Source organism: Streptomyces sp. NPDC054849, assembly GCF_053610945.1.
This window is the reverse complement of record NZ_JBSGZI010000065.1, coordinates 1-44,311: the sequence shown is the minus strand read 5'-3', so window position 1 is coordinate 44,311 and position 44,311 is coordinate 1. Positions and strand designations below refer to the sequence as shown.

44 protein-coding genes and 1 pseudogene are annotated in these 44,311 nt (G+C 72.8%); 20 read left to right on the top strand and 25 right to left on the bottom strand.

The features are described 5' to 3' along the window. Window positions 1-134: 134 nt before the first annotated feature. The 8 genes and pseudogenes from ACWGIF_RS25125 to ACWGIF_RS25090 form a co-directional block, all read right to left on the bottom strand. On the bottom strand, window positions 135-860 hold the full coding sequence (locus tag ACWGIF_RS25125; RefSeq protein ID WP_453500754.1) for a maleate cis-trans isomerase family protein: 726 nt from the start codon (window positions 858-860) through the stop codon (window positions 135-137). Between the two features lie 63 nt (window positions 861-923). Further along, the gene (locus ACWGIF_RS25120) at window positions 924-1,862 is read right to left on the bottom strand and encodes a fumarylacetoacetate hydrolase family protein (protein WP_453500750.1); all 939 of its coding nucleotides are present in this window, start codon (window positions 1,860-1,862) and stop codon (window positions 924-926) included. Between the two features lie 19 nt (window positions 1,863-1,881). Beyond that, window positions 1,882-3,000: a cupin domain-containing protein gene (locus tag ACWGIF_RS25115; RefSeq protein ID WP_453500749.1), complete on the bottom strand. Its 1,119-nt coding sequence runs from the start codon at window positions 2,998-3,000 to the stop codon at window positions 1,882-1,884. Beyond that, window positions 2,997-4,067, bottom strand: a complete 1,071-nt coding sequence (locus tag ACWGIF_RS25110; protein WP_453500748.1) for a carbon-nitrogen hydrolase family protein — start codon at window positions 4,065-4,067, stop codon at window positions 2,997-2,999. The genes ACWGIF_RS25115 and ACWGIF_RS25110 overlap by 4 nt, the downstream gene beginning before the upstream one ends. Window positions 4,068-4,079: 12 nt before the next feature. Further along, window positions 4,080-6,383, bottom strand: coding sequence for an oxidoreductase (locus tag ACWGIF_RS25105; RefSeq protein ID WP_453500747.1), 2,304 nt, complete (start codon window positions 6,381-6,383; stop codon window positions 4,080-4,082). Then, the gene (locus ACWGIF_RS25100; protein WP_453500753.1) at window positions 6,365-7,045 is read right to left on the bottom strand and encodes a thioesterase family protein; all 681 of its coding nucleotides are present in this window, start codon (window positions 7,043-7,045) and stop codon (window positions 6,365-6,367) included. Before ACWGIF_RS25100 ends, ACWGIF_RS25105 begins: the two co-directional genes overlap by 19 nt. Beyond that, window positions 7,031-8,656 (bottom strand): annotated as a pseudogene (locus ACWGIF_RS25095) (AMP-binding protein); the annotation flags it as partial. The pseudogene ACWGIF_RS25095 and the gene ACWGIF_RS25100, both read right to left, overlap by 15 nt. 136 nt (window positions 8,657-8,792) lie before the next feature. Continuing rightward, on the bottom strand, window positions 8,793-9,233 hold the full coding sequence (locus tag ACWGIF_RS25090; RefSeq protein ID WP_453500746.1) for an ATP-binding protein: 441 nt from the start codon (window positions 9,231-9,233) through the stop codon (window positions 8,793-8,795). 229 nt (window positions 9,234-9,462) lie between these two features. On the opposite strand from ACWGIF_RS25090, the gene ACWGIF_RS25085 reads away from it, so the two are divergent. Together ACWGIF_RS25085 and ACWGIF_RS25080 are read left to right on the top strand one after the other, a co-directional pair. Beyond that, window positions 9,463-10,464 carry an alpha/beta hydrolase fold domain-containing protein gene (locus ACWGIF_RS25085; protein WP_453500745.1) on the top strand — a complete coding sequence of 334 codons (1,002 nt, stop codon included), beginning with the start codon at window positions 9,463-9,465 and terminating at the stop codon, window positions 10,462-10,464. 192 nt (window positions 10,465-10,656) lie between these two features. Continuing rightward, window positions 10,657-11,517, top strand: a complete 861-nt coding sequence (locus tag ACWGIF_RS25080) for a phosphatase PAP2 family protein (protein WP_453500744.1) — start codon at window positions 10,657-10,659, stop codon at window positions 11,515-11,517. An 85-nt stretch (window positions 11,518-11,602) separates the two neighbouring features. On the opposite strand, the gene ACWGIF_RS25075 is transcribed toward ACWGIF_RS25080, so the two are convergent. The 3 genes from ACWGIF_RS25075 to ACWGIF_RS25065 all read right to left on the bottom strand — a co-directional run bounded on the left by ACWGIF_RS25075 (window position 11,603) and on the right by ACWGIF_RS25065 (window position 15,093). After that, entirely contained in the window at window positions 11,603-12,610 is a 1,008-nt protein-coding gene (locus ACWGIF_RS25075; RefSeq protein ID WP_453500743.1) for a LacI family DNA-binding transcriptional regulator, read from the bottom strand. Between the two features lie 79 nt (window positions 12,611-12,689). After that, window positions 12,690-14,246: a carboxylesterase/lipase family protein gene (locus tag ACWGIF_RS25070; RefSeq protein ID WP_453500742.1), complete on the bottom strand. Its 1,557-nt coding sequence runs from the start codon at window positions 14,244-14,246 to the stop codon at window positions 12,690-12,692. 103 nt (window positions 14,247-14,349) lie between these two features. Continuing rightward, window positions 14,350-15,093 (bottom strand): phosphatase PAP2 family protein, encoded by a 744-nt coding sequence (locus ACWGIF_RS25065; RefSeq protein WP_453500741.1) that lies wholly within the window; start codon window positions 15,091-15,093, stop codon window positions 14,350-14,352. A 633-nt stretch (window positions 15,094-15,726) separates the two neighbouring features. Between ACWGIF_RS25065 and ACWGIF_RS25060 the strand changes: the two genes are divergently transcribed. The 5 genes from ACWGIF_RS25060 (at window position 15,727) to ACWGIF_RS25040 (ending at window position 21,782) form a co-directional block, all read left to right on the top strand. Next, entirely contained in the window at window positions 15,727-16,980 is a 1,254-nt protein-coding gene (locus ACWGIF_RS25060; protein WP_453500740.1) for an MFS transporter, read from the top strand. 132 nt (window positions 16,981-17,112) lie between these two features. After that, on the top strand, window positions 17,113-18,018 hold the full coding sequence (surE, locus tag ACWGIF_RS25055; protein ID WP_453500739.1) for a 5'/3'-nucleotidase SurE: 906 nt from the start codon (window positions 17,113-17,115) through the stop codon (window positions 18,016-18,018). A 163-nt stretch (window positions 18,019-18,181) separates the two neighbouring features. Then, window positions 18,182-19,801, top strand: coding sequence for a carboxylesterase/lipase family protein (locus ACWGIF_RS25050; RefSeq protein ID WP_453500738.1), 1,620 nt, complete (start codon window positions 18,182-18,184; stop codon window positions 19,799-19,801). A 63-nt stretch (window positions 19,802-19,864) separates the two neighbouring features. Next, window positions 19,865-20,602: a class I SAM-dependent methyltransferase gene (locus ACWGIF_RS25045; RefSeq protein ID WP_453500737.1), complete on the top strand. Its 738-nt coding sequence runs from the start codon at window positions 19,865-19,867 to the stop codon at window positions 20,600-20,602. Window positions 20,603-20,699: 97 nt separating this feature from the next. Further along, window positions 20,700-21,782, top strand: coding sequence for a S1C family serine protease (locus tag ACWGIF_RS25040; protein WP_453500736.1), 1,083 nt, complete (start codon window positions 20,700-20,702; stop codon window positions 21,780-21,782). A 17-nt stretch (window positions 21,783-21,799) separates the two neighbouring features. On the opposite strand, the gene ACWGIF_RS25035 is transcribed toward ACWGIF_RS25040, so the two are convergent. Further along, entirely contained in the window at window positions 21,800-22,885 is a 1,086-nt protein-coding gene (locus tag ACWGIF_RS25035; protein ID WP_453500735.1) for a DUF2330 domain-containing protein, read from the bottom strand. Between the two features lie 86 nt (window positions 22,886-22,971). Here ACWGIF_RS25035 and ACWGIF_RS25030 point away from each other — a divergent pair, with 86 nt between their 5' ends. Further along, on the top strand, window positions 22,972-23,481 hold the full coding sequence (locus ACWGIF_RS25030; RefSeq protein ID WP_453500734.1) for a hypothetical protein: 510 nt from the start codon (window positions 22,972-22,974) through the stop codon (window positions 23,479-23,481). A 69-nt stretch (window positions 23,482-23,550) separates the two neighbouring features. Here the strand turns inward: ACWGIF_RS25030 and ACWGIF_RS25025 are convergent, their stop codons facing one another. Beyond that, window positions 23,551-24,543 (bottom strand): NAD-dependent epimerase/dehydratase family protein, encoded by a 993-nt coding sequence (locus ACWGIF_RS25025; RefSeq protein WP_453500733.1) that lies wholly within the window; start codon window positions 24,541-24,543, stop codon window positions 23,551-23,553. Between the two features lie 71 nt (window positions 24,544-24,614). Here ACWGIF_RS25025 and ACWGIF_RS25020 point away from each other — a divergent pair, with 71 nt between their 5' ends. The 3 genes from ACWGIF_RS25020 (at window position 24,615) to ACWGIF_RS25010 (ending at window position 26,045) form a co-directional block, all read left to right on the top strand. After that, on the top strand, window positions 24,615-25,529 hold the full coding sequence (locus tag ACWGIF_RS25020; protein WP_453500732.1) for a LysR family transcriptional regulator: 915 nt from the start codon (window positions 24,615-24,617) through the stop codon (window positions 25,527-25,529). Beyond that, window positions 25,526-25,681 (top strand): hypothetical protein, encoded by a 156-nt coding sequence (locus tag ACWGIF_RS25015; RefSeq protein WP_453500731.1) that lies wholly within the window; start codon window positions 25,526-25,528, stop codon window positions 25,679-25,681. The genes ACWGIF_RS25020 and ACWGIF_RS25015 overlap by 4 nt, the downstream gene beginning before the upstream one ends. Window positions 25,682-25,907: 226 nt before the next feature. Next, complete coding sequence (locus tag ACWGIF_RS25010) at window positions 25,908-26,045, top strand: hypothetical protein (RefSeq protein ID WP_453500730.1); 138 nt, start codon at window positions 25,908-25,910, stop codon at window positions 26,043-26,045. A 133-nt stretch (window positions 26,046-26,178) separates the two neighbouring features. Here ACWGIF_RS25010 and ACWGIF_RS25005 read toward each other — a convergent pair whose 3' ends face one another. After that, window positions 26,179-26,931, bottom strand: coding sequence for a response regulator (locus ACWGIF_RS25005; protein ID WP_453500729.1), 753 nt, complete (start codon window positions 26,929-26,931; stop codon window positions 26,179-26,181). Beyond that, window positions 26,928-27,794 (bottom strand): sensor histidine kinase, encoded by an 867-nt coding sequence (locus ACWGIF_RS25000; RefSeq protein WP_453500728.1) that lies wholly within the window; start codon window positions 27,792-27,794, stop codon window positions 26,928-26,930. The genes ACWGIF_RS25005 and ACWGIF_RS25000 overlap by 4 nt, the downstream gene beginning before the upstream one ends. 133 nt (window positions 27,795-27,927) lie before the next feature. Here ACWGIF_RS25000 and ACWGIF_RS24995 point away from each other — a divergent pair, with 133 nt between their 5' ends. From ACWGIF_RS24995 to ACWGIF_RS24985, 3 genes are all read left to right on the top strand, one after another. Then, window positions 27,928-28,638 (top strand): ABC transporter ATP-binding protein, encoded by a 711-nt coding sequence (locus ACWGIF_RS24995; protein WP_453500727.1) that lies wholly within the window; start codon window positions 27,928-27,930, stop codon window positions 28,636-28,638. Next, window positions 28,635-30,944 (top strand): FtsX-like permease family protein, encoded by a 2,310-nt coding sequence (locus ACWGIF_RS24990; protein WP_453500726.1) that lies wholly within the window; start codon window positions 28,635-28,637, stop codon window positions 30,942-30,944. The genes ACWGIF_RS24995 and ACWGIF_RS24990 overlap by 4 nt, the downstream gene beginning before the upstream one ends. A 190-nt stretch (window positions 30,945-31,134) precedes the next feature. Then, a complete protein-coding gene (locus tag ACWGIF_RS24985) occupies window positions 31,135-32,613 on the top strand; it encodes a condensation domain-containing protein (protein WP_453500725.1) in 1,479 nt (492 codons plus the stop codon). Between the two features lie 6 nt (window positions 32,614-32,619). Here the strand turns inward: ACWGIF_RS24985 and ACWGIF_RS24980 are convergent, their stop codons facing one another. The 3 genes from ACWGIF_RS24980 to ACWGIF_RS24970 form a co-directional block, all read right to left on the bottom strand. Continuing rightward, window positions 32,620-33,852 carry an RNA polymerase sigma factor gene (locus tag ACWGIF_RS24980; protein WP_453500752.1) on the bottom strand — a complete coding sequence of 411 codons (1,233 nt, stop codon included), beginning with the start codon at window positions 33,850-33,852 and terminating at the stop codon, window positions 32,620-32,622. A 71-nt stretch (window positions 33,853-33,923) separates the two neighbouring features. Next, a complete protein-coding gene (locus ACWGIF_RS24975) occupies window positions 33,924-34,283 on the bottom strand; it encodes a YciI family protein (protein WP_453500724.1) in 360 nt (119 codons plus the stop codon). Between the two features lie 130 nt (window positions 34,284-34,413). Beyond that, window positions 34,414-34,683 carry a hypothetical protein gene (locus tag ACWGIF_RS24970; RefSeq protein WP_453500723.1) on the bottom strand — a complete coding sequence of 90 codons (270 nt, stop codon included), beginning with the start codon at window positions 34,681-34,683 and terminating at the stop codon, window positions 34,414-34,416. 117 nt (window positions 34,684-34,800) lie between these two features. Here ACWGIF_RS24970 and ACWGIF_RS24965 point away from each other — a divergent pair, with 117 nt between their 5' ends. The 3 genes from ACWGIF_RS24965 to ACWGIF_RS24955 all read left to right on the top strand — a co-directional run bounded on the left by ACWGIF_RS24965 (window position 34,801) and on the right by ACWGIF_RS24955 (window position 36,530). Continuing rightward, window positions 34,801-35,139: a thioredoxin family protein gene (locus ACWGIF_RS24965; protein ID WP_453500722.1), complete on the top strand. Its 339-nt coding sequence runs from the start codon at window positions 34,801-34,803 to the stop codon at window positions 35,137-35,139. A gap of 381 nt (window positions 35,140-35,520) precedes the next feature. Continuing rightward, complete coding sequence (locus tag ACWGIF_RS24960) at window positions 35,521-35,874, top strand: DUF1304 domain-containing protein (protein WP_453500721.1); 354 nt, start codon at window positions 35,521-35,523, stop codon at window positions 35,872-35,874. Between the two features lie 77 nt (window positions 35,875-35,951). Then, the gene (locus ACWGIF_RS24955; protein ID WP_453500751.1) at window positions 35,952-36,530 is read left to right on the top strand and encodes a TetR/AcrR family transcriptional regulator; all 579 of its coding nucleotides are present in this window, start codon (window positions 35,952-35,954) and stop codon (window positions 36,528-36,530) included. Between the two features lie 96 nt (window positions 36,531-36,626). Here ACWGIF_RS24955 and ACWGIF_RS24950 read toward each other — a convergent pair whose 3' ends face one another. Together ACWGIF_RS24950 and ACWGIF_RS24945 are read right to left on the bottom strand one after the other, a co-directional pair. Next, a complete protein-coding gene (locus ACWGIF_RS24950; RefSeq protein WP_453500720.1) occupies window positions 36,627-36,833 on the bottom strand; it encodes a cold-shock protein in 207 nt (68 codons plus the stop codon). Between the two features lie 259 nt (window positions 36,834-37,092). Continuing rightward, complete coding sequence (locus tag ACWGIF_RS24945; protein WP_453500719.1) at window positions 37,093-37,461, bottom strand: HGxxPAAW family protein; 369 nt, start codon at window positions 37,459-37,461, stop codon at window positions 37,093-37,095. A 92-nt stretch (window positions 37,462-37,553) separates the two neighbouring features. On the opposite strand from ACWGIF_RS24945, the gene ACWGIF_RS24940 reads away from it, so the two are divergent. After that, the gene (locus ACWGIF_RS24940) at window positions 37,554-38,048 is read left to right on the top strand and encodes a MarR family transcriptional regulator (RefSeq protein ID WP_453500718.1); all 495 of its coding nucleotides are present in this window, start codon (window positions 37,554-37,556) and stop codon (window positions 38,046-38,048) included. A 57-nt stretch (window positions 38,049-38,105) separates the two neighbouring features. Beyond that, entirely contained in the window at window positions 38,106-39,596 is a 1,491-nt protein-coding gene (locus ACWGIF_RS24935) for a DEAD/DEAH box helicase (protein ID WP_453500717.1), read from the top strand. 151 nt (window positions 39,597-39,747) lie between these two features. Here the strand turns inward: ACWGIF_RS24935 and ACWGIF_RS24930 are convergent, their stop codons facing one another. From ACWGIF_RS24930 to ACWGIF_RS24920, 3 genes are read right to left on the bottom strand one after another with little or no spacing between them, the layout of a single operon-like run. Beyond that, window positions 39,748-40,218 carry a hypothetical protein gene (locus ACWGIF_RS24930; protein ID WP_453500716.1) on the bottom strand — a complete coding sequence of 157 codons (471 nt, stop codon included), beginning with the start codon at window positions 40,216-40,218 and terminating at the stop codon, window positions 39,748-39,750. After that, window positions 40,215-40,490: a hypothetical protein gene (locus ACWGIF_RS24925; RefSeq protein WP_453500715.1), complete on the bottom strand. Its 276-nt coding sequence runs from the start codon at window positions 40,488-40,490 to the stop codon at window positions 40,215-40,217. Before ACWGIF_RS24925 ends, ACWGIF_RS24930 begins: the two co-directional genes overlap by 4 nt. A gap of 49 nt (window positions 40,491-40,539) precedes the next feature. Continuing rightward, window positions 40,540-41,184 (bottom strand): TetR/AcrR family transcriptional regulator, encoded by a 645-nt coding sequence (locus ACWGIF_RS24920; protein WP_453500714.1) that lies wholly within the window; start codon window positions 41,182-41,184, stop codon window positions 40,540-40,542. 227 nt (window positions 41,185-41,411) lie between these two features. Here ACWGIF_RS24920 and ACWGIF_RS24915 point away from each other — a divergent pair, with 227 nt between their 5' ends. Then, window positions 41,412-42,617 (top strand): NAD(P)/FAD-dependent oxidoreductase, encoded by a 1,206-nt coding sequence (locus ACWGIF_RS24915; RefSeq protein WP_453500713.1) that lies wholly within the window; start codon window positions 41,412-41,414, stop codon window positions 42,615-42,617. An 88-nt stretch (window positions 42,618-42,705) separates the two neighbouring features. On the opposite strand, the gene ACWGIF_RS24910 is transcribed toward ACWGIF_RS24915, so the two are convergent. Together ACWGIF_RS24910 and ACWGIF_RS24905 are read right to left on the bottom strand one after the other, a co-directional pair. After that, the gene (locus ACWGIF_RS24910; protein WP_453500712.1) at window positions 42,706-43,353 is read right to left on the bottom strand and encodes a GNAT family N-acetyltransferase; all 648 of its coding nucleotides are present in this window, start codon (window positions 43,351-43,353) and stop codon (window positions 42,706-42,708) included. Between the two features lie 5 nt (window positions 43,354-43,358). Then, window positions 43,359-44,093, bottom strand: a complete 735-nt coding sequence (locus tag ACWGIF_RS24905) for an SDR family oxidoreductase (RefSeq protein WP_453500711.1) — start codon at window positions 44,091-44,093, stop codon at window positions 43,359-43,361. Window positions 44,094-44,311: the final 218 nt, after the last annotated feature.

The following is a 44,311-nucleotide window of genomic DNA, read 5'->3' as shown; positions in this document are numbered from 1 at the left end:
GTCCGGTGCCGTGCCCGGCAAGGCGGAGGGGCGCCCGTGTACTGGACGTACTCGGGCGCCCCGACGACGCGGCCGGGTGCGGTGCCGGGCGTCGCGGGCCCGGCAAGATCCGGAAGAGACGGCCCAGGATGCGGCTACCCCGGCAGCGGTGTCCGCGCGTAGGCGCCGGAGAGCAGATGGCCCGCCCCCGGGGCCACGGCGTCCAGGTCCAGGGCCCGGAGCATCTGGTGGGCGGTGCAGACCGCCGCGGACACGACCGGCTTGCCCAGCAGCTGTTCGGCCTCCTCGATGGCGCCCAGCGACGGCATCTGCACGCAGGCCGAGAGCACCACCGCGTCCGCGTCGGCGTAGTCGAGGGCTCGCGCGAGACCCGGCAGCCGGGCCGGATCGTGGGCGGCGACCTCCAGGTTGTCCGGGATTTCGAGGGCCTGGTGGTCGAGGACCTCGATGCCCTCGTGCGTGAGGTAGTCCACGACGGTCTGCGTGAGCGGGCGCATGTAGGGGGCCAGCAGCGCGATCTTCCGGGCGCCGATGGTGTGCAGTCCGTGGACGAGCGCTCCGGCGCTCGTGACGACGGGGGCGGGCGCACCGTTCTCGGCGGTGCGGGTGTGCAGGCGCTGCTCCGAGGTCCGGTGGTAGCCGAGGCCCATGCTCATGATGGCGACCAGGCAGGCGTAGCCGAGTACGTCGACGTGCGCGTCGGAGAGTTCCACGGCGCAGCGGTCGGAGTCGGCGTCCATGGCCTTGAGCTGCTCGGGGGTCACGTGGGTCATGCGCATCCGGCTGGAATGGAACGTGAAGCGCTCGTCGGGTGCGACGGCGTGGCGGGCCCGGAGGATGGCGGGGACTTCGGTTTCCATGGTGACGTTGGAGCTCGGAACGATCTGGCCGATGCGGTAGGTGCGGGGTGACACGGGTACTCCTCAGCGGGCGTCGACGACGGGATTGGTCAGGGTGCCGATGCCTTCGACCGTGGCTTCGACGGTGTCACCGGGGTGCAGGAACTCGGGCGGGACCATGCCGGCGCCGACTCCGGAGGGCGAGCCCGTCGCGATGACGTCGCCGGGCTCCAGGGTCATGCCGGAGCTGATGTCGGCGATGAGGCGGGCGATGGGGAAGAGCATGTGCCGGGTGTTCGACTTCTGCTTGGTGACGCCGTTGACGCGCAGCGAGAGGTCCAGGGCCATGGGGTCGCGAATCTCGTCGCGGGTCACGATCACCGGGCCGAAGGGCGCGTAGGAGTCCTGCCCCTTGGAGAAGAACCACTGGCCGGACCGGCGCTGGTCGCGGGCGCTGATGTCGTTGAGGATGCTGAAGCCGAAGATGTGGTCGTACGCCTCCTCCTCGCTCACCCGGAAGGCGGTGCGGCCGATGACGACGGCGAGTTCGCACTCCCAGTCCAGCTGGGTGGTCAGGTCGGCGTTGTGCAGGATCGGCTGCCCGGGGCCGGTGACGGCGGTGGCGGGCTTGCCGAAGAGGACCGGGCGCGGCGGCAGGTCCTTGTCGGTGTCGAGGCTGCGGCTGGACTCCTCTACATGCTCGATGTAGTTGAGGCCGACCCCGATGATCTTGCCGGGGCGCAGCGGGGCGCGCAGGATCACATCGTCAGGCCGGTGGACGGCCCCGGCCGGCCGGCCGGCGGGGTCGGCGGCGAGCAGCCGCATGGCCGTCTCGCGGGCGGCGGGGCCGGACTGGACGAAGGAGAGCAGGTCGTGCGGGAGTCGTACGCCCGCGTGCTCGGCCAGGACCGCGAGGTCGAGGACGAGGCCGTCGGCCTCGACGCCGAGGCGCTCCGTGGCTCCGGGGGCTGCGGTGGCTCCTGTGGCTCCGGTGGCTCCGGTGGTGAAGGTCAGCATGCGCATGCTGGGGGCTCCTCGTGGGTCAGGCGGCGGTGACGGGCTGGTGCCCGCCGTGGTCGGCGTACGCCTCTTCCCGGTGGAAACCGAGCGAGCGCATGACGGGGAAGTCGTTGAAGGAGAAGAGGCAGGCGTCCTCGGCCTGGTCGAGATTGTGGTGCTCGTGCCAGGCCCAGGACGGGACGCAGAAGATGTCCCCCTGCTTCCACTCGAAGCGCCGTCCGCCGATGACGGAGACCCCGCGGCCCTTGGCGGCCGTGTAGATCACCGAGCCGGTGTGCCGGTGGGCGAGGGTGGCCTGGCCGGGGCGCAGCAACTGCATGTGAGCGCCCATGGTGGGCATGACCGGACCGCCCGTCACCGGGTTGGTGTACTCGGCGATGACCCCGTCGTACGGGGAGCCCTCGGTGGCCTGGGCGAGACCCAGCAGGGCCTCGTACGTGGGCTCCCAGGGATAGGCGAGCAGCGGCGAGTAGGGCCGGGTCCACGTGTCGGCTCCGTACGGCAACAGGTTCGCTCCGTAAGTCAGGACCGAGGAGTTGATGACCTTCCCCGGGGTCTGATACAGCTCGGGGTGGACCTCGTAGAACCCGGCGTCCAGGGCGTTGACCAGCGGGATGTCGAGTCCGTCCTGCCAGATGACCGGGGCGTCCTCGGCGTCGTTGCCGTGCTCGTGCCAGGTGCCGTTCGGGGTGATGGCGAAGTCGCGGGGGCCGACCTTCAGCTTCTGGCCGTCGACGATCGTCCAGGCTCCGGTGCCCTCGTGGACGAAGCGCAGGGCCGCCGCCTGGTGGCGGTGGGCGGTCATCGCCTCTCCGGGGCCCATGATCTGGAGCCCCGTGTAGAGCAGTCCGGCGGCGGCGCTGACGTCCTTGCGGCCCGGGTTGACGAGCATGACGACCCGGCGGCCGGCATCGTCGCCCTTGACGAGGCCGAGGGCCTTGTGGACCAGGGGGCGCAGCTCGTCGTAGCGCCACAGCATGGGCACGGAGCGGGGCTGCGGGTACCAGGGCTCGATGTCGTTGGCGACGGTCCACAGGGCCCCCGCGTCCAGGGCGCCGAGCTCTTCGTAGTACGCGGTGAGTTCGGGGGTGTCGGACACCCGGGCGCGGCCGAGCATCGTGTCGTCCTGCTCGATGGTCATACGTCCTCCTCAGGGGTGGCGGCGGTGGGGGCGGTGGTTGCGAGGGGCGTGGGGGGCGCGAAGGGTGTGGGAGGCGCGAGGGGCGCGGTGAAGGTCACCGGCCGCCGGGGCCGGTTGTCCACTTCGAGGCGGAAGACGTCGAAGCGGTTGTAGTGGCCGACGATGTCGTGCATCTGCTTGGGCTGGATGCACCGGGCGAGGTCGATCTCGCCGTAGACGATTCCCTCGTCGTCGACGAGGGGTTCGGTGACCGGGCGTCCGTCGGGGCCGAAGATCCCGGAGAGGGCGCTGCGCGGACGGGTGAACTGCGCGCGAAGCTCCTCGTCGTCCCCGGCCAGGGTGTCCACGATCTCCGGGGAGATGGTGGAGCAGGCGACGACGGAGAAGACCTTGCCCTCGAAGCTGTGGGCGGCGGTGCGGACGGCGATCGCGTCGGCCATGTCGTAGTCGGCGGGTGCGACGGGCAGGGCGATGTAGCAGGAGGCGTGGACGAGTTCGCCCTGGGCCAGGAGGGTGAAGCGGGCCAGGGTGTTGGTGTTCTCGCCGCAGGCCAGTGCGCCGAGAGGCCCGATCGGGGTGGGGTGGACGACGAGGGAGCTGCCGTCACCGCCGGTCCAGGTGAGTTTCTCGGCCCAGGTCGGCACGAGTTTGCGGTGGACGCCGAGGAGTGCGCCGTCGGGTCCGATGGTGAGCAGGGTGTTGTAGAGGACCCCGAGGCTGTGCGGCGCGCGCTCGTTGACCCCGATGACCAGGACGATGCCGTGCTGTCGGGCCGCCGCGCGCAGGGCGTCGACGTGTGGGCCGGGGATGTCGACGGAGGAGCGCTGGAGCCGTTCGAACCAGGGGGATCCCTGGACGGGGTTCATGGTCCAGTTCCAGTAGGGGTAGCCGGGGACGAACGCCTCGGGGAAGACGACGAGTGCGGCTCCGTTGTCCGCGGCCTCGGCGATCAGGGCGACGGCCTTGGCCACGGTGGCGGCGGGGTCGAGGTAGACGGGTGCGGCCTGGACGGCCGCCGCCGTGAACCGGGGCAGGTCCTCCCCGCCCGTGTCCCTGTCGGTGTACATGGGCACCTCCGGCTATCGGTGGGCGGGGGCGGCGGCGCGGGGCAGCCAGCGCCGGTGGACGGACGCGGCGGGCTGCCGCAGCAGCTCGAGGCGGGGCGGGATCCGGTCGGTCCGGGCCGACGGGGGCCGGCCGCTGCCCGCCCGCCAGGCGCGCGCCCAGGGTGCGGCCGGGCCCTGGTAGCCCTGGGCGGCGGCCGCGTGCAGGGTCCACAGGGGGTCGTGGAGCTGGGCGCGGCCGACACCGAACAGGTCCGCCCGGCCGGCCAGGATGATCGAGTTGACGTCGTCGTAGGTGGAGATCGCGCCGACGGCGATGGTGGGGACGCCGGTGGCGTTGCGGATGAGGTCGGCGTACGGGGTCTGGTAGCTGCGGCCGTAGCGGGGCCGCTCGTGGGCGACGACCTCGCCGGTGGAGACGTCGACCGCGTCGGCGCCGGCCTCGGCGAGCGCGCGGGCGATGGTGACCGCGTCGGCCTCGCTGGTGCCGCCCTCGGCCCAGTCGGCGGCTGAGATCCGTACGATCAGGGCCTTGCCGGCCGGCCACACCTCGCGGACCGCACGCAGCACTTCGAGCGGAAGCCGTAGCCGGCCGTCGAGATCGCCGCCGTACTCGTCGGTCCGCAGATTGGTCAGCGGTGACAGGAAGCCGGAGAGCAAGTGGCCGTGTCCGTACTGGAGTTCCAGCGCGTCGAAGCCCGCCTGGTCGGCGCGCCGGGCCGCACGGGCGAAGTCCCCTACGACGGCGTCCCTATCGGCCCGGTCGGCCTCGCGCGGTACCGGGCTCCGCTCGTCCCAGGCCAGGGCCGAAGCGGCGATCCGCTGTCCGTCGCGGGCGGCGGCGGCGCGGCGGCCGGCGTGCGTGAGCTGGATGCCGAGGCAGGTGTCGGACTGACCGTGGACGAAGTCGGTGATGCGCCGCCAGGCCGCCTCCTGCTCGTCGGTCCACAGCCCGGGGCAGCCGGGGGTGGCCCGGCCGTCGGCGCTGACGGCCGTCATCCCGGCGAGGACCAGGCCGGCGCCGCCGAGGGCCTGTGTGCTGAGGTGGACGAGGTCGAAGTCGCCGGGGACGCCGTCGCGCGCGGTGTGCAGGGCGGTGGGCGGGACGACGACCCGGTTGCGCAGCAGCAGTCCGCCGAGCGGGTAGGGACGGAACATGGGCGGGACGGCCGAGGAGCGGTTGACCGCACTGGTGAAGCCCTCGTCGCGCAGGCGCAGGTTGTCGTAGGTGACCCGGCGACTGCGGGTGAGGAGGTTGAAGGCGAACTGGTGCGGGTCCTGGCCGGTGTACCGGTCGATGTGCTCGAACCACTCCAGGCTGGCTTGCGCCGCACGCTGGGTGGACTCCACCACGGGCCTGCGCTCGTCCTCGTACGCGGCGAGCGCGGTCGGCACGTCCGGGTGTTCGTGCAGGCTGGCGGCGAGGACCAGGGCGTCCTCCATCGCGAGCTTGGTGCCGGATCCGATGGAGAAGTGCGCGGTGTGGGCCGCGTCTCCGAGGAGGACCACGTTGTCGTGCCGCCAGGTGCGGTTGCGGACGGTGGTGAAACGGAGCCACTTGGAGTTGTTGGGGATGAGCCGGTGGCCGTCGAGGTGGCCTGCGAGGAGTTCCTCGCAGCGCCGGATGCTCTCCTCGTCGCTCGTGCCCGGCGGATGGTGTCGGCCGGCGAACTCCTCGAAGCCGGCGCGTCGCCACGCCTCCTCCTCCATTTCCACGATGAAGGTGGAGCGGGTGGCGTCGTAGGGGTAGGCGTGCACCTGGAGGGTGCCGAAGTCCTGCTCGTCGACGATGAAGGTGAAGGCTTCGAAGACCTTGTCCGTGCCGAGCCACATGTAGCGGCCGGAGCGCTCGTCGAGGTCGGTGCCGAAGGTCTCGGCGTAGGCGGCGCGGGTGGCCGACCGTACGCCGTCGCAGGCCACCACCAGGTCGTAGGAGGCGGCGAGTTCGGCGGCGGGCGGGGCCTCGGTGCGGTAGCGGACGTCCACCGCCAGGGCGGCGCAGCGCTCCTGGAGGATCCGCAGCAGGTGCCGGCGGCCGAGTGCGGCGAAGCCGTGGCCGCCGGAGGTGAGGGTGGAGCCCCGGTAGCGGACGTCGATGTCGGCCCAGCGGGCGAACTCCGCGGACATGGCGTCGTGGATCTCGCGGTCGGCCTGGGCGATGCCGTCGAGCGTCTCGTCGGAGAAGACGACCCCGAAGCCGAAGGTGTCGTCGGGGGCGTTGCGTTCCCAGACGGTGACCTCCCAGTGCGGGGAGAGCTGCTTGGTCAGGGCCGCGAAATACAGTCCGCCGGGCCCTCCTCCTATGACTGCGACGCGCACGGCGTACCTCCAGGTGATGCGGCGATGGTGAGTAGTTCGGGTGTCTGCGGCCCCGCCGTGCCCAACAGCTCGCGCACATCGGCGGGCCAGGGGGTCGACCCGGTCGCGTGGGCGGCCGAATGGGCGATGACCATGCGGCCGGTGGCCGCCTCCACGCCCTGTGCGCCGCGTACGGTGAAGGCGTAGTGCAGGGAGGCCGAGCCGACCTTGACGACCTTCAGCTCGGTGCGCACCGCCTCCCCGAACCACAGCCGTGCCCGGTAGTCGGCCTCGAAGTGGACCCGGGGCGTGCTCCCGAACAGGTGGGACAGGCCCAGGCGGTGGAGCAGGACGGCCTCGGCCGCCTCGACCCAGCGCACGACGGTGGAGTGGTGGTAGTGCCCGGCTGCATCGGTGTCGGTCCACTCGACGCGGCGTTCGACGACGATGCTGGGCGGCTCGGGCGATCTGACCGGCGTGGTGGGCGGCTCGGGCGATGTGACCGGCGCGGTGGGCGGCTCGGGCCGTGTGACCGGCGCGGTGGCGGGCGGCTCCGACGGCGGCGCTGACGGCAGCGTGGCAGGCCCGTTGGCGAGGCCGGTGGCAGGCCTGGTGACGGGACCGGCCGCTGTGGCCGGTCCGGCGGGTGACGCGTCCACGCGAGCGCGGGCGCGCTCGCGCAGTTCGCCGCGCCGCAGCTTTCCGGTGCCGGTCCGCGGGAGTTCCGTGACGAACTCCACGGCACGCGGGTACTTGTACGGGGCGATGGTCCGTTTGACGTGTGCCTGGAGCTCGCGGACGGTCGCCTCGGAAGGCGGGACGCCGGCGCCCAGGACGACGTAGGCCTTGACCAGCATGCCGCGCCGCTCGTCCGGGGCTCCGACGACCGCGCACTCCTCGACGTGGGGGTGTGCGGCGAGGGCCTTCTCGACCTCGGGGCCCGCGATGTTGTAGCCGGAGGAGACGATCATGTCGTCGCTGCGGGCTACGTACCAGAAGTAGCCCTCCGCATCGCGGACGTAGGTGTCGCCGGTGATGTTCCAACCGTTCCTGACGTACGAGGTCTGGCGCGGGTCCGCCAGGTAGCGGCAGCCGGTGGGTCCCGTGACCGCGAGCAGGCCGGGCTGCCCGTCGGGGACGGGGTCGCCGTGCTCGTCGACCACGGCGGCGCGGTAACCGGGAACGGGGCGGCCGGTGGATCCGGGCCGGATGTCCTCGTCGGCCGCCGAGATGAAGACGTGGAGCATCTCGGTGGCGCCGATGCCGTCGATGATGCGCAGGCCGGTGGCGGCGTGGAACTCGTGCCACACCGCGGCCGGGAGCGGTTCTCCGGCGGACACGCAGCGGCGCAGCCCGGCCAGCCGGTCCGCCGCCCCCGCCTCCATGATCGCGCGGTAGGCCGTGGGCGCGGTGAAGAGCACGGTCACCCCGTGGGCCGCGACGAGTTCGGCCAGTTGCAGCGGGGCCGCCTGCTCGATCAGCAGGGTCGCGGCCCCGACGTGGAGGGGGAAGACCACCAGCCCGCCGAGCCCGAAGGTGAAGGCGAGGGGCGGTGTGCCGGTGAAGACGTCGTCCGGGCGGGGTTTGAGTACGTGCCGCGAGAACGTGTCGGCGTTGGCCAGGACGTCGCGGTGGAAGTGCAGGGTCGCCTTGGGACGGCCCGTCGTACCGGAGGTGAAGGCGATCAGCGCCACGTCGTCCGCGGCCGTGACCACGGTGGCGAACCGGCCGTCCTTCGCCGCGCAGCGCGCGGTCAGGTCCGTCGGTCCGGGGCCCCCGTAGGTGAGGACCGGCAGATCGGGCAGGTCCGGCAGGCCGGGCCGGCGGATGGTGTCGAGTTCCTCGGCGTAGCGGTGGTCGCACACGGCGACCGTGGGCCGGCTGATGTCGGTGAGTTCGGCGAGTTCGGTGGCGCGCAGCAGCGGCATGGTGGTGACGGCGACGCCGCCGGCCTTCAGCACGCCGAACCACGCGGCGACCAGCCAGGGGTTGTTCGGTCCGCGCAGCAGGACGCGGTTGCCGGGCCGGAGGCCGAAGTCCTCGGTGAGGACCTGGGCCACCTGGTTGGCCCGGTGTTGCAGTTCGCCGTAGGTCCAGCGCTCGGTCGGGGTGAGCAGACAGGGGCGGTCGGGGCCGTGGAGTTCGACGGCGTCGTCGAGCAGGCGCCCAGCGCAGTTGAGCCGGTCCGGATAGTCCAACTCCGGTATTTCGAAGCGGAGTTCGGGCCATAGGGGAAAGGGCGGCAGCCGGTCCCGACAGAAGGAATCGGCATGCGCGGAAGGGGAGAGCTCCATGGGGCGGCACCTCAATCAGGGAGCAGCGGGGAGATGGGAGCAAGGTATGTCGAATATTTGCCGTCCGTCAACATCCCGCGATATCCGGCGAGACGGAGCACCCTCTCCGGAGACCGCCCGGCACCCCCGTCCGCGCTCAGACCATGGGAATGCGCAGCCGGACGGACTTTCCGAACTCGTGCGCCATGACGGAGAGTTCACCGCCCAGCTCGGCCGTCAGCAGCTGCACGAGCAGCAGTCCGCGTCCGTCCTCGGATTCCGGGTCGATCTCGGCCCGGGGGGCGGGCAGCCGCGGCAGCCCGGCGCCCTGGTCGGCGACCTCCAGTCGGAGCCAGCCGCCACCGGCGGCCATCCCGACCCGCATGCGACCGGTGCCCGCATGCCGGACGACGTTGCCGACGAGTTCACTGACGGCCAGCAGCAGGACGTCCACCGCCCCACAGGGGACCCGCCAGTCTTCGAGCGTGACGCGCACACGGCCTCTGACCTGCGGAACGTCTGCGGCGATGGGGTCGGTGACCCAGTGGGCGAAACTCCGCACGGCGGGAATCGCGGAACTGCCGGTGATGGTGAGCATGACGTGCTCCCGGAGGGGGAAGGCGGCGCGCCGCTGGGGTAGCTCGTGTCACTGATCCTGAAGATGGATCGCCTGTGGGCTTGTCGTCAGCGGAAATGCGTCGCTAGAGTCTTTGATTACACGTGTAACACGCTACGCCTCGCCCGGCGGCTCGCGCAAGCATTTCGGACAAAGGACGCGAAGCCTGCATCCGACCCCGCCGGTACCCCGCCGCATTGGAAGGGCCGCAATGACGCAATCCCCCCCGGCCGCGTTCGACATCGCCGACATGACCTGGCCGCCTCCGCCGTACCAGTCCCCCGTACCCCCCGTGACCGGCGCGGACGGAGTGCGCTGCTTCGAGGGGGTCACCTACGCGACCACGCCCGGCTATCGCCCCCGGCTGCTCGACGTCCAGGTGCCCGCCGGCGAAGGACCGTTCCCCGCGGTCGTCTGGATCCACGGCGGTGGCTGGCTGGAGGGCGACCGCCGCTACCCGCCGCCGACCGTACCCGCCGCCCTGCTGCACGGGACGGTGCTGGCGGCCGGGCTCGCGCTCGTCTCCATCGACTACCGGCACAGCCTCGAAGCACCCTTCCCGGCCCAGCTGCACGACGTGAAGGCCGCGATCCGCTACGTCCGCTCGTTCGCCGGCGTCCTCGGCATCGACCCGGACCGGATCGGCGTCTGGGGCGAGTCGGCGGGCGGACACCTGGCCGCACTCGCCGGCCTCACCGGCCCGGACGGCCCGGGGGGCGCGGCCCTCGAGGGCACGCAGGGTGTCGGCTCGGGCGAGACCGGGGTCCTCGCGGTCGTCGACTGGTACGGCGTCTCCGACCTGGTCGCGCTGGCCGGCCACCCCATGCCGGCCATGGCCTCAGGCATGGAGTTCCCCGACCCCTACAAGGCCCTGCTCGGCGCATCGGTGGCCGAGCGCCCGGAGTGGGCGCGGGCCGCGAGCCCGGTGACGTACGCCGAGGGCTCGAACCCGCCGCCGTTCCTGCTCGTGCACGGGACGCGGGACGGCCTGGTTCCCTACAGCCAGAGCGAGGTACTCGCCGCGGCGCTGAAGAGTGCCGGGGGCGAGGTCGTCCTGCAGCCCGTGGAGGGCGCGGACCACATCTTCCTCGGCTCCCAGGACATCGCGGCGATCGTCGAGGAGAGCGTCGCCTTCCTGACGAGGCACCTCGGGGGTGCCTCGCAGGCCGGGCCGGACGGGGGACGGGAACCGGGCGGCGCGAACCCGGCCTGATCCGGGTGACACCCCTCCGCGCGGAGCCCGGCCCCCGGTCCCGCGCGGCAGGACACCCTTCGCGCGGAGCCTCGCCACCGGTCCCGCGTCCCGTTCCGTCGCCGGGGGCGCGGCCCGGCCGCGCCCCCGCGTTCCCCCCTCCAGAGCACACACGGCCGCGGGCACTCCCGCGGCTGCGAGAGGCAGTCGGCCATGTCCACCCTTCCCGCCCCCACTCCCTTCGACAGACCCGACAGACCCGACAGACCCGGCGGATCCGAGGACCCCGCCGGATTTGAGGAAGCCGCCGGATCCGAGGAAGCCCTCAGATCCGGCGGATCCCGCAGGAGCGAGCGCCGTGCCAGGTCCGAGGCGGCCCGCGGCCCGGGCCGCCTCCTTGCGGGTCTCCTGCTCATCGGGGCCGCCGTACTGTCGGCCCTCGTCGTCCGCTCCGACATCGCGGATCCGCCCTTCCAGGGACTGGACGACCGCTGGCTGGTCTGGATGGGCGGCCCCCACACGGGGCTCCCCCAGGCCGCCGCCGCCATCCTGGACTGGTTCGGCGGCCCGGTCGGCGCGCTCATCCCGCTCTCCCTGCTGATCCTGCTGCTCATCCGCAGGCGCTGGGCTTCGGCCGGCTTCCTGCTCACGGTGTACCTCGGCGGCAACATGCTCGTCGTGCAGGGGCTCAAGCACCTGGTGGACCGGCCGCGCCCGGCCGATCCGCTGGTCCGCGTCGACCACGGCTCGTTCCCGTCCGGACACGCGGCCACGGCGGCGCTCCTCGTCATCGTCGTCGGGGCGCTGCTGGTCCCGGCCGCCCGGCGGCGGGCGTGGTGGCTCGGGGGCACGGTGTTCACGCTGGCCATGATGTGGAGCCGTACCTGGCTGCACGCGCACTGGCTCAGCGACACCGTGGCCGGGGCCGCCGCGGGCGCGGGAGCAGGTCTGCTGGTGTGGTGGCTCTTCCACCCGGCACTGACACGGGAAGGCATACGGACCCACGACCACCGCGCCCACGACCGTCGGGGGGCGGCCGCGCGTGCCGGTGCGGCGGTGACCGACGGCGGCTGACGACCGACCGCGGTCCGAGCCGCCCGGGGGCCCGGGGGACGACCTGTCCCCCCGGGCCCTCGGCAGGACGATGCGTGCCCGGCCCTCAGGAGGACAGACGCGGGACCAGCACGGCTTCCACGGCCTGGACCGGCGCCGCCGTCCCCGTCTCGATCAGCTCGTGCACGGCGTCGGCGATCTGGGCGGCCGACGGCATGTCGAGCCGGACCGTGGTCAGCGCGGGCTGCTGGAGCGCGGAGAGGACGAGGTCGTCGCAGCCGACGAGGGCGACCTCGTCCGGTACGGCGATGCCCTCGGCCTGCAACGCGTGCAGCAGCAACGCCGCGTACTCGTCGTTGTACGTGAAGACGGCGTCCAGGCCGAGGCTCCGCCAGCGCCGGGCGAGCGCCGCCGCGGACTCGCGGGTGTAGGCCAGCTCCACCGGGGTGACGGTCGCCATGTGCCGGGCGGCGACCGATTCGGCGCCGGCGAGGCGCGGACGGGCGAGGGTGCCGAGGCCGCGCTCCTGGGGCATGACCACGCCGATCCTGGTCCGGCCGCGCGCGATGAGGTGCTCGGCGGCGGTGGCGCCGATGTGGGTGTGGTCGAAGTTGATGGTGTGCACGCCCTCGACGGGGTGGGCCGCGAAGGCCAGCAGGCCGCGCACGCCGGCGCGGCCCAGTACCTCGGCGGCCTGGGCGGTGAAGCGGTCGCCGTCCAGTGCGACGACGGCCGCGGGGCGCAGTTCGGCCCAGGCCCGGGCGGCGTCGACGGGGTCGGCGAAGCGGCCGGCGTGCAGCACGGCCGTGTAGCCGAACCGGTCGAGCTCGCTGTGCAGGTCGTCGACCCAGTCGCTGACGAGGCGGCCGACCGCGGAGATCGACGCGGGCATCAGGACGAGGTTGCTGCGGCCGGCGCGCAGGGACCGGGCGGCGGCGTGGGGTACATAGCCGAGTTGCCTGGCGGCGTCGAGGACCCGGGCGCGGGTGCCCGCGCTGACCCGGTGGCCCTGCGTGTCGTTCAGGACGAAGGACACCGTGGCGCGCGAGACCCCGGCGAGGCGGGCCACGTCGGCGCTGGTGACGGATGCGGGGACGTGTGTGTCTTTGGCCATGACGTCCCTCGACGCTCCTTCTGCTCGGGTTGCTGCCCGGCTGCTGTTCGGATGCTCCTTCCCTTCCAGGTTACACGAGTTAAATCAGGGGAGCGGAAGTGTGCGCAGACGTGCGCGCCGGGCCGTGCAGCAGGCGGGAGGCGCCCGCGAGGTCGTCGAGGGCCGTCACGACCGAGTCGAAGCGCATCGTGGTGCGCGACTGCGTGTCGTAGCGCCGCCACTGCGGCAGGTCCGGATGGTTCGGGTCGCCGGTGCGGACGAAGGCGATCCACGCCCGGTGCATGGCATAGGCGAGGCCGTCACGGACGGCGGGACGGAGCCCGGCCAGGAAGGGTGCGTGCGCCCACTGGTCGAAGTTGTCGAAGACGAAGGGGAGTTCGAGGCAGTGCGCGGCGCCGAGACGGCCCTCGTACGCGGGCGTGGGAAGGTCGAACTGGTAGGCCCACACCGGGCTGCCCGCCTCGGCCCTGGCCTCGGCCAGCCGGACGCCGGGCACCCGGAAGAGCTCGTCCGTGATGAGGTCCATCAAAACGTCGGCCGGCCCGGCGCCGGGCCTGGCGCGCTCGTACGCCGCGTACACCTCGGCCGCGACCGCGCTTCCGAACGTGTCCGCGATGCGGTCGGTCACCTGCTCCCTGGTGGCTGCGGCGTACCCCTCGTCGAGGGCGAAACCGAAGGCCGCCTCCTCCCGCGTCCAGCCGATCATGACGTCGATGCCGGTCGCCGCTCCGTCCAGCAGGGCCTGCGCCGGGTGGCTGCTGAGGGTGACCCCGTCGATCACGGGCAGGAAGGGCGTGGGCCAGTACCCCCACCGCATGGTCTGCGCGAACAGTCCGGCGCCCGCGCCGATCAGCTCCTGCCAGGGCAGCGTGCGCAGTTCCGCCAGGTCCTTGGCGCCCGTCAGCTCGAGATAGGCGGCGGTGCGCTCCAGGTACGCCTCGGGATCGGGGAGGTCCAGGCCGAAGGGCGGGCTCTGCAGGATCACCCGCCGGATCAGGCCCTGGGCCTGCGGATGGCCGGCGAGCGCGGCGGTGGAGACGGCGCCGCCCGACTGGCCGGCGACCGTGATGCAGTCCGGGTCGCCGCCGAAGGAGGCGATGTTCTCCCCCACCCAGCGCAGGGCGGCGAGCTGGTCGGTGAGCCAGTGGTTGCCCGCCTCGCCGTCCTCCCCGGTGTACAGGTAACCGAGCGGCCCGATGCGGTAGTTGATGCCGACGACCACGAGGTCGCCGTCGCGCGCGAAGGTCTCCCCCGAGTAGCCGGGCAGGGAGCCGGAGCCCGACACGAAGCCGCCGCCGTGGATCCAGACGAGCACCGGTCGGCGGGCACCGTCGACGGCGGGGGTCCAGAGGTTGAGGGTCAGACAGTCCTCGTCGAAGGGGGGCGATCCGTGCCCACCGAGCACGGGGTCGCCGCCTTCCCGGTACATCTGCGGGGCGCTCGGGCCGTCAGCGGTGGCGTCCCGCGTACCGCTCCACCCGGCGTGCGGCTGCGCGGGTCTCCAGCGCAGGTCACCGATCGGTGGTGCGGCGTAGGGCACGGCACGGAAGACGGTGACACCGCCCTCGGTCGAGCCGTGCAGACGCCCGGCGGGGAGATCCACCATCGTCTGGTCCTGACCTGGGGAGTGGGGCATGAGCCGTTCCTTCCTGTGGGATGCGCGCCGACAGCTGAGACTATGGCGTGAAATTGTCGGTCGTCAACACATCGCAATACAGGCGCGAGTTCGGGGACCGCTCTCACAGCCACAGGCTGTCCGAGGCCATGCGCTCCGCTTCCGTCTCCAGGAGCGGCGCGAAGGCCCGCCACAGCACCAAACAGACTCCGGCGCCGAGGACGACACCGGCGAGGGTGTCGCTGAGCCACTGGGCGTGCAGCCAGGTCCGGCTCCCCATCATGGCGAGGACGTACGCGGCGCCGAACGCCCACCACCAGCGTCGCGCACGCGGCGGGAACACCACCACCGCAGCCACGATCACGAGCGTCACCGCGCTGAAGACCTGGCCGGAGGGGTACGAGCCGTCGTTGACCAGGACCCACGGGTGCGGCGGGCGCGGGCGGTCCGCCAGTTGCTTGAGGGGCAGGAGCACGACGACGTTGGCGGCTACGGCCGCCGCGAAGACGAACAACCCTGACCGCCAGCGCCCGTACACACAGAGGCAGCCGATCAGCAGGAGCGGCAGGACCATGCCGAGCGGGCCGCCGAGCCGGTCGAGGACGATGGCGAACCCGCCGAGCCCGTCGGATCCGTCGGATGCCGCGGCGGAGGAGTCGTTCACGGCGGCCGCCCAGCGGTCGTCCTGATCCTGGAAGAACGGCTGGGGGTCCAGCCGGAGCATGAGCCCCACCAGCAGCGACAGGAGCAGGAGGCCGATCCCGAGGGCGAGCGCATGGCGCGGCGGGGCGGCCGGCAGGTGGTGCCGGGGCGGGCGGGCCCGGCGATGCGGGCGGGGCGGCGGCACGAGGGAGGACGAGGGGAACATGGCGGGCCTTTCACGGTCGTCTCCCCAGGCGGTGGGGGCACACGGAGAGCAGGCACGGAAGCGGGAACGACGTACGCGAGCGAACGGGAGATCCGAGCACCAGGGAGCGGAGGGCGCAGGGAGCGGAAATGCGGCGGGGACAAAACCACGGGGGTTGGAACGCGGCGGGGAGCGGAACCACGCCGCATCAAACGCGGCGGAGGTCGGAACGCGGCGGGCAGCACGCGGACCGGGGGGAACCGACCGGCGTCGCCGGCGCAGGGACACCCTTCGGCGGCGGGGTCGTCGCGGTGCGGCACGGAGTATTGCCGATGCGTGACGGCCGCCACAAGTGCAAGAGGATTTTTCGACACATCAGCCCTGGACAGTGGCCTCCGCCCGGTGGTTACACGTCATGGCACATCGGCTTGGACGTCGGTCACGATCTGCACAACGACCCGACGCAGGGCCTGGCGGAGCCCGGAAATGGGTGCTACACAGTCTCCAGCGCACTTGGTGACACGTGTAACAACATCAAGTAGGTCCGCGTTCGGCCGCCGCACCTCCCGGTGACGACGCCGCCCGGCGTCCGCTCGCGAGCGCCCCTCTCCCCCACGCACGCCACCTCCCCGCTCCGTCCCCCGAGGAGTCGTCATGGCCACGCACGAAGTAGCCGATCCGCCCGTCCCCCCGATTCCGGAACCCGCCCGCCAGCGTGGACTCCTGCCCCTGCTGCTGGTCGCCAACTCCGCGATGATGGCGGTCTACATGGGTGTCGGCTCCGTGCTGCTGCCCACGCAGATCGCCGCGATCGCCCCCGATGACAAGGTCGCCGTCCTGGGCCTGATCGGCGGCATCAGCGCGATCTTCGCCACCGCCTTCAATCCGATCGCCGGCGCCCTCTCCGACCGCAGCGGGCGCCGCAACCCCTGGATCCTGGGGGGCGCCCTGGCCTCTCTCGCCGGCCTGGCCTTCCTCGGCAGTGTGGCCACCGCACTGCTCGTCGGCATCGGCTGGTGCCTGATCCAGGCCACCATGAACGTCTACCAGGCCGCGGTCACCGCGATCGTGCCCGACCGGGTCCCCGCCACCCGCCGCGGCACCGCCTCCGCCCTGGTGGGACTCGGCCTGCCCATCGGCGGCACGGTGGGCGTGCTCATCGCCTCCCAGACCGCGGACCACCTGCGCACCGGCTACCTCGTCTTCGGTGCGATCGTCGCCGGAGCAGCGCTGCTGCTCACCGGCTTCTGCCGGGACGTCCCGCGCACCGGGCCCGCCGCCGCCGCGCCGGTCGCGCCGAAGCGGGCCCAATTGGCCGCATTCCTCTCGGCATTGGCCCATCACGACTTCCGGTGGGCCTTCATCGGCCGGGCCCTGATGGTCCTCGGCTACTTCTCCGTCATCGGCTACCAGCTGTACATCCTCGACGACCACATCGCGCTGCCCTCGGGTCTCACCCCGCCCGCCGCGATGGCCGTGCTCACCCCGGTGTCGATGGTCGCGATGGCCGTCTCCACCGTGCTGGGCGGTCTGCTGTCCGACCGCTGGAACCGCCGCAAGGTGTTCGTCGGCGTATCGGCCGCCCTCGCCGGGCTCGTCATGGTGGTCCCCGTGGTCAGCCCGACCTGGACCGGCATGCTCGTCTTCAGCGCGCTCAACGGCCTCGCCTTCGGCTGCTTCATGGCCGTCGACACCGCACTCGTCACCCTGGTCCTGCCGCGGGCCGAGGACGCCGCCCGCGACATGGGCGTCCTCAACATCGCGAATGCGGGACCGCAGATCATCGCACCCTTCGTGGCCTCGGCCGTCGTCACGGCACTGGGCGGCTACACCCCGCTCTTCCTGGCCGGCGGGGTCCTCTCCCTGATCGGCGCACTCGCCATCCTCCCGATCCGCAGCGTGCGCTGATCCCTCTTCCCCGGGCCCGTCCCGTCAGACCGGGCCCGGCCGAAACCCCGGCGGGCGCATGCCGAGGGTCACGCGCCCGCCGGTTCACCACCCCACTCACCCTCATCTCCCTCCCCTTTGAAGGAGCACTCTGTGAGACGCAAGCGAGTTCTGCCGCTGGCCGCCCTGATGCTGTGCACGCCGGCCCTGGCCGGTACGGCACCGGCGGTCGCCTCGCCGCAGACCGCGCCCGCCGGCCCGTTGCGGATCCTGCTCACCAACGACGACGGCTACAACGCGCCGGGCATCCGCAAGGCCTTCGACCGGCTGACCGCCGCCGGACACGACGTCACGATCGTCGCCCCGCTCACCAACCAGAGCGGCACCGGCACGAAGATGATGAACGCGCCCACGATCACGGTGAAGCACCCCGAGCCGAAGGTCTGGGCCGTCGACGGGACTCCGGGCGACTCCGTCGCCTTCGCACTGGCCGAGGTCTTCGCCGACGACGCCCCCGACCTGGTCGTCTCCGGCACCAACTTCGGCCCGAACGTCGCCGGGCTCGCCACCCACTCCGGTACGGTCGGCGGCGCCGTCACGGCGCTGGAGTCCGGCGTACCGGCCATCGCGTTGAGCACCGGTGGCCTGAGCGCACCCGACCCGGTCACGACGGTCAACGCCATGGGTCCCACGCTCGATTTCGCGGTCAAGCTGATCGACCGGCTGCGGGCGCGCGCCCGGTCCGGTCCGCTGCTGCCCGAGGGTGTCGGCCTGAACGTCAACCACCCGGTCGTCGGCGCGGACGGCAAGGGCAGGGCCGCCGGCGTGGCCGCGACCTTCCAGGATCCGCAGAACTTCCTCGTACCGGACTTCACCGACGCCGGCGACGGCACCTGGAAGGTGGGCGTGACGGTGGATCTGCAGCCCGCCGCCAAGGGCGGTGACGTCGAAGCCGTGAGCGCCGGCCGGATCGCCGTCAGCCCGATGAACCCCGACTGGAACACCGCCCCGGCGGACCACGCCGTGACGTCCGCCCTGCTCTCCGGGCTCCGCCCGTAGGACCCGCGCACCGGCCGGGGGCGGAGCGTCCGCACCACCGCCCCACCCCCGGCCGGCCGGGGCCCGGCACGACCCCGTACGACCGGCACGACCCCGCGAGACACGCACGACCTCGTACGACCCGTACGACCCCGCATGAACCGGCACGACTCCAGGAGGACGGATGAAGAGGCCCGGAAAACGGTCGGCTTCGGCAAGATCCCCGAGATCCCTGTTCGGTACGGCCCTCGCGCTGGCGGCCCTGCTCGTCTCGGCAGCGCCGGCGTCGGCCTCCGGCGGATCATCCGGTGGATCACCACGCCCGGTGGTCGGCGTCGCACAGGGCGCCTTGCGCGGCCAATCGCAGGACGGGGCTCAGGAGTTCCTCGGTGTCCCCTACGCCGCTCCCCCGGTCGGGGACGCACGTCTGCGGGCTCCTCAGCCGCCGCCCCGGTGGAACGGCGTGCGCGACGCCGTCCGACAGGCTCCCGCCTGCCTGCAGTTCTCTCCGTTCGGCCTGAGCGATCCGCAGGCCGTCAGCGAGGACTGCCTCTACCTGGACGTGTACCGGCCCCGGACGGCCCGCCCGGGAGCCCGGCTGCCGGTGATCCTCTGGATGCACGGGGGCGCATACAGCCAGGGCACGGGCACCCAGTTCGGCGGGCGGACCATGGCCGACCTCACCCAGAGCGTGGTCGTCAGCATCAACTACCGTCTGGGGCAGCTCGGTTATCTGGCGCTTCCCGAGCTGGGCCGGGAGGACGACCCGCGTTCCGGGTCCTTCGGACTGATGGACCAGCTCGCGGCGCTGCAGTGGACCCGGAAGAACATCGGCGCGTTCGGCGGGAATCCGGGCAACGTCACGATCTCCGGGCAGTCCGCGGGCAGCGGTTCCGTCTGCGCGCTGCTGGCCGCCCCGGCGGCCGCCGGCCTGTTCCACCGGGCCGTGCTGCAGAGCGGTCCGTGCACCCTGCTCCGTACGCCCGACAGCGCGAGCGCCGAGGGACAGGCGCGGTCCTTCGCCGAGCGGGCGGGGTGCACCGCCCCGGCGGGGGTGGCCGCCTGCCTGCGCGCCGCCTCCGGAGCGGCGCTGGTCGAGGCGGCCCGTACGCTGCCCACCCCGGGTCCCGCGTCGGGCGACGGGCTGCTCCCGCTGGCCCCCGCCCAGGCCATCGTGAGCGGCACCTGGAACAAGGTGCCGGTCCTGATCGGGAGCACCCGCTCCGAGGCCCGCTTCTTCGTCGCCCTGACCCAGCCCCACCTGACGGCCGAGCAGTACACGGCGCAGATCCTGGCGGGCCATGGGGCCGCCGGAGCCGAGGTGCTCGCCCGCTATCCGGTCGCGGACCACGGGTCGCCGTATCTGGCGCTGTCGGCGGTCATGACGGACTCGACCTTCGCGTGCCACACCGCGTGGACGGCGCAGCTCTTCGCGTCCCAGGTGCCGACGTACGTCTACGAGTTCGACGACCCGCAGTCGCCGACGCTCGCGGGCGCACAGGTGCCGGGCCTGGACGAGTCGAACGCCCACAGTGCGGAGCTGGCCTATCTGCACGACTTCACCATGGGCGAGCGCCCTCTGACCCCGGTCCAGATCGCGCTCGGCCATCGGATGAAGCGCTACTGGGCGGCGTTCGCCCGCTCCGGCACCCCCGCCGTAGCCGGCCAGACCCCGTGGCCCGCGGCCGTCTCCGGCGCCTCCGCGGTCCTCACCCTCCACCCGACGGCGACGCGGACGACCACGTCGTTCGGCGCGGACCACCAGTGCGCGTTCTGGCGTACCCAGCCGACCCCTCCGCTCTGACCCGTGGCGGGTGTGCCGCTCCTGCGGCGCGACTAGGATCTTGCTCATCGGAGAGGGGGCCGGATGGACCGGAACATACGCACGGTGGACGACGTACTGCGGCTTCTGGACGGCCTGTTCGCGCCGGAGGCCGACCGCTGGACGGCCGGCGGTGCCTCCTGGTGGGACGGTTTCTACGCGGACCGCTCGAAGCCGGTGCCGTTCTTCGTCTCGAAGCCGGACGAGAATCTGGTCGCGTACCTCGACCGCGGCCTGATCTCCCCGGGCCGCGCCCTCGACCTGGGATGCGGACCCGGCCGCAACGCGCTGCACCTCGCCTCCCTGGGCTTCGAGGTGGACGCCGTCGACCTGTCTCCGGCGGCCATCGCCTGGGCGGAGGAGCGTGCCCGCGAGGCGGGCGCCGACGTCCGGTTCCACTGCGGCGACGCCTTCGGCCTCGCCGCGACCACGCTGAGCGGCCCGTACGACCTGATCTACGACTCGGGCTGCTTCCACCACCTGCCGCCCCACCGCCGCATCAGCTACCTCGCCCTCCTCGAACGGGCCCTCGCCCCCGGCGGCCATCTCGCACTCACCTGCTTCGCGGCGGGCGAGATGGGATCCGAGCTGCCCGACGATGCCTTCTACCGTGAAGCCGGCCTCCAGGGTGGACTCGCCTACACGCCGGAGTCCTTGCGGGCGATCTTCTGCGACCTGACCGAGATCGAGCTGCGCCGTATGAACGACGAAGGAGCCGAGTCCCCGCTCTTCGGCGAGTCCTTCCTCTGGACGGCTCTGTTCCACCGGCCCGTCACCTCGTAAAAAGCTGCCCGGGCAGCCGCTCCGGCTTGTCAGGACACCTCGGTACCGCGGGATTAGCCTGAAAGAGGGGATCCGTCCTCGGGAAGGTGGCGGGCGCATGAAGGTGCAGCCCAGCGGCGCCGTGCTGGCTGCCGCGACCGTGGTACTCGGGGTCCTGTCGGGCCCGTCGGCGTTCGCAGACGACATGGACCCGAAGAAGATCTACGAGCGGGCGGCTCCGGCCACCGTTCAGGTTCTGGGGAAGTACGGCGACGGAACCGGCTTCGTCTACGACGCGGAGAAGGGGCTCATCGCCACCAACGCCCACGTCGTGCAGGGCGAACCCTCATTGAAGGTCAAGGTCGGGGAGCAACCCCCGGCACCGGTCCGGGTGGTCGGCATCGACCCCTGCGCGGACCTCGCCGTCCTGACGTTCACGTCGAAGCCACCCGACCTGAAGTCCCTGGAGTTCGGTGAGAGCAAGGACCTCGAGGTGGCCGACACCGTCACCGCCCTGGGCTACCCGGTGTCGATCAGCGACACCAGTCAGAAGGTCGTGTACACGGCCGGCTCGGTGCAGAACCCGAACGTCGTGAACGCGGCGCCGTCGAGCTCGTTCCCGCGCTACCCCTCCACCATCCAGCACTCCGCGACCGTCAACCCGGGCAACTCCGGCGGCCCGCTGCTCGACGGCCAGGGGAAGGTCGTCGGGATCAACGCACTGACCGTCACCGGCGCCACACAGGGGCAGTTCTACGCCATCAGCAGCGACCATGCCCGGCCCATACTCGACACCCTGGCGGGAGGGGTCGTGCAGAACGACCCCGGCTGGACGCTCGTGGGGCTGGACGACCCTGAACTCAGCCTGTACTTCGAGGACAAGGGTGTGGCCGCCGAGGCGGAGAAGGCCCAGAAGAAGCTGGTCGACAGCGGAGTCACCGGGGTGTTCGTCCTCACCACCCGGACGAACTCTCCGGCGGCGAAGGTCCCGCTGGGCAGCGGGGACGTGCTGACGGCCATGAAGGACACGCCGGTGGAGTCGGTCGCCGACGTCTGCGACGTACTCCAGTCCTCCGCGCCGGGTGAGAAGGTTCCGCTGGAGGGCGTGTACGCCCTCGGGGTCGACGGGAAGGAGACCAAGTTCGGCGAAGCCTGGTCGGCCGAACTCAGCCTCGACAAAGGTACCGCCCCCGCCCGGTGACGTCGGCCTGACCCCCTTCAGGCCGCCTGGCCGAGGCCCGGCCGGCGACGGCGGACCCGGATCACCGCGAAGGAGGACGCCGCGAGCGCCACCAGGACGCCCGACACCGTCAGGAGCCAGACGGGGATGCCGCCCCCGACCGTGAGCAGCTCGGCGTGGTAGACGGCCCGGCGGTACGGGGTGTCCCCGGGGGTGGCGCGCAGTTCATGGTCGGCGTCGATGCGCCCGGGCTCCGGGAACTGCTGGTCGATCGCCGTGAGGAACACCGGTTTGCCGCCCGCGAGTTCGGCGAGCGCGCCGTCCTTCGGGTGGATGGTCCCGGCGTAGGTCACCTTCGGCGCGGAGCCGCCGATCGGGGAGACGGGCTCCATGCGGTGGTCGGCCAGCACGTACAGTCCGAGCGACTGCGGTGTCTTCGCCATCCGGGAGAGCCGCATCGGGTAGACGAGCCGGTCGCTCTCGAAGCGGATCTTCAGCGGGTCCAGGTCACCCCGCAACACCTTGCCCTGCTGCCGGGGGGCGAGCCGTACCGCCACGTACTCCCACTGCTGGTCGACGTACGGCTTGACCTCGGTGGCCAGGCGGTCGGGGAGCGTGAAGCCGTTGCTCTCCAGCCAGTTCTTCAGGGCGTCCGGGTCGGTGGCGGTGAGCCGTGCGACGTCGAAGTCGCCGAGCTGCTCGCGGCCGACGACACCGACCGCCGACGGCGTGCCGCCCGGCGCGGCGCCCGCGCCGTCCCCGCTGCCCGACGAGAAGGGCCAGTCGCCGTTCCGCGGCCAGAAGTAGCCGCGGCTCCTGCGCTCGGGCCGGGTCGCCCAGCTCAGCTCGTCGAACATGTTCCGGTCGCCCAGCTCCACCGTCGCCCGCCCCGGGACCGGCATGATCCAGGCGGCGCGCTGCGCGTCCCCGCCGACGGTGAACCGCATGACGATCTGCTCCGTGCGACCGTCCCAGCGCACGACGGAGGTCTCCCGGTCGACCCCGATCCGGGACTGGCCGCCGGGAACCATGGCCCCGCAGCCGCAGGCGTACGCGGGGCTGATCAGAGAGCCCAGCTGGGTCGCGAGCAGGGCGATCAGCAGCGCGAGAATTCTTCGTTTCATCCACACGGGGTCTCAGACGGCCACTCGAGTGATCCGGTTCCGACCCCCCTCGCTGAGCTGTGTGCCCTGGGCTCATACTGTGGCCCATGAGGGGGAGCGAGAATCGGCCGCATGCACTGCGGCGCCAGAGCGCGGTACCGCGCAGTCCGCTGGTTCCGGATTCGGTCGAGGCGGAGATCGCGCGGCACGACTGGGAGTCGATCGTGTGCGGCTGCGGCCGGTCCGCGGGCCATCTGGAGGACGCCGTGCGGGATGCCGCCGAGGGGCATCCGTCCGCGTTCCGCGCGCTGGAGGGCCACGTCTTCTTCGCGCAGCATCTGAAGCCGCCCGCACCTGCGGTGTGCGCCGTGCTGATGGCCGTGTGGTCCGCGCAGCCACCCCGGCGGGCGACCCGAGAGGCCCTGCTGTGGACCCTGCTGTCCCTGCTGTGCACGGTGGACGACGGCGGCACCCACGAGGCGGGGCTGCACGGGCAGTGCGCCGCCTTCGTCCGTACCGGCGTGGACGGCTTCCGCCGCGAACTCGCCGCCGCTCCGGGATCCGGCACCGCCGCCTACGCGGAGGGCATCCTGGACATCCTCGGCCGGTCGGCGTAGACACGGCTCTCGCGCGCTGAGGCAAGGGGAAGAGGCTGTACGGCGTCGCGGGCACGACCGGTGGCTCCGTCAGGCGCCGGGCGGGATCTCGGCGACCGCCGCGGGCAGCCAGTCCGCGACCCGGCCGAATGCGAAGCCCAGCGCGCCGGCCCGGCCGTTGTCCAGGGCGTAGGCACGGTCGAAGGAGAACGGTGAGGCGGCTTCGCCCGGTCCGACGACCCGGTACCGCGGCCGCCGCCCGAGCTGCGCGGCGACGGTCTCGCAGAGCGCGATGACATCCGGCGCACCGTGCGAGGCCGCGTTGACGGGTCCGGTGAAGGTCTGCTCCGCCGTCCAGTGCAGGAAGTCCGCCAGCTCCCGGTGATGGATGAACGAGGTGGCGTACGGGGCCTCGTGGACGGCGACCGGGGTCCCGGCGCCGATCCGCTCCACGTAGTGCGCCAGCCGCCCGGTGAACTCCGCCCGGCCGCCGCCGAGGACGTGCGCGCTCCGCACGGACACGTACGGGAAGGCGGGCTCGCGCAGGAAGACGGCCTCGGCCTGCCGCTTTCCCTCGGCGTAGGCGTACGCGGGACCGTGCGCGTGCGGACCCGGCCGGTCGAGCGGCAGGCGCGCGAGGTCGAGGTGCGCCTCGGTGACGGCGCCCGGGCCGGTGGTCGCGGGGGTGGACGGGACGGTGGTCGCGGCGGCGGACGGGACGGTGGTCGCGGCCACGGACGGGGCCGGGGCCGTGAGAGAGGCGGGGAGCGTGGCCGGGTCGTACACCTCCATCGTCGAGGTCATCACATAGCGCCCGGTCCGCCCGGTGAACACTCTTCGGGCGACGGCGGCCTGCAGCGGCGTGTAGCAGACCTGGTCGACGACCACGTCGAAGGTGCGCGGGCCCAGCGCCGCCCGCAGCCGCTCCTCGTCGTCCCGGTCGGCGACGAGGTGGCCCACGCCCGGGGGCGGTGGGCTGGAGCCCCGGTTGAGGACCGTGACCTCGTGCCCCGCGTCGCGCACCCGGGTGACCAGGGTCTTTCCGAAGTACCGGCTGCCGCCGATGACCAATATCCGCTTCATGGGTGCGACTCTGCCGCTGTATCGTCCCCAGCGGAACCGATGAGCTGCTGAACGGGTGTTAAGGAAAACCGATGATCGATGTGCAGCGGCTGCGCGTCCTGCGGGCGGTGGCCGAGCACGGCAGCTTCAACAAGGCGGCCGGCGCCCTGCTGCTGACCCCGTCGGCCGTCTCCCAGCACATCGCGGTGCTGGAGCGCACGCTCGGCCACCCGGTCGCGGTGCGCAGCACCCGCGGGGTCACGCTCACCGAGCCGGGCCGGCTGCTGGTGGAGGCGGCGCAGGCGATTTCCGCCGAACTGGATCAGGTCCGCAGGGAGATCGACCGGCTGACCGAGGAGCGGCCGCGCCTGACGGTCGCCACCTTCACGAGTGGGGGCCGGCACCTGCTGCCCCTGGCGCTGTCCCGGTTCGTGGCCGCGCATCCGCAGGTGGAGCTGACGGTGGTGGAGAGTGAGCCGGAGGAGGCCGTCCCGATGGTGCGCGGCGGCGCGGCCGATCTCGCGCTGACCTACCACTTCGACGGGCCGGCGCCGGTGCGTCCGGGCGAGCGCCCGGCGCTCGACTGGGAGCCGCTGATGGAGGATCCGCTGTGGCTGGTCCTTCCACGCGGCCACCGCCTCGCCGGCCGGGCCTGGGTGGACCTGGCCGAACTCTCCGCCGACCGCTGGGTGCTGGGCTGCCTCAAGACGGAGGCGTTCCTGCGCCGCTACGCGGAACTCGCCGGCTTCGACCTCCGGGTGGGCGCCTCCACCACCGACTACTTCTTCGCGCAGACGCTGGTCGCAGCGGGCGTCGGGGTCTCCCTCGTCCCCCAGGTCGCACTGGCCGAGGCCCCGGAGCCGGCCGTGGTCCGCGTCGGACCCCCGCGGCCTGCCCGGCACATCGGCCTGGTCCTGCCGCGCCGCCGCCGCGCGAACCCGTACACCACGGCTCTGACCGAGGCCTTGACAGCCGCCGCCTCGACGGGGACCGGAGTCCGCCCGTGAACGACCTCCTGTGCGCCCAGGCCGCCAACCCGGCTTTGCCGTCCGACCTGGTCGACCGGCTGATCGCGCCGGCCGTGGCAGGCCCCGACCCGTCCGAGCTCCCCGACCGCTCCGACGAGCTCGTCACCATGCTGATCGGCAACCTGGCCTAACGCGCCGACCTCGGCCCGCCCAGGTGGCCGCCCTGGCCGCACGCGACGAGGACACCGCCGTGCGGTCCTCGCACGGGTCGCGGCCAACCGGGACGCCTCCGCGGAACTGCTGGCGGAGCCGGCACGGCACGAATCGCCGGTACGGCGGGCACTGCGGGAGATCGCCTCGCATCCGAACGCGACCGCCGAAGCGCTGCTGCCCTGCCTGGCGGACGAGAGGGCGCGGGTGCGCGCCGCCGCCCACCCGGCGCTGCCGGCGGCGGTCCTCGTGGAACTGCTCGCCGACGAGGACCGGCGGGTGGTGGAGGCGGCGGCCGGCAATCCCTCGCTGCCGCGCGCCGTGATGGCGGAGCTGGTGCCCTGAGGGGCCGCCGGGGGCGTCAGGGGGCCGGAGACGTCGGACGGCGCGGTCCGGCTTCGGCGCGGGGCGCCGGGGCGCCGGAGCGCCGAGGCGCCGGAGCGCCGGAGCAGGGTTGCGGAGGCCGGCTGCGGAGCGGTCACCCAGGTTCCGGAGCACGCGCCGGACCTGGGGAAGAGCTGACCGAGCCCGGGGTCACCAGGCCCGTCTCGTAGGCGAGCACCACGGCCTGGGCCCGGTCGCGCAGGGACAACTTCGCGAAGATGCGCGCCACATGGGTTTTCACCGTGGCCTCGCTGAGCGTCAGGTCCCGGGCCAGTTCCGCGTTGGAGCGGCCGTGGCCCATCAGGGTCAGCACCTCGCTTTCGCGCGGGGTCAGTGCGGCCAGCTCCCGGTGGGTGCCGGCGGCCGTGGCGCGGTCCGGGCCGGCCGCGGCCGGGGCGCAGCGTTCCACCAGGCGGCGGGTGATCGACGGGGAGAGCAGCGCGTCGCCGGTGCCGACCAGGCGGACGGCGGCGGCGAGGTGTTCGGGGGTGACGTCCTTGAGCAGGAAGCCGCTGGCCCCGGCGGCCAGGGCGGCGTACACGTACTGGTCGAGGTCGAAGGTGGTCAGCATGATCACCCGGCAGTACGGGGCTTCGGCGAGGATGCGCCGGGCGGCTTCCAGGCCGTCCATGTTCGGCATCCGGATGTCGAGCAGGACCACGTCCGGGCGCAGCCGGCGCACCGCCGCGACCGCCTCCACCCCATCGGCGGCCACGCCGACCACGTCGATCCCGCGGGCCGTCAGGATCAGCCGGAAACCGGTGCGGACCAGGTCCTGGTCGTCGGCGATGACCACGCGGGGCGCCGGCGCGGCGGGCTCCGCCGCGGGCCCGGCGGGCGTGCTCACGGCCGGTCCAGGGGGAGTCGGGCACGCACCCGGTAGCCGCCGCCGAGACGGCGGCGGGCGTCGAGGTCGCCTCCGTAGACGGCGACGCGTTCGCGCAGGCCGAGCAGTCCGCGGCCGGCGCCCTCGGCCTTCGGCACGGTGGCGCCGCCGGTGGGCCCCGGTGCGGGCGGGCCTCCCGTCAGCACGCTCGGTCCGCCGTTGAGCACTTCCACCCGCAGCGCGTGTTCCGCGTACCGCACCGTCACCTCGGTCCTGCCTCCGTGTCCGTGTTTGAGCGCGTTGGTCAGCGCCTCCTGGATGATCCGGTACGCCGTGACGTCGATGCCGGCCGGGAGCGGGCGCGGGTCTCCTGATATCCGCACCTCCACCGGCAGGCCGGCGAAGGCGAACCGGTCGATCAGCGGGCTGAGCCTGGCGAGACTCGGCTGCGGCGACAGCCGGCCGGCCCCGGCCCCGTGCGGCTCGTAGGTCTCGTACGGCTCGTCCGCGCCGTCCTGGGCGGGTGCGAGCAGGCCCAGGAGGTGTCGCAGTTCGGTCATCGTGTTCCGTCCGGCCTGCTCCACGGCGCCCATCGCCGCCGAGGCCTCCTCCGGCATCGTGCCCAGTACCTCGCGGGCGGCCCCCGCCTGTACCACCATCAGGCTCACGTTGTGGCTGACGATGTCGTGGAGCTCCGCCGCGATCCTGGACCGCTCGGCGTCGACGGCGGTACGGGCCGCGCTCTCGCGCTCCCGCTCCAGCAGCCAGCCTCGCTGCTCGGTCGCCGCCCGGTGGGCGCGCCGGGCACGCCGAAGGGCCAGGCCCAGCCCGCCGGCCGTGGCCGCGGACACGCAGGCCGCGACGACGGCGATGATCAGCTCCACCCTCAACTCCCCGGCCCTCGTACGTCGGTGTCATTCTGCCGGAAGGCCGCCGTACATCCCCAGGATGACCTGCCCTGACGTTTACATCCGGGGACTGACGCACCGTCCGCGGCCGCCACCTTAGGTTCGGGCCATGACAACTGATCACGACAGGGCACGGCAGGTCGTCGTACGACTTGACGGTGTGCACAAGGAGTTCGGCGACGCGAAGGCCCTGGACGGCCTGTCCCTGGAGATCCGGGCGGGTGACGCGGTGGCCGTGATGGGCCCCTCGGGCTGCGGCAAGTCCACACTGCTCAACATGGTGGCCGGGCTGGACCGGCCGACGGCCGGCACCGTCGAGGTGCAGGGCCAGGATCTGGGCAGGATGAGCGAGACCGGATTGGCGCTGTTCCGGCGCCGGCACATCGGCATGATCTTCCAGTTCTTCAACCTCATCGACGACCTGCCGGCCCTCGACAACGTGGCGCTGACCGCCCAGTTGACCGGCACCCCCGCCCGGCAGGCGCGCCGCCGGGCCCTGGAGCTCCTCGACGAGCTCGGCGTGGCCGACCGCAGGAACACCTATCCCGCGACGCTGAGCGGCGGAGAACGCCAACGCATCGCCGTGGCACGGGCCTTGATGAACCGTCCGGCGCTGCTGCTGGCGGACGAGCCGACCGGCGCCCTCGACAGCCGGTCGGGCGAGCAGGTGATGGACCTGCTCATCGACCTCAACCAGATCGGCCAGACCCTGCTGATCGTCACGCACGACCCGCATCTGGCCACCCGCTGCGCCAGCCGCCTGGTCGAGGTCGCCGACGGGCGGGTCGCCCGCCAGAGCGCACTGGAGGCGACCGCGTGAGCGCCGTGTGGCGGGCCTCGCGCGCGGCCGTGAAGCGCCGCAGGCTCCAGACCTTCGTCATCGGCCTGGTCGTGCTCTGCTCGACCACGACCGTCCTGCTCGCTCTGGGGCTGCTCGACGTAGCCACCAGCCCGTTCGACAAGGCGTACGCCGCCCAGCGCGGCCCGCACACCGTGGCGGCCTTCGACACGGCGAAGGCCTCCCCCGAGCAGCTGGCGCAGACCGCCGGGCGGCCCGGTGTGACGGCCGCCGCGGGGCCGTTCGGACAGAGCCTCGTGGACGTACCCAGGGGCTGGCTCTGGATGCCGGGCGGCTCCCTCACGGTCGTGGGCCGGGCGGACCCGGGCGGCCCGGTGGACCGTGTCGAGGTCCTGGAGGGCCGCTGGGCGACCGCGCCCGGCGAGATCGTCGTCGGCTGGACCTCCGGCGGCTCCCCCGGCCCGAAACTGCTGGGAACCAAGCTGGAGGTCCCCGGATCCGCGCCGCTGACCGTCGTCGGTTTCGCGGCCGCCATGAGCAAGTCCGCGGACTCCTGGGTCTCGCCGGAGCAGATGGCCACGATGCGTCCGGCCACCTCGCAGATGCTCTACCGCTTCACGGACTCCTCCACGGACGCGCAACTGGACTCCGCACTGGCCGGGGCGACCGCCGGGCTCCCCGAGGGGTCGCTGACCAGCGCGCACACCCACCTCGGACTGAGGAAGGCCTTCTCGTCACTGGCCGACGCCTATCTCCCCTTCATGACCCTCTTCGGGGTCCTCGGCCTGCTGGTCTCCGCCCTGATCGTCGGGAACGTCGTCAGCGGGGCGGTCGTCTCCGGGTACCGGCACATCGGCGTGCTCAAGGCCCTGGGATTCACCCCGAACCAGGTGGTCGTCGTATACCTGACGATGATGGCCGTGCCGGCGGTCGTCGGATCCGTCCTCGGCACCCTGCTCGGGAACGCGCTGGCCGAGCCCATCCTGAGGGTCGCGTTCTCCGGCATCGAGACGGGCCGGGCCGCCGTCGGGGGCGTCGGCCCATGGGTGTCGGCCGTCTGCCTGCTGGGCATGCCCGCGCTCGTCCTGCTCACCGCCCTGATCCCCGCGCTGCGGGCGCACCGGCTGTCGGCGGCCCGGGCGATCAGCGCGGGCAGCGCCCCCCGGACGGGCCGCGGGCTGCGCGTCCAGCGCGTCCTCGGCGGCAGCCGGCTGCCGCGTCCGGTCAGCATGGGCCTGGGTCAGCCGTTCGCCCGCCCCGGCCGCACGCTGCTGACCATGGCGGCCATCGTCCTCGGCGTCACCACGGTGACCCTGGCGACCGGGCTGACCAGCACGATGCTGGCGTACAGCGAGGCCGGCCGGGGGGATGGCGGCGCACGGGTCATGGTGGAGGTCGGGGGACCCGGCAACGGAGGGACCCCTCCCCTGCTCGGCGACGCCCAGATCGAGGAACGGCTGCGGGCCCTGCCCGGTGCGACGCAGGTACGGGCCCGCGCACTGGCCCAGGTGACCCTCCTCGGGCAGAGCCAGCCCGCCTTCGCCGACTTCCACCGCGGGGACGGCGCCTCGTGGGCCGGCCAGATCGCCGAGGGCCGGATGCCCGAGGCGGCCGGCGAGGTCATCGCCGGGCCCGCCTTCCTGACCCAGCGCGGGCTGAAGGTCGGCGACCGGGTCACCCTGGCGCTGAACGGCAGACAGATCTCCGCGACCGTCGTGGGTGAGCTGATCGAGGGCAACGCCCGGGCCCTGGAGGCCTCCTGGGAGACCCTCACCCCCCTGGCGCCGGAGGTCCGCGCCCTCGAGTACGCGGTACGGCTGGCTCCCGGAGCCGACGCCCGTGCCTATGCCGAGGCGGCCGAGGCGGCCGACCCCGGCCTGCGCGCGCACGTATCGGACGCGGGGAACTCCGCCACCATCACCGTCGTCACCTTCTCGTCGGTGTTCACCGTCCTGCTGAGCGTCGTCGCGTCGCTCGGCGTCTTCAACACCGTCCTCTTGGGCGTCCGCGAGCGCCGCCGGGACCTCGGCATGCTCAAGTCGATCGGGATGACTCCGCGGCAGGTCGTGGTGATGACCGTGACCTCGGTGGTGGGAGTGGGCGCGGCCGGCGGGCTGCTCGGCGTCCCCCTCGGAGCCCTCGCGCACCGGCTGGTCGTGGACAACGTCGGGGTGGTCGCCTTCCCGGAGTCGATGAAGAACGTCTGGGACGCACCGCAGTTGACCGGCCTCCTGCTGGCCGGGGTCGCGATCGCCGTTCTCGGTGCGCTCGTTCCCGCCCGGTCGGCGGCCCGGATGACGATCGCGGCGGCCCTGCACACCGAGTAGGGCGGGCGGGCGGCGGCGCCCGGCCCCCAAGCCCTTCTCGCTCCTCGCCCCTCGGCCCCACGCCCCTCTCGCCCCTCGGCCGTCGGCCGTCGGCCGTCGGCCGTCGGCCCGAATCGAGCGATTTCGTCACTTCCCCGGGCCGGGGGTCGTTAGGGCCTGGGGGTTGACTCGGGGGCGAAGGGATGACGTTATGCGGCAGTTTCCTCTGGAGATGCACCACGTGGCACCCGGCCGGGTGGTCGAGTGGCGGCTCAGGTCCACGGCGGCGGAGGCGGGCCCCACGGGTGACCCGGCGAGCAGGAAGGCCTCCTTCAACCAGGACAAGCACTTCAGCGTCGCCGAGGAGAGCCGCGCTGCGGACGACCCCGTCGCGTCCTGGGTCGCGGTCACCTTCGAGGTCGCCGGCCCGCTGGACGAACAGGCCCTGGCGCAGTCCCTGCTCTCCTTCGTCCGGCGGCACGAGGTCCTGCGATGCGCGTTCCGCCGTCTGGCCGGGGAGCTGTCCTGCGAGCCCTTCGACCCCGCCGAACTCGCCCTGGAGCCACGGCACGTAGGCACCTTCGCCACTTCCGACCTCCTGCGCGACTTCCTCGTCGAACGGTTCAAGCGGAGCATCGACACCCTCTCCTGGCCGCTGTTCACCATGGGCGCGGTGCTCCGCGAGGACTCCGCGACCGTCTACCTCGCCTTCGACCACATCGTGTGTGACGGCATGTCGATGCCGATCGTCGTCCGCGAGGTGATGACCGCCTACGAGGGTCTGTGCCGCGGCGAGGACGTCGAACCGGCGCCCGCCCCCAGCTACCTCGACTTCGCCGACGAGCAGCGCCGCCGCTACCTCGCGATCGACGCCGACGACGAACGGCTGGACCACTGGCGCACGTTCATCGAACGGGGCGGCGAGTTCTTCCCCCGCTTCCCGCTCGACCTCGGCGTCGAGCCGGAGCGGATGTACCCGATCGTCAACGAGGCCTCCCTGCTGCTGGACGCCGCCGAGACGGAGGTCTTCGAGAAGACCTGCCTGACGGTCGGCGGGAAGCCGTTCATGGGGGTGCTCGCCTCCGTCGCCGTCTGCCTGCGCGAGGCCGGCGGGCCGGGTGTCTACCGGGGGCTCATGCCGGTCAGCGAGCGCGGCCGGGGAACGTGGACCGACTCGGTGGGCTGGTTCGTCAACACCATGCCCATCGAGTTCGACGCCTCGCCCGGCAGGGACTTCGCCCAGGTCATGGGCTCGGTCCGGGCCGGCTTCACCGATATGATCAGCCATGTCGACGTGCCGTTCGTGCGGGCGTGGGAGCTGCTGGCGCCCGAGGAGTTCGCCGCCCGCGCCTGGCCGTATCCGGTGAACTTCTTCTCGTACATCGACATGCGCAAGTGCCGGGGCGCCGAGCGCCACGACGAATGGCAGCCCGCCACCCACGTGTGGTCCGCGCGGGCCAACGGGGCCTGTTCATGGTTCCAGCGGGATGCGGACGGGATGCACATGAACTCCCTGTACGTCGACACCCCGGCGGCCCGCCGGACGATGGGCGACTTCCAGGAGGCGCTGCGCCTGACGGTCCAGAACGTGGCCCGATCCGGCGGCTTCCGCCGGCCCATCGCGCTGACCCCGCCGCGCCGGGCTGCACGGAGCCCGCTGAACGTGGCCGCGTACGCGCGGCGCGGCTGACCGAAGCTAGGGCCCGCCCCGGACGCGGGCCGCGCGCCGCAGGAGGAGGCTGCGCTCCTGCTCGTTGCGGGTGAGCGAGGCTGCGCGTTCGAACTCCGCTCGGGCCTCGCCGCGCCGGCCGAGCCGCTCCAGCAGGTCTCCCCGTACGCTCGGCAGCAAGTGGTAGGAGCGCAGGGCCGGTTCCTGCGTCAGGGCGTCGACCAGCGGCAGGGCCGCCTCCGGCCCCTCGGCCATCGAGACCGCGACCGCCCGGTTGAGCTCCACCACCGGTGACGGGATCAGCCGGACGAGCCGCCCGTACAGGGCGGCGATCCTCGCCCAGTCCGTGTCCTCGTAGCGGACCGCCGCCGCGTGGCAGCCGGCGATCGCGGCCTGAACGGAGTACGGGCCGTTGCCGGCCTGGCGCAGGGCCCGGGCGCCGCGGTCGATGAGCATGCGGTTCCACCGGGCCCGGTTCTGGTCGGCGAGCAGCACCGGTTCGCCGTCGGGGCCGGTGCGGGTGGCGATCCGGGACGCCTGGAACTCCAGCAGCGCGGCGAGGCCGTGCACCTCGGGCTCCCCGGGCATCAGGCCGGCCAGGACGCGGGCCAGGCGCAGGGCGTCCTCGCACAGGGCGGGGCGGACGAGGTCGTCGCCGGCGGTGGCCGAGTACCCCTCGTTGAAGACGAGGTAGATGACCTCCAGGACCGAGGAGAGCCGTGCCTCGCGGTCGGCGCCGTACGGGACCTCGAAGGGCACCCCGGCCTTGGCCAGGGTCCGCTTCGCCCGCACGATGCGCTGGGCGACGGTGGGCTCGGAGGTGAGGACGGCGCGGGCGATCTCCTGGGTCGTCAGTCCGCCCATCAGGCGCAGGGTCAGGGCGATCCGGGCGTCCGTGGCCAGGACGGGGTGGCACGAGGTGAAGATCAGGCGCAGCAGGTCGTCGTCGATGTCCTCGGGGTCCGCCGGTTCGGGGGGCGGCGGCGCGTCCTCCAGGGTCCGGCCGACCTCCGCGAGCTTGCGCGCGTATGTCTCCTTGCGGCGGACGAGGTCGATCGCGCGGTGCTTGGCGGTGGCCGTGAGCCAGGCGCCCGGCCGGTCCGGGACGCCCGACTCGGGCCACTGTTCCAACGCGGCGACGAGGGCGTCCTGGGCGATCTCCTCGGCGATGCCGACGTCGCGCACGATACGGGCGACACCGGCGATGATCCGCGCGGACTCGATCCTGAACACCGCTTCGACTGCTTGGGCCGCACTCACTGCCGTCACGGCCACCCATCAGAGCAGCCGTGACGATGCAGGGCAAACGCGGCGGCGCGGCCGCGCGGGGATCACATTTCCTGGATCTCCCGGACCTCGGCGCTGACGTTCCACTCCGCCGGGTGGATCTCGAGGAACCGGCGGGTCCACTCGATGGCCTCGGCCTTGTCCTTGCACTGTGTCAGGGAGTAGCCGCCGATGACCTCCTTGGTCTCGGTGAAGGGGCCGTCGGTGTAGCTGATCTTCCCGCCGGACCAGCTGACGCGCGTCCCTTCGGAGGTGGGGAGCAGCCCGGCCGTGTCGAGCATGACCCCGGCCTTGGTGATCTCCTCGTGGAGGGCGCCCATCCGCTGCTCGAAGTCGGCGGGGAACGCGGTGTCGGGGGAGAGTTCCTGCTCGTTGATGCGGATCATCGTCAGGAAGCGCGGCATGGTGACTCCTCGGTCGGAGGGCGGGGACTTTCCCCGCCTCTCACCCCTGCGTCGAACGGGAGACGCCCGGATCGACGGCTCTCGGGAAATTCTTCGAGGAATTTCCGGGGGCGGCCACCCGGCGTCGCTCTCAGCGGCTGTCGCCCGTCCAGTCCCAGTGGCCCGGGTCGCCCGCGCGACGGCGGTAGTGGGCGCGGCCGCCCGCTCCGTAGCGCCCTATCTCGGTGGGGAGCCTGGCCTCCTCGGCGAGCCGGGGCGCGCTCCAGCCGGTGATGTCCAGGAGGAGCCCGTCGAGCGGCCCGCCGACCAGCTCGCCGTAGACGTGGCCGGGGCGGGGTCCCGGGTCGGGGTCCTCGTGGTCGGCGCCGTAGACCCGGCGCCGGAGCATCCTGTCGTCCATGCAGCTCAGCTTCACAGGCACCACTGACAACGGGCCCGGCGGCCGTCGCCGCGTGCGGCGGCGATGATGGGGTCCGCCCTCCCGACCGAGGGGGCGCACGAGCGAGGAGCGACACGCATGGCACGTCGGGTGCACCAGCCACTGGAGAACCAGGAGTTCGACTTCATCCTCTCGATGACGACGGGGCCCGTTCTCGCCTACTTCTGCGGCACCTGGCCCAAGGCCGTCGAGGCGTGCCGTGCGATGGACGCGGTCGTCGGTGAACTGACGCAGGAGTACGGGACGCGGTTCACGGCCGTCCGCGCCGACATGACCCGGTGCCCGGAGCCGACGAGGCGCTACGGCGTGACGAGCGCGCCGACCGCCGTGCTCATCAAGGACGGCGAGGCGGTCGCGAGCCAGGCCGGGCCGATGACGCGCGAGGAGTTCCGGGCGTTCCTGGACTCCCACCTTTGACCGGTCCGGTCAAGCGGGCGGCGGTGGCGGCCACGGTGCCCTCCACGTCGGGGGCACCGGGGGCGGGCCCGGTGGGGGCACGATCATCTGATGCCGGCCCTTGCGGTGCCCGGACCAGGCGGCACCGAACTCCTGCGCGGAGATCCGGTACGGGACGCGGGGCCGCGTCCTCGACGTACAGGACATCGCCCTCGTAGCCCTCGTACCCGGCGAAGGCCGCGGTGTACGGATCGGCACCGGCCGTCTCACGGGTGTCCGCGTGCACGGCAGCCCGGACCTGGCCGGAGCCGGCGAGCGGACTTCCTGTACAGTTGTCCAGGAAATCGGGCGCGGTGGCGTTCCCGCACATCCCGACAGTCCCCCCGAGAAGTGGAGACGGCCATGCATGCGGTCGCTCAGATCCTGATCGGCCTCGTGGCCGCGCTGCACGTGTACTTCCTGGTCCTGGAGATGTTCCTGTGGCAGCGGCCGCCGGGCCGCGCTCTGTCCGGCTTCGACGCGGACACCGCCCGCCTCACCGCACCGCTCGCCGCCAACCAGGGCCTCTACAACGGCTTCCTCGCCGCCGGCCTCGTCTGGGCGCTCGTCATCGACTCGCTCGCCACGCAGATCTTCTTCCTCGTCTGCGTGATCGTGGCCGGGGTGTACGGGGCGGCGACCGCCAACCGCCGGATCCTCATGGCCCAGGCCCTGCCCGGCGCCCTCGCCCTCGGCGCGGCGCTGCTGGCCGCGTGAGCCCGCACGGCCCGCTCGAGGAAAGCCCTCGGGAGGACCCGCGCGAGGAAGGCCAGGGCGGGCGAAGCCAGGGCGAGATGGACCCGCGCCCCGAGGACCCCCGCACGGCCCGGACCAAGGCCCGGCTGCGCGAAAGCCTGCTGGCCGAGTGCGCCGACCGGCCGCTCACCGAGGTCCGCGTGTCGGCGGTGGTCCGCCGGGCGGGCGTCGGCCGCGCCACGTTCTACCTGCACTACGAGGACCTCACGGCGCTCGCCGTGGACACGTGCGCCGATGTGGTGCACGCGGCGGTCGACGCCCTGCACGCCTGGCAGACCGGTCCCTCCTCGCTCCCCCCGGCACGGCCCCCGGCCGCCCTGGCGGATTTCCTGGCGGCTGCCGCCGATCGTGCACCGCTCTACCGCACGCTCCTCCTGCCGGGCGGCGGCGGCCCGCTCGGCGACCGCCTCCACCGGGAGCTGCGCGAGCGCGCCCGTACCGAGCGCGCGGCGGTGGGCGCCCCACACCCGGAGCTCGTCGCCTCGGCGGTCGCCGCCGCCTTCACGGGGGTCCTCGCGGACTGGCTGCACGAGGGCATCCCGGCGGGTCCGGAGGCGCTGGCGGATCGCCTGTGGCTGCTCCTGCTGGCCCTCCACCGCGCCATCGGCGACCCGTAGGACGGGGGCGGCGCGGGCCTGCCGGGCCCGGAGCGCACGAAACCCCGCCGGACTCGCCGGCGGGGCTCGGTTCACGGGCGCAGCTCGTGAAGCGGACTACCCGAGGGGAACCACCCGCTCAGCCTGGGGGCCCTTGGGGCCTTGGGTGACCTGGTACTCGACGCGCGCGTTCTCCTCGAGCGACTTGAACCCGGTGGTCTCGATCGCAGAGAAGTGCACGAACACGTCAGGGCCGCCGTCGTCCTGCTGGATGAAGCCGAACCCCTTCTCCGAGTTGAACCACTTCACGATGCCTGTTGCCATCTGGCTGATCCTTCACAACGTTCCACTGCGGGCCGCACACGCGGCCGTCTCGATCGTGCCCAACAGTCCCTCACAGCACACGCTGAACGCGGCCAACCGGGGCGCGGCGCGCATTCGAACTTATGGCCGCGTTGTCGGTGAAACGGGGGAGCGGCCTCCGACCGGGGCCCTCGGCACGGCCCTCGGAGTGCTGCGGGAGGGCTGTCGGAGGACTACTGGAGGGCCGTCGGCCTGTTTCCGACGTGCCGACACCCGCAGTTCACGCGCCGCCCTCCGGCACGGGCGACGCGGTGGGGGTAAGAGGCCGGGGGGCCGCCGCAACGGCCCGGCGCGGTCCGCTGACCCGGCAGCCCAGACAGTCGGCGTGCCCCGTGCGGGCGCCGGCGTCCCGGGTGCGCCAGTCCCAGTCGGCCTCCGGGCGGGGTCCACTCGGCTTGCCCCAACCGGCGAGGTGCAGCAGCCAGGTGACGATCCCGGCCACGGCGACGACGCCGAGACCGATCCAGATCCCGGGGACCCAGGCCGTGCACACGGCGAGGCCCGCTCCGGTGAAGCCCAGCAGGGCCAGGGTGGTACCGGTCCAGCCGGCCACCGTGTGGCCGAGGTCGACGTGGCCGTGCGCACTCATGGTTCTCCCTGGTCGGACGGGCGGCAGTAGGCTCGAGGAGAGTTTCCCTTTATCTCACGAGCTAAGTTACTTAGATGCTAAGGAGTATTTGCGTGGAGGGCAAGTCCCGCCCCCCGGCCACGGCCGCGGAGGCGATGTCTCGCATGGACCAATACGTCGCCCTGGGCATCGTCGGCCAGCAGGAGGTGGCGCAGCGGCTCGGCCTCAACGTCACGGACCTGACCTGCCTGGGGCACATCCTGGGAGCCGGGGACACCCCACTGGCCGCCGGTGAGCTCGCCGAGCTGGTGGACCTGACCACGGGCGCCGTCACCGGGGTGCTCAACCGGCTCGAACGCGCCGGGTACGCGCGGCGCCGACCCGACCCCGCCGACCGGCGCCGGGTGCGGGTGGTGGCCGAGCCCGCAGCGGCCGCCCGGGTCGTCGCCGTCTACCAGCCCTTCTACGACCGGCTCGGCGCCCTCTTCGCGGACTACACCCCCGACGAGATCGCCGTGATCGCCGACTGGTTCGAGCGCGCCTCGGTCGAGGTCAGGGCCCACTGTGCGCAGGTGCGGTCGGGAGAACTGGACGCGGAGGGGCCTTAGCCCCCACTGGTACCATGGGCGGTTGACCATCTTCTTCCCCGCTTCGAAAGGTTCTGCATGAGGAACCCGTCAGTTCATGGACGCTTCGGCGTGAAGGGCGGTGCCAAGGCCGGAGCGAAGTCCGGCGGCAAGACCCCCCGGAGCATCGGGCCGCAGGGCGAGTTCACGATGCACGAGCCGAAGTCGCCGGCGCTCCCGCCGGTGGAGTCGTTCGCCGAGCTCGACCTGCCCCGTGAGCTGGTGGAGACCATGGCCTCGCTGGAGGTCAGGGATCCGTTCCCCATCCAGGCCGCGACCCTCCCGAACGCGCTGGCCGGCCGGGACGTCCTCGGACGCGCACGGACGGGCTCGGGCAAGACCCTCGCCTTCGGTCTGGCCCTCCTGGCGCGGACGGCGGGACAGCAGGCGGACCCGAAGCGACCGCTTGCACTGATCCTCGTACCGACGCGCGAGCTGGCGCAGCAGGTGACCGAGGCGCTGGACCCGTACGCGGCCGCCCTGAAGCTGCGGATGGTGACCGTGGTCGGCGGGCTGTCCATCGGCCGGCAGGTGAGCACCCTGCGCACCGGCGCCGAGATCGTGGTGGCCACCCCGGGGCGGCTCAGCGACCTCATCGGGCGGCGGGACGTGCACCTGGAGCGGGTGAAGATCATCGTGCTCGACGAGGCCGACCAGATGTGCGACATGGGCTTCATGCCGCAGGTCACCGAGATCCTGGACCAGGTGCACCACGCCGGGCAGCGCATGCTGTTCTCGGCGACCCTGGACCGCAACGTCGACCAGCTCGTCCGGACGTACCTGAAGGACCCGGTCTCGCACTCCGTCGACCCGCAGGCAGGTGCGGTGACCACGATGGACCACCACGTGCTGCACATCCACGCGGCCGACAAGATCTCGGCGGCCACCGAGATCGCGGCCCGTGACAACCGGGTGCTGATGTTCCTCGACACCAAGCACGGGGTCGACCAGTTCGTGAAGCACCTGCGGGCCATGGGCGTACGGGCGGAGGGGCTGCACAGCGGCAAGTCGCAGCCGCAGCGCACCCGGACTCTGGCGCAGTTCAAGAGCGGCGCCGTCACCGTCCTGGTCGCGACCAACGTCGCGGCGCGCGGCATTCACATCGACGACCTCGACCTGGTGGTCAACGTCGACCCGCCCGCCGACCACAAGGACTACCTTCACCGCGGCGGCCGTACGGCCCGGGCCGGCGAGTCCGGCCGGGTCGTCACGCTCGTCACCCCGAACCAGCGCCGGGACATGGTCCGCCTGCTGGCGGACGCACGGGTCCGGCCCACCATCACGCAGGTGCGCTCCGGTGAGGCGGCCCTGAGCCGGATCACCGGCGCGAAGGCCCCCTCCGGGGTGCCGCTGGCCGGCGCGGCGCCGACCGACGCCAAGGGCAAGCCCTCCGGATCAGAGCTCGGTTTCCGCGGCATGGGCACCCGGCCGGGCCGACCGGGCGGCAAGGGCAAGGAGTCCCGCAAGACGCTGGAGGCCCGCCAGCAGGCCGAGGCCCGCCGCGCGGCCCGGGTACGCCGGGGCATCTGACACGCCACGCCCCCAACGCACCGCCCATCGGGCCGCGTTGGGGGCGTTCGTCTGCCCGGCCGCGCAAGGGATGCAGAGGGGGCGGAGGGGGTGCGTCGGCAGCCCGGACGGGAGCGAGCGTCCCGGCGGCAGGGCGCCGCGACCCGTCCGGTCAGACGGCGGTACGGCGGCGCAGGCGCTCGGCGGCGGCGTTGCGGACGCGGCGGGTTCGGGCGTCGCCGGCGAGCAGGCTCAGGGCCTCGTAGGAGTGCAGGGACTGGGCGGCGGTGCGCTGACACCAGTCGGAGGCGGCGGTGAGTTCCGCCGCGGACCAGGGCTCGTCGCGGGTGATGGCCTTGAGCAGGATCCACTCCCGCAGCCGGCGCTCGGGAAACGCGCGGCCGTCCAGCTCGGCGGCCATGGCGCAGGCCCAGGCGGGGAACCCCTCGTCGGCGAGCAGCCGCGCCGCCCGCCGGTCGAGGTGGGTGACCACCGCGCTCTCGGCCATCACCGGGTCGGGATCGCGCAGCACGGCGGCCACGGCCTCGGCTTCGGCGCTCTCCCCCATGGCCAGGGCCAGGAACTCCAAGTGGCGGCCGTAGCGCCAGTGTTCGGGCGGCATGCCCGCCTCGGACCTGCTCATCGGGCGGCGCCCGCGCGGACGCGTCCGGCCCACGCATCGTCCGGGCGCGGCTCCCGGCCGACCCCGGCGTTCCGTCCACGGCGTTCCCGCGCGCCGGCCGTCACGGTCTCGGCCGCGATGGCCCTGGTCTGCGCGGCGCCGGTGACGGCGGGGTCGGACCGACCGCAGTCGATGCCGGCGGTCGACTGCGCCCCACCGCCGGCCACCGGCATGACCAGAACCCGAGTCGGCATGCCTATGGCAGGCCGCTGCTGCTTCTTCCCTCTCGCCATGGCACCCATTCCACACGACTGCCGCGAACGGCCGTCCGCCAGGGTGCCGTTACGGGCCGCCTGCCTCGTGCTCCCTGATCGCCGCCTCCACCAGGGCGCGCGCGGCCCAGGTGATGGCCTCCTGTTCGGCCTGCGGGTCGAGGCCGCGGACGTCACGCAGGGCGACCTGCGCCTCCCAGCCGACCACGATGGTCAGGGCCGAGATCAGCCGCCGGAACGCCTCCTGGCTCAGGGTGCCGCGGAGCGGTTCGCAGGCCTGTTCCAGCCATTCGATCCGGCGGGGGCCCCGGCGCGGGCCGGTCGCCACCCGGGTGTCGCTCGCCGTCGGCGGGTCGACGGTCAGGCGGATCAGCCGGCGGCCCAGGGGAAGCGACTGCGGTGAGTACTTCAACAGCGTCCGGATGAGGGCGTCCACCCGCGCCGCGGGGTCGTCGGCGATCGCGGGGTCGGTCAGCGCCTCCTCGACCGGGGGCTCGTTGAGCGCGCCGGCGGTCGCGTCGATCAGCAGGTGGTCGAGGCTCGGGAAATACACGTAGACCGTGCGGCGGGACACGTCCGCGGCGGCCGCGATCTCGTCGATGGACGGCGTCGCTCCGCCGGCGCTCAACCTGACCGCCGCCTCGACGATCGCTTTGCGGGTGCGGCGGCGCTGGGCCTCGCGGCCGCCACGGCGGACCGGATCGTCACTGGTCATGTCCTGTCGCTCCCAGGTCGGGCGGGGTGGTCGGGGTGGGCGGGGGCCTTGACGGCCGCTCACCCCATGAGTATATCTTCATGCAGTCATTGCATAGCAGTGCAGTGAGTGCACTCTCGTGAGTCACCTATGGCCCAGCTCACATGTTCGTACCTGTCACAGCGACCCGGTCGTCGGTGTCTTGTGCCCGACAGCCGACAGCCGACAGCCGAGAAGAAGGAGACACCATGAGCGAGAACACCGAGGTGGTCGTGATCGGCGGCGGATACGCCGGCGTCATGGCGGCCAACCGCCTGACGCAGCGCGGCGACGTGACGGTGACTCTGATCAACCCGCGCCGGACCTTCGTCGAGCGGATCCGCCTGCACCAGCTGGTGGGCGGTTCCGACGACGCGGTCGTCGACTTCCGAGAGGTCCTGGCCGAGAGTGTCGGGCTGGTCGTCGACACCGTGACCCGCATCGACGCGGCCGCGCGCAGTGTGGCGCTGGCGTCGGGCGGCACGGTCGGCTACGACTACCTGATCTACGCGGTGGGCAGCGGCAGCGCCGACCCGGCCGTGCCCGGAGCGGCCGAGTTCGCGTACCCGATCGGCACCCTGGAGGAGGCACAGCGGCTGAGGCCGCTCCTCGACGCCGCGCCCGCAACGGCCGCGGTGACGGTGGTCGGAGCCGGTCCGACGGGCATCGAGACCGCCGCCGAACTGGCGGAGGCGGGCCGCGCCGTGACCCTCGTCTGCGGAGGGGTGCTCGGCCCGTACCTGCACCCTCGGGGGCGGCGCTCGGTCGCCAGGCGGCTGGCCCGGCTCGGAGTGACCGTGCTCGACGGAACCGGCACGAAGGTGACGGCCGTGACACGCGACGCCGTGCAGCTCGCCGACGGCCGCGAGACGCCGAGCACGGTGACCGTCTGGACGACCGGCTTCGGTGTACCGGACCTGGCCCTGCGCAGCGGGCTCAGCACCGACGCCCTGGGCCGCCTGCTCACGGACGAGACGCTGACCAGCGTGGACGACGTGCGCATCATCGCCGCCGGCGACTCGGCGGCGCCGTCCGGCCTGCCGGCGCGGATGAGCTGCCAGGCCGCGATGCCTCTGGGCGCGCGGGCCGCCGACACGGTGCTCAGCCGGATCGCGGGTGAGCGGCCCTCGACCCTCAACCAGGTGTTCGCCGGCCAGTGCATCAGCCTGGGCCGACGCGCCGGCATCTTCCAGTTCGCCCACAAGAACGACGTCGCGCTGTGGTTCCACATCGCCGGACGCCCCGGTGCGAAGCTCAAGGAGTTCGTGTGCAAGGGCGTCGTCAAGCACCTGGCCGACGAGGCACGCAAGCCCGGTGCGTACGGCTTGCACCGCGTTTCAGGTGGTGCGGTCCGCGAGCAGCTGCTGCAGGCCGGACGCGAGGAGGCGCCGGCCACCGCCGCACCGGTCGTCTAGGACGTGCGTGGTCGGTCCGGCCGGACCGCGGCGGATCCGGTGCACGGACCGCCACCGGTCGGTGGGCGGCGGTCGGCCGTCCGTGGGCTCAGGGTGTGGCGGCCAGCATCAAGGCCTCCGCGCCGACCGGCCGGTAGCCGGCGGCCTGGAAGGCACGGATGCTGCGCGCGTTGCCGGTGGCCTGCTGGGACCAGACCGGCTGCCCGTCGGGGACGAGGTGGCGGGCGGCGCGGGCCAGTTTCCGGCCCAGCCCGCGTTCGCGGGCGTCCTCGTCCACCTCGATCGCCGCCTCCCAGCGGCCCGCGACGCCCCGGCCGAGGACCAGGACTCCCCCGTCGGCCGACCAGACCCGTACGTCGTCGCGGCGCCTCAGGGCCCGCTGCACGCGGGGGTGGTCGGGGTCGGCCAGCGCCCGAAGGTCCAGCGGGGGCTCGCCGGACAGCGGACCCGCGACGGTGAGCAGGTCGATCGTGTCGGTGCTGCGTCCCGTGCGGTCCAGCAGTGCGGCCAGGAAGCGGGGGTTCATGGTGGCGGCCAGGGCGTCGCAGTCGAGGGCGGCGAGGGCGGCTCCCACCCAGGCCGGGTCCTCGTCGGTGAACACCACGGAGTGCGCGGTGAAGGCGATGACACCGGCGTCGCGCCGGTTCTCCTGCGGAACCACGGTCGTGCCGCCGTCCGGGGGCGGGAACCGCCCCTCGGCCGCCGCGTCCAGGATCTCCCTCAAGGTCTGTCCCATGGCCGTCAGACCTGCTCGAAGGAGAAGGACTTGATGAAGCAGTCGCGGGGCTGACCGATCGCGAAGAAGATGCAGTCGACCAGCGACTGCGCGGTGAGCGGGTCCTTCGCCGTGCGAGGGGCCCCCTCCCAGGACTCCGAGAGCGGGTCGTGGTTGTCGAAGTCCGGCGGGTAGAGGGAGATGACCCGGACGCCCTTCTCGCGCAGCCTGCGGGAGAGGATCTCGGTGAAACCGGCCTGGGCGCTCTTGGCGGCGTAGAAGGCGTCGTGCGCGTCGGACCGGTGGTGGCCGGTCTCTCCGCAGCCGGAGACCAGGGTGACGATGTCCGGCTTGGCCGACTTCAGGAGCAGCGGGAGGAAGGCCTTGGTGGCCAGGACGGTCCCGGTGGCGCCGGAGGCGAGCGTGTCGACGACGTCCTCGTCGGAGGCGGACAACAGGTCCGTGCCGTGCTGGTAGCGGGAGCCGTTGTTGACGAGCACGTCTATGTGGCCGGTGCGGGCGGCCACCGCGGCGGCGAACTCCCGTACGGAGGCGGCATCGGTGAGGTCGCAGGCGAAGGCGTGGACGCGGTCGGCGTCATGGCCCTGAGCGATGATCTCCTCGCGGACTCGCTCGGCGGCTTCGAGGGTGCGGGCCGAGAGGTGGACCTCGGCGCCCCGGCTCGCGAACTGGAGGGCGAGGGTACGCCCGAAATCGCGGCCGGCGGCGGTGATGACGACGCGGTGCTGCTCGAGTGCCATGTCTGCGCTCCTGATTCGTGGTCGGTACACATGATCTCAGGCGCGGCGCGGGGCTGGGCGGTTGGGGTGAATGGGCAGGGGCGCGGGTGGCTGGGGTGGCCGGGGTCTGGGATGGGAGGTGATCAGGAGGGGCCGGGTGGCCGGGTCCGGCGCGAAGCGCGGAGAGCCGGGCTTCCGGCGGCCCCGGCGGAAGCCCGGCGAGGCGCGGAGAGCCGGGC

Bases quoted from the DNA above. Each gene is read 5' to 3' on its own strand.
- ACWGIF_RS25125 (WP_453500754.1), bottom strand. From the start codon at position 860: ATGGAAACCGAAGTCCCCGCCATCCTCCGGGCCCGCCACGCCGTCGCA.
- ACWGIF_RS25120 (WP_453500750.1), bottom strand. From the start codon at position 1,862: ATGCGCATGCTGACCTTCACCACCGGAGCCACCGGAGCCACAGGAGCC.
- ACWGIF_RS25115 (WP_453500749.1), bottom strand. From the start codon at position 3,000: ATGACCATCGAGCAGGACGACACGATGCTCGGCCGCGCCCGGGTGTCC.
- ACWGIF_RS25110 (WP_453500748.1), bottom strand. From the start codon at position 4,067: ATGTACACCGACAGGGACACGGGCGGGGAGGACCTGCCCCGGTTCACG.
- ACWGIF_RS25090 (WP_453500746.1), bottom strand. From the start codon at position 9,233: ATGCTCACCATCACCGGCAGTTCCGCGATTCCCGCCGTGCGGAGTTTC.
- ACWGIF_RS25085 (WP_453500745.1), top strand. From the start codon at position 9,463: ATGACGCAATCCCCCCCGGCCGCGTTCGACATCGCCGACATGACCTGG.
- ACWGIF_RS25080 (WP_453500744.1), top strand. From the start codon at position 10,657: ATGTCCACCCTTCCCGCCCCCACTCCCTTCGACAGACCCGACAGACCC.
- ACWGIF_RS25075 (WP_453500743.1), bottom strand. From the start codon at position 12,610: ATGGCCAAAGACACACACGTCCCCGCATCCGTCACCAGCGCCGACGTG.
- ACWGIF_RS25070 (WP_453500742.1), bottom strand. From the start codon at position 14,246: ATGCCCCACTCCCCAGGTCAGGACCAGACGATGGTGGATCTCCCCGCC.
- ACWGIF_RS25065 (WP_453500741.1), bottom strand. From the start codon at position 15,093: ATGTTCCCCTCGTCCTCCCTCGTGCCGCCGCCCCGCCCGCATCGCCGG.
- ACWGIF_RS25060 (WP_453500740.1), top strand. From the start codon at position 15,727: ATGGCCACGCACGAAGTAGCCGATCCGCCCGTCCCCCCGATTCCGGAA.
- ACWGIF_RS25050 (WP_453500738.1), top strand. From the start codon at position 18,182: ATGAAGAGGCCCGGAAAACGGTCGGCTTCGGCAAGATCCCCGAGATCC.
- ACWGIF_RS25045 (WP_453500737.1), top strand. From the start codon at position 19,865: ATGGACCGGAACATACGCACGGTGGACGACGTACTGCGGCTTCTGGAC.
- ACWGIF_RS25040 (WP_453500736.1), top strand. From the start codon at position 20,700: ATGAAGGTGCAGCCCAGCGGCGCCGTGCTGGCTGCCGCGACCGTGGTA.
- ACWGIF_RS25035 (WP_453500735.1), bottom strand. From the start codon at position 22,885: ATGAAACGAAGAATTCTCGCGCTGCTGATCGCCCTGCTCGCGACCCAG.
- ACWGIF_RS25030 (WP_453500734.1), top strand. From the start codon at position 22,972: ATGAGGGGGAGCGAGAATCGGCCGCATGCACTGCGGCGCCAGAGCGCG.
- ACWGIF_RS25025 (WP_453500733.1), bottom strand. From the start codon at position 24,543: ATGAAGCGGATATTGGTCATCGGCGGCAGCCGGTACTTCGGAAAGACC.
- ACWGIF_RS25020 (WP_453500732.1), top strand. From the start codon at position 24,615: ATGATCGATGTGCAGCGGCTGCGCGTCCTGCGGGCGGTGGCCGAGCAC.
- ACWGIF_RS24995 (WP_453500727.1), top strand. From the start codon at position 27,928: ATGACAACTGATCACGACAGGGCACGGCAGGTCGTCGTACGACTTGAC.
- ACWGIF_RS24985 (WP_453500725.1), top strand. From the start codon at position 31,135: ATGCGGCAGTTTCCTCTGGAGATGCACCACGTGGCACCCGGCCGGGTG.
- ACWGIF_RS24975 (WP_453500724.1), bottom strand. From the start codon at position 34,283: ATGCCGCGCTTCCTGACGATGATCCGCATCAACGAGCAGGAACTCTCC.
- ACWGIF_RS24970 (WP_453500723.1), bottom strand. From the start codon at position 34,683: ATGGACGACAGGATGCTCCGGCGCCGGGTCTACGGCGCCGACCACGAG.
- ACWGIF_RS24965 (WP_453500722.1), top strand. From the start codon at position 34,801: ATGGCACGTCGGGTGCACCAGCCACTGGAGAACCAGGAGTTCGACTTC.
- ACWGIF_RS24960 (WP_453500721.1), top strand. From the start codon at position 35,521: ATGCATGCGGTCGCTCAGATCCTGATCGGCCTCGTGGCCGCGCTGCAC.
- ACWGIF_RS24955 (WP_453500751.1), top strand. From the start codon at position 35,952: ATGGACCCGCGCCCCGAGGACCCCCGCACGGCCCGGACCAAGGCCCGG.
- ACWGIF_RS24950 (WP_453500720.1), bottom strand. From the start codon at position 36,833: ATGGCAACAGGCATCGTGAAGTGGTTCAACTCGGAGAAGGGGTTCGGC.
- ACWGIF_RS24945 (WP_453500719.1), bottom strand. From the start codon at position 37,461: ATGAGTGCGCACGGCCACGTCGACCTCGGCCACACGGTGGCCGGCTGG.
- ACWGIF_RS24935 (WP_453500717.1), top strand. From the start codon at position 38,106: ATGAGGAACCCGTCAGTTCATGGACGCTTCGGCGTGAAGGGCGGTGCC.
- ACWGIF_RS24930 (WP_453500716.1), bottom strand. From the start codon at position 40,218: ATGAGCAGGTCCGAGGCGGGCATGCCGCCCGAACACTGGCGCTACGGC.
- ACWGIF_RS24925 (WP_453500715.1), bottom strand. From the start codon at position 40,490: ATGGCGAGAGGGAAGAAGCAGCAGCGGCCTGCCATAGGCATGCCGACT.
- ACWGIF_RS24920 (WP_453500714.1), bottom strand. From the start codon at position 41,184: ATGACCAGTGACGATCCGGTCCGCCGTGGCGGCCGCGAGGCCCAGCGC.
- ACWGIF_RS24915 (WP_453500713.1), top strand. From the start codon at position 41,412: ATGAGCGAGAACACCGAGGTGGTCGTGATCGGCGGCGGATACGCCGGC.
- ACWGIF_RS24910 (WP_453500712.1), bottom strand. From the start codon at position 43,353: ATGGGACAGACCTTGAGGGAGATCCTGGACGCGGCGGCCGAGGGGCGG.
- ACWGIF_RS24905 (WP_453500711.1), bottom strand. From the start codon at position 44,093: ATGGCACTCGAGCAGCACCGCGTCGTCATCACCGCCGCCGGCCGCGAT.